59 protein-coding genes (2 of these 59 cut by a window edge) are annotated in these 54,972 nt (G+C 70.3%); 21 read left to right on the top strand and 38 right to left on the bottom strand.

The window, feature by feature from the left end; all coding sequences use genetic code 11:
• The 4 genes from BLR68_RS06610 to BLR68_RS06595 form a co-directional block, all read right to left on the bottom strand.
• A protein-coding gene (locus tag BLR68_RS06610; RefSeq protein WP_018187626.1) for an NAD(P)-dependent alcohol dehydrogenase crosses the window boundary here: on the bottom strand, window positions 1-757 show its 5' portion. It extends 290 nt beyond the left edge of the window; only the first 757 of its 1,047 coding nucleotides appear in the window; the start codon lies at window positions 755-757; its stop codon lies off the left edge, out of view.
• A 103-nt stretch (window positions 758-860) separates the two neighbouring features.
• Entirely contained in the window at window positions 861-3,134 is a 2,274-nt protein-coding gene (locus BLR68_RS06605) for an alpha-L-rhamnosidase (RefSeq protein WP_018187627.1), read from the bottom strand.
• A gap of 82 nt (window positions 3,135-3,216) precedes the next feature.
• Window positions 3,217-3,576: a hypothetical protein gene (locus BLR68_RS06600; RefSeq protein ID WP_018187628.1), complete on the bottom strand. Its 360-nt coding sequence runs from the start codon at window positions 3,574-3,576 to the stop codon at window positions 3,217-3,219.
• A gap of 79 nt (window positions 3,577-3,655) precedes the next feature.
• Complete coding sequence (locus BLR68_RS06595) at window positions 3,656-4,192, bottom strand: MarR family winged helix-turn-helix transcriptional regulator (protein ID WP_018187629.1); 537 nt, start codon at window positions 4,190-4,192, stop codon at window positions 3,656-3,658.
• A gap of 130 nt (window positions 4,193-4,322) precedes the next feature.
• Here BLR68_RS06595 and BLR68_RS06590 point away from each other — a divergent pair, with 130 nt between their 5' ends.
• The 7 genes from BLR68_RS06590 to BLR68_RS06560 all read left to right on the top strand — a co-directional run bounded on the left by BLR68_RS06590 (window position 4,323) and on the right by BLR68_RS06560 (window position 11,782).
• The gene (locus tag BLR68_RS06590; protein WP_018187630.1) at window positions 4,323-4,664 is read left to right on the top strand and encodes a hypothetical protein; all 342 of its coding nucleotides are present in this window, start codon (window positions 4,323-4,325) and stop codon (window positions 4,662-4,664) included.
• 142 nt (window positions 4,665-4,806) lie between these two features.
• Window positions 4,807-5,679 carry a formate/nitrite transporter family protein gene (locus tag BLR68_RS06585; RefSeq protein WP_018187631.1) on the top strand — a complete coding sequence of 291 codons (873 nt, stop codon included), beginning with the start codon at window positions 4,807-4,809 and terminating at the stop codon, window positions 5,677-5,679.
• A gap of 77 nt (window positions 5,680-5,756) precedes the next feature.
• Window positions 5,757-8,333 carry a nitrite reductase large subunit NirB gene (nirB, locus tag BLR68_RS06580; protein WP_176770673.1) on the top strand — a complete coding sequence of 859 codons (2,577 nt, stop codon included), beginning with the start codon at window positions 5,757-5,759 and terminating at the stop codon, window positions 8,331-8,333.
• Entirely contained in the window at window positions 8,330-8,710 is a 381-nt protein-coding gene (gene nirD / locus BLR68_RS06575) for a nitrite reductase small subunit NirD (protein WP_018187633.1), read from the top strand. The genes nirB and nirD overlap by 4 nt, the downstream gene beginning before the upstream one ends.
• Window positions 8,707-9,945, top strand: coding sequence for a uroporphyrinogen-III C-methyltransferase (gene cobA / locus BLR68_RS06570; RefSeq protein ID WP_018187634.1), 1,239 nt, complete (start codon window positions 8,707-8,709; stop codon window positions 9,943-9,945). The genes nirD and cobA overlap by 4 nt, the downstream gene beginning before the upstream one ends.
• Entirely contained in the window at window positions 9,942-11,090 is a 1,149-nt protein-coding gene (locus BLR68_RS06565; RefSeq protein WP_018187635.1) for a uroporphyrinogen-III synthase, read from the top strand. The genes cobA and BLR68_RS06565 overlap by 4 nt, the downstream gene beginning before the upstream one ends.
• Window positions 11,087-11,782 carry a sirohydrochlorin chelatase gene (locus BLR68_RS06560; RefSeq protein ID WP_018187636.1) on the top strand — a complete coding sequence of 232 codons (696 nt, stop codon included), beginning with the start codon at window positions 11,087-11,089 and terminating at the stop codon, window positions 11,780-11,782. The genes BLR68_RS06565 and BLR68_RS06560 overlap by 4 nt, the downstream gene beginning before the upstream one ends.
• 7 nt (window positions 11,783-11,789) lie before the next feature.
• Here BLR68_RS06560 and BLR68_RS06555 read toward each other — a convergent pair whose 3' ends face one another.
• From BLR68_RS06555 to BLR68_RS06545, 3 genes are all read right to left on the bottom strand, one after another.
• A complete protein-coding gene (locus BLR68_RS06555; protein WP_018187637.1) occupies window positions 11,790-12,665 on the bottom strand; it encodes an EamA family transporter in 876 nt (291 codons plus the stop codon).
• A complete protein-coding gene (locus BLR68_RS06550; RefSeq protein ID WP_018187638.1) occupies window positions 12,662-13,891 on the bottom strand; it encodes a serine hydrolase domain-containing protein in 1,230 nt (409 codons plus the stop codon). Before BLR68_RS06550 ends, BLR68_RS06555 begins: the two co-directional genes overlap by 4 nt.
• A 117-nt stretch (window positions 13,892-14,008) precedes the next feature.
• Complete coding sequence (locus BLR68_RS06545; RefSeq protein WP_018187639.1) at window positions 14,009-15,403, bottom strand: ATP-dependent DNA helicase; 1,395 nt, start codon at window positions 15,401-15,403, stop codon at window positions 14,009-14,011.
• 35 nt (window positions 15,404-15,438) lie between these two features.
• Here BLR68_RS06545 and BLR68_RS06540 point away from each other — a divergent pair, with 35 nt between their 5' ends.
• Window positions 15,439-16,566, top strand: coding sequence for a hypothetical protein (locus tag BLR68_RS06540; protein ID WP_018187640.1), 1,128 nt, complete (start codon window positions 15,439-15,441; stop codon window positions 16,564-16,566).
• Window positions 16,567-16,572: 6 nt separating this feature from the next.
• On the opposite strand, the gene BLR68_RS06535 is transcribed toward BLR68_RS06540, so the two are convergent.
• The 5 genes from BLR68_RS06535 to BLR68_RS06515 form a co-directional block, all read right to left on the bottom strand.
• Window positions 16,573-18,564: a bifunctional copper resistance protein CopD/cytochrome c oxidase assembly protein gene (locus tag BLR68_RS06535; protein ID WP_018187641.1), complete on the bottom strand. Its 1,992-nt coding sequence runs from the start codon at window positions 18,562-18,564 to the stop codon at window positions 16,573-16,575.
• Between the two features lie 82 nt (window positions 18,565-18,646).
• A complete protein-coding gene (locus BLR68_RS06530; protein ID WP_018187642.1) occupies window positions 18,647-18,925 on the bottom strand; it encodes an HU family DNA-binding protein in 279 nt (92 codons plus the stop codon).
• 341 nt (window positions 18,926-19,266) lie between these two features.
• Complete coding sequence (locus BLR68_RS06525; RefSeq protein ID WP_051082840.1) at window positions 19,267-20,169, bottom strand: alpha/beta fold hydrolase; 903 nt, start codon at window positions 20,167-20,169, stop codon at window positions 19,267-19,269.
• Between the two features lie 56 nt (window positions 20,170-20,225).
• Complete coding sequence (locus BLR68_RS06520) at window positions 20,226-21,257, bottom strand: alpha/beta hydrolase (protein WP_018187644.1); 1,032 nt, start codon at window positions 21,255-21,257, stop codon at window positions 20,226-20,228.
• A gap of 751 nt (window positions 21,258-22,008) precedes the next feature.
• A complete protein-coding gene (locus tag BLR68_RS06515) occupies window positions 22,009-22,254 on the bottom strand; it encodes a hypothetical protein (protein ID WP_018187645.1) in 246 nt (81 codons plus the stop codon).
• Between the two features lie 723 nt (window positions 22,255-22,977).
• Between BLR68_RS06515 and BLR68_RS06510 the strand changes: the two genes are divergently transcribed.
• The gene (locus BLR68_RS06510) at window positions 22,978-23,604 is read left to right on the top strand and encodes a DUF1349 domain-containing protein (protein WP_018187647.1); all 627 of its coding nucleotides are present in this window, start codon (window positions 22,978-22,980) and stop codon (window positions 23,602-23,604) included.
• Window positions 23,605-23,894: 290 nt separating this feature from the next.
• Here the strand turns inward: BLR68_RS06510 and BLR68_RS06505 are convergent, their stop codons facing one another.
• On the bottom strand, window positions 23,895-24,200 hold the full coding sequence (locus tag BLR68_RS06505; protein WP_018187649.1) for a hypothetical protein: 306 nt from the start codon (window positions 24,198-24,200) through the stop codon (window positions 23,895-23,897).
• A gap of 120 nt (window positions 24,201-24,320) precedes the next feature.
• Between BLR68_RS06505 and BLR68_RS06500 the strand changes: the two genes are divergently transcribed.
• Window positions 24,321-24,974 carry a hypothetical protein gene (locus BLR68_RS06500; RefSeq protein ID WP_018187650.1) on the top strand — a complete coding sequence of 218 codons (654 nt, stop codon included), beginning with the start codon at window positions 24,321-24,323 and terminating at the stop codon, window positions 24,972-24,974.
• 8 nt (window positions 24,975-24,982) lie between these two features.
• Here BLR68_RS06500 and BLR68_RS06495 read toward each other — a convergent pair whose 3' ends face one another.
• From BLR68_RS06495 to BLR68_RS06480, 4 genes are all read right to left on the bottom strand, one after another.
• Complete coding sequence (locus tag BLR68_RS06495; protein ID WP_018187651.1) at window positions 24,983-26,413, bottom strand: glycosyltransferase family 39 protein; 1,431 nt, start codon at window positions 26,411-26,413, stop codon at window positions 24,983-24,985.
• Between the two features lie 74 nt (window positions 26,414-26,487).
• A complete protein-coding gene (locus BLR68_RS06490; protein WP_018187652.1) occupies window positions 26,488-26,892 on the bottom strand; it encodes an arsenate reductase ArsC in 405 nt (134 codons plus the stop codon).
• Complete coding sequence (locus BLR68_RS06485; protein ID WP_026302932.1) at window positions 26,889-27,644, bottom strand: MIP/aquaporin family protein; 756 nt, start codon at window positions 27,642-27,644, stop codon at window positions 26,889-26,891. Before BLR68_RS06485 ends, BLR68_RS06490 begins: the two co-directional genes overlap by 4 nt.
• Before the next feature lie 9 nt (window positions 27,645-27,653).
• Window positions 27,654-28,973 carry an FAD-dependent oxidoreductase gene (locus BLR68_RS06480; RefSeq protein WP_018187654.1) on the bottom strand — a complete coding sequence of 440 codons (1,320 nt, stop codon included), beginning with the start codon at window positions 28,971-28,973 and terminating at the stop codon, window positions 27,654-27,656.
• A 93-nt stretch (window positions 28,974-29,066) separates the two neighbouring features.
• Between BLR68_RS06480 and BLR68_RS06475 the strand changes: the two genes are divergently transcribed.
• On the top strand, window positions 29,067-29,417 hold the full coding sequence (locus BLR68_RS06475) for an ArsR/SmtB family transcription factor (protein ID WP_026302933.1): 351 nt from the start codon (window positions 29,067-29,069) through the stop codon (window positions 29,415-29,417).
• On the top strand, window positions 29,414-29,917 hold the full coding sequence (locus tag BLR68_RS06470) for a GNAT family N-acetyltransferase (RefSeq protein WP_018187656.1): 504 nt from the start codon (window positions 29,414-29,416) through the stop codon (window positions 29,915-29,917). The genes BLR68_RS06475 and BLR68_RS06470 overlap by 4 nt, the downstream gene beginning before the upstream one ends.
• A 58-nt stretch (window positions 29,918-29,975) precedes the next feature.
• On the opposite strand, the gene rpsN is transcribed toward BLR68_RS06470, so the two are convergent.
• From rpsN to BLR68_RS06410, 12 genes are all read right to left on the bottom strand, one after another.
• Complete coding sequence (rpsN, locus tag BLR68_RS06465) at window positions 29,976-30,281, bottom strand: 30S ribosomal protein S14 (RefSeq protein ID WP_018187657.1); 306 nt, start codon at window positions 30,279-30,281, stop codon at window positions 29,976-29,978.
• A 4-nt stretch (window positions 30,282-30,285) separates the two neighbouring features.
• Window positions 30,286-30,456, bottom strand: coding sequence for a 50S ribosomal protein L33 (gene rpmG / locus BLR68_RS06460; protein WP_005051772.1), 171 nt, complete (start codon window positions 30,454-30,456; stop codon window positions 30,286-30,288).
• Complete coding sequence (rpmB, locus tag BLR68_RS06455) at window positions 30,456-30,692, bottom strand: 50S ribosomal protein L28 (protein ID WP_018187658.1); 237 nt, start codon at window positions 30,690-30,692, stop codon at window positions 30,456-30,458. The genes rpmG and rpmB overlap by 1 nt, the downstream gene beginning before the upstream one ends.
• A gap of 171 nt (window positions 30,693-30,863) precedes the next feature.
• Complete coding sequence (locus BLR68_RS06450) at window positions 30,864-31,490, bottom strand: HEAT repeat domain-containing protein (protein ID WP_018187659.1); 627 nt, start codon at window positions 31,488-31,490, stop codon at window positions 30,864-30,866.
• A gap of 85 nt (window positions 31,491-31,575) precedes the next feature.
• Entirely contained in the window at window positions 31,576-32,241 is a 666-nt protein-coding gene (locus tag BLR68_RS06445; protein ID WP_018187660.1) for a DNA-3-methyladenine glycosylase, read from the bottom strand.
• A complete protein-coding gene (locus tag BLR68_RS06440) occupies window positions 32,238-33,626 on the bottom strand; it encodes a hypothetical protein (protein ID WP_026302934.1) in 1,389 nt (462 codons plus the stop codon). Before BLR68_RS06440 ends, BLR68_RS06445 begins: the two co-directional genes overlap by 4 nt.
• Window positions 33,616-34,383 carry a TIGR03943 family putative permease subunit gene (locus BLR68_RS06435; RefSeq protein ID WP_018187662.1) on the bottom strand — a complete coding sequence of 256 codons (768 nt, stop codon included), beginning with the start codon at window positions 34,381-34,383 and terminating at the stop codon, window positions 33,616-33,618. Before BLR68_RS06435 ends, BLR68_RS06440 begins: the two co-directional genes overlap by 11 nt.
• Window positions 34,384-34,387: 4 nt before the next feature.
• Window positions 34,388-35,419 carry a permease gene (locus BLR68_RS06430; RefSeq protein WP_018187663.1) on the bottom strand — a complete coding sequence of 344 codons (1,032 nt, stop codon included), beginning with the start codon at window positions 35,417-35,419 and terminating at the stop codon, window positions 34,388-34,390.
• Complete coding sequence (locus BLR68_RS06425) at window positions 35,409-35,837, bottom strand: Fur family transcriptional regulator (protein WP_018187664.1); 429 nt, start codon at window positions 35,835-35,837, stop codon at window positions 35,409-35,411. Before BLR68_RS06425 ends, BLR68_RS06430 begins: the two co-directional genes overlap by 11 nt.
• Before the next feature lie 10 nt (window positions 35,838-35,847).
• Window positions 35,848-36,747: a metal ABC transporter permease gene (locus BLR68_RS06420; RefSeq protein ID WP_018187665.1), complete on the bottom strand. Its 900-nt coding sequence runs from the start codon at window positions 36,745-36,747 to the stop codon at window positions 35,848-35,850.
• Window positions 36,744-37,556, bottom strand: coding sequence for a metal ABC transporter ATP-binding protein (locus tag BLR68_RS06415; RefSeq protein WP_018187666.1), 813 nt, complete (start codon window positions 37,554-37,556; stop codon window positions 36,744-36,746). The genes BLR68_RS06420 and BLR68_RS06415 overlap by 4 nt, the downstream gene beginning before the upstream one ends.
• Window positions 37,553-38,491, bottom strand: a complete 939-nt coding sequence (locus BLR68_RS06410) for a metal ABC transporter solute-binding protein, Zn/Mn family (RefSeq protein ID WP_018187667.1) — start codon at window positions 38,489-38,491, stop codon at window positions 37,553-37,555. The genes BLR68_RS06415 and BLR68_RS06410 overlap by 4 nt, the downstream gene beginning before the upstream one ends.
• Window positions 38,492-38,672: 181 nt before the next feature.
• Between BLR68_RS06410 and BLR68_RS06405 the strand changes: the two genes are divergently transcribed.
• A complete protein-coding gene (locus BLR68_RS06405; protein ID WP_018187668.1) occupies window positions 38,673-39,101 on the top strand; it encodes a BLUF domain-containing protein in 429 nt (142 codons plus the stop codon).
• A gap of 17 nt (window positions 39,102-39,118) precedes the next feature.
• Here BLR68_RS06405 and BLR68_RS06400 read toward each other — a convergent pair whose 3' ends face one another.
• The 3 genes from BLR68_RS06400 to BLR68_RS06390 all read right to left on the bottom strand — a co-directional run bounded on the left by BLR68_RS06400 (window position 39,119) and on the right by BLR68_RS06390 (window position 42,697).
• Window positions 39,119-40,453 (bottom strand): dihydrolipoamide acetyltransferase family protein, encoded by a 1,335-nt coding sequence (locus BLR68_RS06400; protein WP_018187669.1) that lies wholly within the window; start codon window positions 40,451-40,453, stop codon window positions 39,119-39,121.
• A 124-nt stretch (window positions 40,454-40,577) separates the two neighbouring features.
• Window positions 40,578-41,501 (bottom strand): alpha-ketoacid dehydrogenase subunit beta, encoded by a 924-nt coding sequence (locus tag BLR68_RS06395; protein ID WP_051082842.1) that lies wholly within the window; start codon window positions 41,499-41,501, stop codon window positions 40,578-40,580.
• 56 nt (window positions 41,502-41,557) lie between these two features.
• On the bottom strand, window positions 41,558-42,697 hold the full coding sequence (locus tag BLR68_RS06390; protein WP_018187671.1) for a thiamine pyrophosphate-dependent dehydrogenase E1 component subunit alpha: 1,140 nt from the start codon (window positions 42,695-42,697) through the stop codon (window positions 41,558-41,560).
• A gap of 145 nt (window positions 42,698-42,842) precedes the next feature.
• Here BLR68_RS06390 and BLR68_RS06385 point away from each other — a divergent pair, with 145 nt between their 5' ends.
• The gene (locus BLR68_RS06385) at window positions 42,843-43,520 is read left to right on the top strand and encodes a response regulator transcription factor (RefSeq protein WP_018187672.1); all 678 of its coding nucleotides are present in this window, start codon (window positions 42,843-42,845) and stop codon (window positions 43,518-43,520) included.
• Window positions 43,513-44,841: a sensor histidine kinase gene (locus tag BLR68_RS06380; RefSeq protein ID WP_256335331.1), complete on the top strand. Its 1,329-nt coding sequence runs from the start codon at window positions 43,513-43,515 to the stop codon at window positions 44,839-44,841. Before BLR68_RS06385 ends, BLR68_RS06380 begins: the two co-directional genes overlap by 8 nt.
• A gap of 33 nt (window positions 44,842-44,874) precedes the next feature.
• Here the strand turns inward: BLR68_RS06380 and BLR68_RS06375 are convergent, their stop codons facing one another.
• Window positions 44,875-45,387 carry an ASCH domain-containing protein gene (locus BLR68_RS06375; RefSeq protein ID WP_018187674.1) on the bottom strand — a complete coding sequence of 171 codons (513 nt, stop codon included), beginning with the start codon at window positions 45,385-45,387 and terminating at the stop codon, window positions 44,875-44,877.
• An 85-nt stretch (window positions 45,388-45,472) separates the two neighbouring features.
• Between BLR68_RS06375 and BLR68_RS06370 the strand changes: the two genes are divergently transcribed.
• Window positions 45,473-46,213 (top strand): PepSY domain-containing protein, encoded by a 741-nt coding sequence (locus tag BLR68_RS06370; protein ID WP_018187675.1) that lies wholly within the window; start codon window positions 45,473-45,475, stop codon window positions 46,211-46,213.
• A 155-nt stretch (window positions 46,214-46,368) separates the two neighbouring features.
• On the top strand, window positions 46,369-47,778 hold the full coding sequence (locus tag BLR68_RS06365; RefSeq protein ID WP_018187676.1) for a carboxylesterase/lipase family protein: 1,410 nt from the start codon (window positions 46,369-46,371) through the stop codon (window positions 47,776-47,778).
• A 25-nt stretch (window positions 47,779-47,803) separates the two neighbouring features.
• Here the strand turns inward: BLR68_RS06365 and BLR68_RS06360 are convergent, their stop codons facing one another.
• A complete protein-coding gene (locus tag BLR68_RS06360; protein WP_018187677.1) occupies window positions 47,804-48,382 on the bottom strand; it encodes an NAD(P)H-dependent oxidoreductase in 579 nt (192 codons plus the stop codon).
• Between the two features lie 452 nt (window positions 48,383-48,834).
• Here BLR68_RS06360 and BLR68_RS06355 point away from each other — a divergent pair, with 452 nt between their 5' ends.
• Window positions 48,835-49,266 carry a hypothetical protein gene (locus BLR68_RS06355; protein WP_040570579.1) on the top strand — a complete coding sequence of 144 codons (432 nt, stop codon included), beginning with the start codon at window positions 48,835-48,837 and terminating at the stop codon, window positions 49,264-49,266.
• A 13-nt stretch (window positions 49,267-49,279) separates the two neighbouring features.
• Here the strand turns inward: BLR68_RS06355 and BLR68_RS06350 are convergent, their stop codons facing one another.
• Window positions 49,280-50,032, bottom strand: coding sequence for a hypothetical protein (locus BLR68_RS06350; RefSeq protein ID WP_018187679.1), 753 nt, complete (start codon window positions 50,030-50,032; stop codon window positions 49,280-49,282).
• A 134-nt stretch (window positions 50,033-50,166) separates the two neighbouring features.
• On the opposite strand from BLR68_RS06350, the gene BLR68_RS06345 reads away from it, so the two are divergent.
• Window positions 50,167-51,627, top strand: coding sequence for a sugar porter family MFS transporter (locus BLR68_RS06345; RefSeq protein ID WP_018187680.1), 1,461 nt, complete (start codon window positions 50,167-50,169; stop codon window positions 51,625-51,627).
• 115 nt (window positions 51,628-51,742) lie between these two features.
• On the opposite strand, the gene BLR68_RS06340 is transcribed toward BLR68_RS06345, so the two are convergent.
• A complete protein-coding gene (locus BLR68_RS06340) occupies window positions 51,743-52,807 on the bottom strand; it encodes a histidinol-phosphate transaminase (RefSeq protein ID WP_018187681.1) in 1,065 nt (354 codons plus the stop codon).
• Between the two features lie 48 nt (window positions 52,808-52,855).
• Between BLR68_RS06340 and BLR68_RS06335 the strand changes: the two genes are divergently transcribed.
• A complete protein-coding gene (locus BLR68_RS06335; protein ID WP_018187682.1) occupies window positions 52,856-53,248 on the top strand; it encodes a phage holin family protein in 393 nt (130 codons plus the stop codon).
• On the opposite strand, the gene BLR68_RS06330 is transcribed toward BLR68_RS06335, so the two are convergent.
• Both BLR68_RS06330 and BLR68_RS06325 read right to left on the bottom strand, forming a co-directional pair.
• The gene (locus tag BLR68_RS06330; RefSeq protein WP_018187683.1) at window positions 53,220-54,512 is read right to left on the bottom strand and encodes an alpha/beta hydrolase family protein; all 1,293 of its coding nucleotides are present in this window, start codon (window positions 54,510-54,512) and stop codon (window positions 53,220-53,222) included. The genes BLR68_RS06335 and BLR68_RS06330 overlap by 29 nt on opposite strands.
• Entirely contained in the window at window positions 54,512-54,805 is a 294-nt protein-coding gene (locus tag BLR68_RS06325) for a hypothetical protein (protein WP_018187684.1), read from the bottom strand. The genes BLR68_RS06330 and BLR68_RS06325 overlap by 1 nt, the downstream gene beginning before the upstream one ends.
• Before the next feature lie 140 nt (window positions 54,806-54,945).
• Here BLR68_RS06325 and BLR68_RS06320 point away from each other — a divergent pair, with 140 nt between their 5' ends.
• On the top strand, window positions 54,946-54,972 hold the 5' portion of the coding sequence (locus BLR68_RS06320; RefSeq protein WP_018187685.1) for a low molecular weight protein-tyrosine-phosphatase. The gene runs 447 nt beyond the window's last position; the window shows 27 of its 474 coding nt (coding positions 1-27); its start codon is at window positions 54,946-54,948; its stop codon lies off the right edge, out of view.

Raw genomic sequence — 54,972 nt, 5'->3', positions numbered from 1 at the left:
CCTCGAGCTTCAGCGGCGCGCTCACGGTGTTGATGATGAGGTCGAACGTGTTGGCGAGGGTCGTGAACGTCGACGCCTCGCTCGTGGCGTAGTAGTGCGTCGCGCCGAACCGCTTGCCGTCCTCCTGCTTCGACAGGCTCTGCGACAGGACCGTGACCTCTGCGCCCATGGCGGCGGCGATCTTGACGGCGAGGTGTCCGAGCCCGCCCATGCCCACGACGGCGACCTTGGAGCCGGCGCCGACCTTCCAGTGCGCGAGCGGCGAGTACGTCGTGATGCCGGCGCACAGCAGCGGCGCGACCGACTCGTACGGGAGCGCCTCGGGGATGCGCAGGACGAAGTCCTGGTCGACGACCACCTGCGTCGAGTAGCCGCCCTGGGTGATCGTGCCGTCGCGGTCGACGGACCCGTAGGTCTGGGTATTGCCGTTCAGGCAGTAGTTCTCCATGCCGGCGAGGCAGTTCTCGCACTCGCGGCAGGAGTTGACCATGCAGCCGACGCCGACCCGGTCGCCGACGGCGAAGTCCGTCACCTCGGAGCCGACCTCGACGACCTCGCCGGCGATCTCGTGGCCGACGACCTGCGGGTAGGTCACCGGACCCCAGTCGCCGCGGACGAGGTGGATGTCGGAGTGGCAGATCCCGGCGTAGCGGATCGCGATGAGGACGTCGCGGGGTCCCGTCTCGCGGCGCTCGATCGTCGTGCGGACGAGCGGGTCGGTCGCGGACGGCGCGGCGTAAGCGGCGACAGTAGGCATGGGGTCTCCTTGCTGATCGATAGACGGATGCCTCGGGTCGGGGCATCCCTCACGGGAAACGCTACGCCCGCCCTCTGATGAGTCTCATCGGAAGCACCGCGGGTCAGAGCGTGCTCGTGAAGACGTGTCCTCCGCCGCGGACCTCGACCGTCCGCCCGTCGGGGAGGACGACCTCGGCCGGCACGTCATCGGGGAGCGCGACCTCGACGGTGAGCTCGCCCGACGCGACCCGCCACGCGACGCTGACCTCCCCCTGCCGGGTGCGCAGCGAGGTCTCGGCCCACTCGATGCCCGGCCCGGGGCGAGGCTGGACGCGCACGCGGGCGTAGCCGGGGGCGGCAGGCCGAAGCCCGCCCACCACCTGGTGGATCCAGTCCACGACGGCGCCGAGGGCGTAATGGTTGAAGCTCGTCATCTCGCCGGGGTTGATCGACCCGTCGGGAAGCATCGAGTCCCAGCGCTCCCACACGGTCGTCGCGCCCATCGTGATCGGGTAGAGCCAGGACGGACACTCCTTCTCGAGCAGCAGCCGGTACGCCTCGTCGACATGCCCGGTCTCGGAGAGTGCCCACGTCACGTACGGCGTGCCGGCGAACCCGGTCGTCACCCGGAATCCGGACTCGCGGACGATCTCGGCCAGGCGCGCGGCGGCCCGGCTCCGCAGGCCGCCCTCGAGGACGCCGAACGTGATCGCGAGGGCATAGACGGTCGCGCAATCCGACCGGACGATGCCGTCGTCGTCGACGTAATGGCGGACGAACGCGTCCCGCGTGCGCGCGGCGAGGCCGCGCCAGCGGTGCGCCTCGGCATCGTTCCCGAGGACGGCGGCCGCCTCGGCGGCGAACGAGGCCGACCGGTACAGGCACGCCGTGGCGACGACTGCGGCATCCGCCTTTGCGGCAGCGGGATCCTCGGGAGGCGCGTCGGGGTCGAGCCAGTCGCCGAACTGGTTGCCGCGCTCCCAAAGGCCCCGCTCCGAGATCAGCGGCTCGATCGACGACAGGTGCATCGCCATGGCCGGGTAGTGCGCCGCGAGGCGATCGGCATCTCCGTAGGCCTGCCACAGCGCCTGCGGAACCCACACCGCAGCATCCCCCCAGATCGCGGTCGGACCGGCCCATTCGCTCAGGTGACCCGCGGGGAAGTTCGCGTACTTCAGAACGGCCGGCACGACGAACGGCACGGCGCCGTCGGGGGCGTGCTCGGTCTCGAGCCGCAGGTCCTGCAGCCAGCTGTCGAGGAAGTCCGCGGTGTCGAAGGAGAACGACGCGGATGCCGCGAACGCCGCGATATCGCCGGTCCACCCCAACCGCTCGTCCCGCTGCGGGCAATCGGTCGGGACGCTCAGGAAGTTGCCGCGTTGGCTCCACACGGAGTTCTCGACGAGCCGGGTGACGAGCGGATCGGAGCACGAGAACCGACCCGTGCGAGCCATCTCGGAGTGGACCACGACGGCCTCGAGATCGGCGGCGCGCAGCTCACCGGGCCACCCCTCGACCTCCGCGTAGCGGAAGCCGTGGAACGTGAACGTCGGCTCGAAGGCGTCGACCCCGCCCGAGAGGACGAACTCGTCGGTCGCGTCGGCCGAACGCAGCGGCCGGACACCCAGCTCGCCGTCCTCGAGCACCTCCGCGTGGCGGATGCGGATGAGGTCGCCGCGCGGCCCTTGGACGGTGAATCTCAGCCATCCCACGAGGTTCTGCCCGAAGTCCACGAGCGTCCGCCCCGACGGCGAGCGCCACACGCGCCGCGCAGGAACCGCCTCGTGGCGCCGCACCGGCGGCGACGTCTGCGGGGCGAGCACGCCGTGATCGATCTCGCTCGTGCGCACGGCCAGCGGGGCACCGCCCTCGCGCAATCGAGCGTCGACAATCTGACCGCGGTAGAGCGAGTTGCGGGTGACATCGGATGCCGCGGCACCCCAGGCATCCGATGTCGACACCCGCTGCACGGACCCGTCCCGATAGACGACCTCGAGGGTCGCGGCGACCGCGATCTCGTCGCCGTAGTCCGCATCGGCGTCGCCGAATCCGAGATGCCCACGCCACCACCCGTTGCCGAGGATCAGCGCCAGCCGCACCTCATCGTGCCCGCCGCGGACGGTCCGCGTGACGTCGAACTGCTGGTACGTCAGCCGCCATTCGTAGGAGGTCCACCCGGGGTTGAGCACCGAGTCCGTCACCGGCACGCCGTCGACCTCCGCCTCGTACACACCCCGGGCGGTCGCCCACAGCGTGGCGGTGACGACGTCGTCGCGGGGCGCCGTGAGCGGGACGGTCGCAGTGAACCTCGGGGCGACGCCTTCAGCGGCCTCGGCCGAGAGGAAGACCGCTTCGGACAGCGGCGACACAGGGACGGGTGACGCGGACACCGGCATGGAGAGCCCCTTCGCTCAGACGTGAACCAGGGCTCAGCCTAGAGTCACGCCGAGGCGCGGGGTCGTCGTGTCGCGAAACGTTTCAGCGGGATCCGAAACCGTCGAGGTCGGGGTCCCAGTAGGTGTCGGGTTCGATCTCGTAGGCCTGTTCGCCCGAGCTTTCGACCTCGCGGGGGAAATGCGGGTGATGGCGCAGCTGAGCGGCGGCGAACGAGAAGTCCGGCTCCGTGCCTTCCCATTCGGTCGCCACCGACAGCACGTCGTTCCCCACGCCGATGACGAGGGATGCCTCGCCGATCTCGTGATTCTTCTCGAAGACGATGGGGATCGTGACGGCATCCGCCCGTCCGAGTTCTGCGACGGCGGCGGTCAGGGTGATGAGAGCCTCCGCCACGTCATCGGTCGTGACCACGGTCTCGCCGGCGTAGGTGATGCATCTCATACCCCCACTATGCGTGGTGATACGCGTTTGCCCGGGGGTGTTGCGCTGGCGCCCCGAGCCGGATACAGCACCCCGGCCGTCAGGCGTCGGCAGGCTCGTCGACGATCACCGGAGCGACGTCGTCGACGGCATCCGACATCCGTCGGAGGAAGTCCACCACGTGCTCCTGCGCGTCGGGGCTCATGCCCACGGCGACGTCGTACATGAGTCCGTGCATGCGTCCGAGCGTCTCGCGCACCTCGCCGTCGGCGTGGGGAGTCGCTTTGACGAAGATGCTGCGGCGGTCCGTCGGATTGGCGACGCGCTCGATGCGGCCGGACTTCTCGAGCCGGTCGAGCATCGTCGTGATCGACGCCGACGTCACGCCCAGGTACTTCACGAGCTCAGCGGGCCGTGCCGAGTGATCGGGCTGGCGGAGCAGGAAGCGCAGCGCGAGCATCTCGTTCTCGCCCATCGACATCGAATCCCGCGTGCGGCGGCGCATGGCCGATTCGGCGGCGCGGTAGGTGCGGAGCGCCTCGAGGACGCGGCGTGCCCGTTCCCGCTGACCGGGCGACTCGTCGTACCAGTATCCGGCCGTCGCGGGCCCGTCGTCACTGGTCTTCGCGTCGGACACATTCACTCCCCGGTCATGACGCCGATTGCGCCGATGTCGTCGAGAATAGGTGATGAGAGAGGGAGCGAACTCGCCCGTGGCCACGTGTCCGCGGATCCGCTACCCTCACCCGACCCGGGGAGGAATCCGGATGCCGTTCCGCAGTAAAGAGACCCTCGAGACGTGGGTGTCCGAGTTCCATGACGCGCGCGGCGCAGGCGACCGGATCAAGGTCATCGTCCAGGACGGATCCGACGGCGCCGACACGGGTCTCGTCATCGTCCCTCTCGAGCACGCGACCATCTCGATCTCCATGGAGCCCGTCGAGATCGGCGAGGCATCCTGGCGCGTGACGTTCGAACCGCAGCCCGACACGACGATCCTCAACAGTCATCAGCTCCACGGCATGGCCGCCGAGCTCGCCGTCGCCGCGGAGCTGTGCGCGTACCTCGAAGCGCGCTCCGTCGGTCACGCGGAGCCAGACGACGCCTGAGGCCCCTTCCTTCTCACATCGCGACCTCTTCGTTTGAGAGGAAGAGGTAACCAAAGCGGTCGATCCCCGCGCGATCGGGGGAAACACCCGCCCTTTAGCGTCGAGCCTCACACCCGGCTCCACGACTGAAAGGGATTCTGCGATGACGTACGTCAAGCCCACCGAGCTCGTCCAGACCGTGATCGACGCCGGCGCGTCGAAGGTCATGCTTTCCACCCGCGACACCCTCATCCGATCGATCATGGGCGGCGCGATCCTCACGCTGGCGGCCGCCTTCGCCGTCACGATCAGCGTCACCACCGGCAGTCCGCTCCTCGGTGCCGTGCTGTTCCCGATCGGGTTCGTGATGCTCTACCTGCTGGGCTACGACCTGCTGACGGGCGTGTTCGTGCTCGCCCCGCTGGCGTGGCTCGACAAGCGCCCGGGTGTCACGCTCGGCGGCATCCTCCGCAACTGGGGACTCGTGTTCCTCGGCAACTTCATCGGCGCCTTCGCGATCGCCGTGCTGATGGCGATCGTCTTCACGAACGGGTTCTCCACCCCGCCCAACGAGGTCGGCCAGGCGATCGGCCACATCGGCGAAGGCCGCACCGTCGGCTATGCCGAGCACGGGGCGAACGGCATGCTGACCCTGTTCGTCCGCGCGGTCCTCTGCAACGCCATGGTCGCCACCGGCGTCGTCCTCGCGATGGTCTCGAAGGATGTCATCGGCAAGATCGTCGCGATGTGGATGCCGATCATGCTCTTCTTCTTCATGGGCTTCGAGCACTCGATCGTGAACATGTTCCTGTTCCCCTCGGGTCTGCTGCTGGGCGGTGATTTCACGATCGGCGACTACCTCATCTGGAACGAGATCCCGACGGTGGTCGGCAACCTCGTCGGCGGACTGCTGTTCGTCGGACTGCCGCTGTTCTTCACGTACGGACGCCCCGCGGCCCCCCGCCGCGTGCGCGCCTCGCGCCGTGAGGATGCCGCCCGCGCCGCCGCGGCGGACGCGCCCGTCGCCGTCCGGTGACGACCGTGGCCCGCCCCGTAAAGAGCCCGCAACACGGCGGGACCTCGGCTGCAACGTCGCCCGCCTACGGTCGCGACATGAGCTCCACCGGCCCCACCCCGCCCCACGTGGTCGTGGTGGGTGCCGGGATGGTCGCCCATCGTTTCGTCGAGAGCCTGCTCAGCCGCACCGACGAGGCGTGGCGGGTCACCGTGATCGGCGAGGAGCCGCGGCATCCGTACGACCGCGTCGGTCTCACCTCGTTCTTCGCCGGCGCGTCCGCCGAGGACCTCGAACTCGACGCGTCGCCCCTGGCCGACGAGCGCGTGCGCTTCGTCCGGGGCGCGACCGTCACCCGCATCGACCGGGGCATCGCCGAGGTCGTCACCGACCGCGGCGAGCGCATCGGCTACGACCGGCTGGTCTTGGCGACCGGGTCGTACGCCGCCCGGCTCGCGGTGGACGGCTACGACCACGAGGGATGCTTCGTCTACCGCACCCTCGACGACGTCGAGGCGCTGGAGCGCTTCGTCGAGCGCCGGTCGGCCGAGCTCGGACGCCGGCTCACCGGAACCGTCATCGGCGGCGGGCTCCTCGGACTCGAAGCAGCCGGCGCACTGCAGGGCCTCGATGTCGACTGCACCGTCGTCCAGTCCTCGGACCGCCTCATGTCGGCGCAGCTCGACCTGCCCGCCGGCGACGCCTTGCGTCGGCTCATCGAGCAGCGCGGGATCGGCGTGCGGACCTCGGCGCTGACGACGCGGCTCGATGCCGACCGCAGCGGTCAGGTGATCGGCCTCGAGTTCCGCGACGGCTCGTGGGAGCGCACCGACGTCGTCGTGTTCACCGTCGGTGTCCGTCCCCGCGACGAGCTCGCCCGCGCCGCCGGGCTCGCGGTCGATCCGCGCGGCGGAGTCGTCATCGACGGCGGCTGCGACACGTCCGACCCGCGCATCCTCGCGATCGGTGAGGTGGCGAGCTTCGGCGGCCAGTGCGTCGGGCTCGTCGCCCCCGGCTATGCCATGGCCGAGGTGGCGGCTGCGCGGCTGCTCGGACTCGAGGCGTCCTTCGCGGGCTTCGACGTCTCGACCAAGCTCAAGCTCTCGGGTGTCGACGTCGCCAGCTTCGGCGACGCGTTCGCCGAGACGCCCGGCGCACTCGACGTGGTCTACGCCGACCCGATCGCCGGGGTCTACAAGAAGCTGGTCCTCTCGGACGACGCGAAGACGCTGCTCGGCGGCATCCTGGTCGGCGACGCGTCGGCCTACGGTTCGCTCCGCCCCCTCGTCGGCGGCGCGCTCGGCGGCGATCCGGTCGCGTACCTCATGCCGCAGGACGGCGTCGCCGCCCCGACGGGCGAGCTGCCCGATGAGGCGCTGGTGTGCTCCTGCAACAGCGTCACGGCCGGCGGAATCCGCTCGGCCGTCCACGACGAGGGCTGCACGGACGTGAAGGCGATCAAGGCCTGCACGAAGGCGGGGGCGGCCTGCGGATCGTGCGTGGGCATGATCACGAAGCTCCTCGGCAGCGAGCTCGCGAAGACCGGCGCCCCCCTCAGCAGTGCGCTCTGCGAGCACTTCGCGATGTCGCGCCGTCAGCTCTTCGACGCCGTGCGCGTCTCGGGGCTGTCGACCTTCAGCGCGGTCATCGAGCGGTTCGGCACCGGGCGCGGCTGCGACATTTGCAAGCCCGTGCTCGCCAGCATCCTGTCGACCCTCACCGGTCGGCACGTGCTCGACGGCGAGAACGCGACGCTGCAGGACACGAACGACCACGTCATGGCGAACATGCAGAAGGACGGCAGCTACTCGGTCGTCCCCCGCATCGCCGGCGGCGAGATCACCCCCGAGGGCCTCGTCGTGATCGGGCAGGTGGCGCAGGACTTCGGGCTGTACACGAAGATCACCGGCGGGCAACGGATCGACATGTTCGGTGCGCGCCTCGAGCAGCTGCCCGAGATCTGGAAGCGCCTCGTCGACGCGGGTTTCGAGTCGGGCCACGCCTACGGCAAGTCCCTGCGCACCGTGAAGTCCTGCGTCGGCTCGACCTGGTGCCGGTACGGCGTGCAGGATGCCGTGGGCATGGCCGTCCAGCTGGAGTTGCGGTACCGGGGGCTGCGGTCACCGCACAAGATCAAGCTCGGTGTCTCGGGGTGCGCGCGCGAATGCGCCGAGGCCCGCGGCAAGGACGTCGGCGTCATCGCGACCGAGGCGGGCTGGAACATGTACGTCGGCGGCAACGGCGGTTTCACGCCCCGCCACGCGGTGCTGCTGGTGGAAGGCCTCGACGACGCCGGGCTGCTGCAGGCAATCGACCGCTTCCTCATGTACTACGTCTTCACCGCCGACCGGCTGCAGCGCACGGCCCCCTGGTTCGAGGACCTCGAGGGCGGCATCGACGAGCTGCGCCGGGTGATCTTCGACGACTCGCTCGGGATCTGCGCCGACCTGGATGCCGCGATGGCCCGGCACGTCGAGAACTACGAGGACGAGTGGAAGGCGACCCTCGACGACCCCGAGAAGCTCCGCCGGTTCGCCTCGTTCGTCAACGCACCCACGACTCCCGACCCGTCGCTGGCGTACACCGCCGAGCGCGGCCAGGCGCGCCCCGCGACGCCCGAGGACCGCGACGCCGGTGTGCTCATCGCCGGGACGACACTGGAGGTGCGGCGGTGACGACGGTGACGCACGACACGGATGCCGCGGCCCCACCCGCGGGCTGGACGGCGATCTGCGCGGTGACCGACCTCGAGACCGAGCGCGGTCGGGCCGCCCTCCTCGGCGCCACGCAGATCGCGCTGTTCCTCACCCACGCCGGCCGCGTGCACGCCGTGCAGAACCTCGACCCCTACAGCGGCGCGCATGTCATCTCGCGCGGCATCGTCGGCACCCGCGGGGACGTCCCCACGGTCGCGTCGCCCATGTACAAGCAGGTGTTCGACCTTCGTACGGGCGTCTGCCTCGAGACGAACGGCAAAGAGCAGCACACCCTGCGCGTATGGCCCGCCGCCGTCGCGGACGGCATCGTCTACCTGCGGGGGGAGCAGTCATGACCACCATGCTCGGGCTCACCTTCTCGGGCCGCAGCGTCGTCTTCGTCGGCGGCGGCGCCGTCGCCGGGCGTCGCGTCGGACGATTCCTCGACGAGGGCGCGCTCGTGACCGTCGTCGCTCCCGCGCTGGGCGACGCGATGCGCGCGCACGTCGATGCCGGCAGGGTCGCGTGGATCGCGCGCACCGCCCGTGAGAGCGACGTCGCCGAGGCGTGGTTCGTGCACGCGGCGACGGCCCAGGCATCCGTCGATGCGACGGTCGCGGCGTGGTGCGAGGCGGCTCGCGTGTTCTGCGTGAACGCGTCGGACGGCGCTCACGGGACGGCGAGGCTCACCGCCGAGACCCGCTCGGGGGATGTCATCGTCGCGGTCGCCTCCGACGCCGGCGTCGACCCGCGCCGATCCGCCCGGCTGCGTGACGCGATCGGGGCGGCCCTGCGCGACGGGATGCTGCCGCTCCGTCGCCGCCGGAAGGCCGCCGGGCGCGTGGACCTCGTCGGCGGAGGTCCCGGCCCCGCCGACCTCATGACCGTCCGCGGTCGACGCCTGCTCGCCGAGGCAGACGTCGTGATCGCGGACCGGCTCGGGCCCACCGACATCCTGGGCGAGCTCGACCCCGACGTCGAGGTGATCGACGTCGGCAAGGCGCCCGGAAACCACCCGGTTCCGCAGGAGGAGATCAACGCCCTCCTCGTCGCCCACGCCAAGGCCGGCAAGCGCGTCGTGCGCCTGAAGGGCGGCGACCCGTTCGTCTTCGGGCGCGGCGGCGAGGAGGTCACGGCGTGCCTGGCCGCGGGCGTGCCCGTCGAGGTCGTGCCGGGGCTGACGAGCGTCGTCTCGGTCCCCCAAGCCGCCGGCATCCCGGTCACCCACCGCGGGACCGCCGCGGGACTCCACGTGACGATCGGCCAAGGTCCCGTCACCCCCGCCACCCGCGCCGCGCTCGCGGACGACACGATCACGACGGTCGTGCTCATGGGGGTCGCCGCCCTGCCGAAGCTCGTGGCCGCCGCCCTCGCCGCCGGCGCCCATGCGGATCGGCCCGTCGCGATCGTCGAACGCGGCCACACGCCCACCCAGCGGACCACCCGCACGACCCTCGCCGCCGCGGTGACGGATGCCGCGGCCGCGGGAGTGAGCAATCCCGCCGTCATCGTGGTGGGCGACGTCGCCGCCGCAGGGCTCCTGCTGCCCGCGCCGCCCGTCGCCGCGGGGAAGGGGGAACCGCCTCGGTGACGACCGTCCGCCCCGCCCTCTCGGCCGCGCTCGGCGGCTGCACGATCGTCATCGCCGTCGATCGTCGGTCCGCCGAGCTCGCGTCCGCACTGGAGCGGCACGGGGCGACGGTGCGGCACGCCCCCGCGCTGACGATCGAGTCGCACATCGACGATGACGCGCTCATCGGCGCGACGCGCGCGCTGATCGATGATCCGCCGGACATCGTCGTCGCCACCACCGGTGTCGGATTCCGCGGCTGGATGGAGGCCGCCGACGAGGCCGGGCTCCAGGGCGCACTCCACGCCGCCCTGGCGGGTGCGCAGATCGTCGCGCGCGGACCGAAGGCACGCGGGGCGATCCAGCAGGCCGGTCTCACCGCGGACTGGGTGGCTGAGTCCGAGACCTCCGAGGAACTCGGGGCGTTCCTGCTGGCAGAGGGCGTCGCCGGTCGCCGCGTCGCCGTGCAGCACCACGGGTCGGGAGCAGACGGGCTCGATGAGCTCTTCTCGGCCGCAGGCGCCGACGTCGTCAGCCTGACGGTCTACCGCTGGGGGCCACCGCCCGACGCGGCCGCCGTCGCGCGCTCGGTCATCCAGACCGCGCAGGGCGACGTGGACGCCGTCCTCTTCACCTCCGCGCCCGGCGCCGCGGAGTGGCTCGCGACCGCCCGTCGCGAAGGCGCGCTCGAGGCGATCGTCCGCCGGTCGACGGCGGGCACGCTCCTGCTCGCCGCGGTCGGGCCGATCACCGCGGGTCCGCTCGTCGACGCCGGCGCAGCTCCGCTCATCGCCGAGCGGGGCCGCCTCGGCTCCCTCGTGCGCGCCGTCGTCACCCACTTCGGGGGTGGCGGCGCGCCTGCCCTGGAGACCACCGCCGGGCGACTCGAGCTGCGCAGCGGCGCCGCTGTCCTGGGCGGCGCGCTCCTCACCCTGTCACCCACGTCCGCCGCCATCCTCGCCCTGCTCTTCGCCGCGCGAGGCGGTGTCGTTTCGCGCGGCGAGCTCGCCGCAGCCCTCCCCCGGTCGGGAACCGGCGACAGCACCCACGCCGTCGACGTGGCGATCGCGCGCACGCGGGAAGCCCTCGGCATCCCGACCCTCATCCGCACCGTCGTCAAACGCGGGTACCGCCTCGATGTCGTCACCCCGGGAGAGACACCATGACACCCGTCCTCATCGCCTGCTCGCACGGCACCAGCTCGCTCGACGGTCGCGCCGCCATCTCCGACCTCGTCGAGAACGTGCGCCTGCTCCTTCCGGGCGTAGCAGTGGAGGAGGCGTTCGTCGACGTGCAGCAGCCCGAGATCGACGACGTCGTCCGCGCCACCGCCCCGCGCGACGCGATCGTCGTCCCCCTCCTCCTGTCGACCGGCTTTCACACCAAGGTCGACATCGCCCGCGCGGTGACGGATGCCGGGCACCGCGCGACCGCGACCGCCGCGCTCGGTCCGCATCCCCTTCTGGCCGACCTGCTCGCGACGCGGCTCCGCGAGGTCGGCCTCGCACCGGGCGATGCGGTGGTGCTCGCCGCCGCGGGGTCGAGCGATCCGGCGGCATCCGTCGACGTCGCCGCGATGGCCGATCTGCTGCGGGAACGCGTCGCCGCGCCGGTGTCCGTGGGCTTCGCCGCGGGCGGAGGGACGCGCATCGACGCAGCCGTCTCTGCGGCCCGGGACGCCGGAGCCCGCCGCGTCGTGGCCGCGAGCTATGTCCTCGCCCCCGGCTTCTTCGCCGACGTCATCGCCCGGGCCGGCGCCGACGCCGTCACGACCCCGTTGGCACCCGACGCGGCCGTCGCCGCCGTCGTGGTCGAGCGCTACCTCGCCGCCGTCCGCGCTCCCGTCGACGTGGCCTGAACGGGTTTCAGCCGATCGGCTCGGCGACGTCCTCGACACCACGACCCGCGGAGCGGACCGCGCCGACCGAGGCGACGATGACGAGCGCGATGCCCACGAGTTCGAGCGCGGTGAGGTGCTGCCCGAGCAGGAGGAAGCCCGCGAGTGCGGCCGTCGCGGGGGCGAGCGCCATGAGGATCGCGAACGCGGCCGCGGGAAGGCGCCGGAGCGCGATGAGCTCGAGGGCGTAGGGGATCGTCGACGACAGCAACGCGACGGCGGCCCCGAGCGCGACGAGGTCGAGGCGCAGGAGCGCCGACCCTGCGTCCACGATGCCGAACGGCAGCGAGACCACCGCCCCGACGGCCATCGCGAAGGCGAGTCCGTCGAGCTTCGGGAACGCCGCGCCGACCTTGGCCGACGCGAGGATGTAGAGCGCCCAGGTGACCGCCGCCCCGAGAGCGAACACGACACCGAGCAGGTCGAGGCGGTCGAACCCGCCGCCGCCGAGCGCGAGCACGCCGACGAGCGCGAGCCCCGCCCAGATCCACGCCGAGGCCCGCCGGCTCGCGATGATCGACAGAGTGAGCGGCCCCAGCACCTCGATCGTCACCGTCACCCCGAGGGGGAGCCGTTCGAGGGCGAGGTAGAAGAACCCGTTCATCACGGCCAAGGCGAGACCGAGTTGGATGACGCCCACCCACGCCGCGCGCGTCCGTCCCCGCCACGATGGGCGGGCGATGAGACCGAGGATGAGGGCAGAGAAGACCAGCCGCAGCATCACCATGCCGAGCGGGCCGACCTGAGGGAACAGCACGACGGCGAGAGAGGCACCCACCTCTTGGCAGCACAGACCCACGACGACCAGCCCGATGGCGGTCGTCGACGTGCTGCGCGCGTTCACCCGCCGCAGATGGCGTAACCGGCGAGCTCCTCGCCGAGGCTCTCGACCGTCCACGGCAGGCCGACCTCGGGCGCCGTGCGGCCGTCGGCGGCCGGCGCCTTCGACGCGAGTGCCGCGAGCTGCCACGCGAGCAGGCGCGCGACGTTCGACGACGCCCGTGAGTCGTTCAGCACGACGACCACCGACATGCCGGTCTGGCGGTCGGCGAAGGCGGCCACCATGTAACCGGGGAGCGAGCCGTACTGCCCGACGAGGCTGCCGCCCTGATAGGCGCCGCCCTTCGCCGTGAACCAGGTGGGCAGGCTGTCGCTGATGGGCGGGGCGCCCTCGAACCGCTGGTCGGTGTCGTAGGGGCGCGCGCCGACGGCGAGAGCCCGGACGTAGGTCGACAGGTCCGACACGGTCGAGACCGCGCCCGCGGCGGACGAGCCCACGCTCGAGGTCAGATCCGTCATGTCGAGCGGAGCCTCGCAGTTCGGCTTGCCGTCCTCACCCGAGTCGAGGTACGACCCCTTGAGGCGGTCGCCGCCGCCGATGCCCATCGGCACCGACGTCGAGCCCATGCCGAGCGGCTGGAAGACGTACTCGTCGTACAGCTCGTCGAGGGACTGCCCCGACGCGCGCTCGAGGACGAGGCCGAGGAGCACGTAGCCGGTGTCGGACTCGCCGAAACGCGCTCCGGGCGCGAACGACGCCGGCTGCCCGAGGCCGTAGGCGACGAGCTCGCGCGGGTTCCAGACGCGCTCGGGCACCTTGAGCACACGCGAGAAGATCTCGTTCAGGTAGCCGTGGATGCCGCTGGTGCTGTCGCAGAGCTGGGCCAGCGTGACCGTGCTCTCACCGGGGTACGAGTCGAGCCACTTCCCGATGGTGTCGTCGAGCTTGACCGTGCCCTTCTCGACGAGGGCGTAGAGCAGGTCGCACGTCATCGGACGGGTCGCGTTGACCGCTTTGAACGTCATCGACGGGTCGACCTTGGGCCCTCCGACGCCGGAGGTGCCGACGCCCGCGGTCCACTCGCCCGACCAGGGCACCGAGACCGAGACGATCGCGCCGCTGGCGCCGATCGAGGTCATGGCCGCCTGCGTGAGCTCCTGCATCTGCGTCGTCAGATCGGACGGCAGAGCACCGTCGACCTGGTCCACGCCGATGTCGACCCGGTCGGGTTCGGGAGCGCAGGCGCCGAGACCGATCGCGAGGCCGAGCGCCGTCACTGCAGCGAGCACTCGCCTCGACACACGTCCTGCCACGCGCAGATCACCCCCGGTTTTCGTCTCAATGATTACAGCACACCCGCTCGCCCCCTCCGCTCGCGCACGTCGCACGGCGACGGATGCCGCCTGTCAGCCCGCGTTCTGCGCCGCCCGCACCCCGGCCATGAAGCGCCGCACGTCCCGGTCGACCAGGATGTCGGCGGGGCGCAGCGGGCGCGAGAGGTAGAGCCCGTCGAGCGTCGTGAGCCGCGACAGCGCGACGTAGGTCTGCCCCGGGGCGAACGCACCGTTGCCGAGGTCGATGATCGCCCGGTCGTAGGTCTTGCCCTGCGACTTGTGGATCGTGACCGCCCACGCCAGCCGCAACGGGAACTGCGTGTACTCCGCCACGATCTCGCGGGTCAGCTTGCGCGTGCCGGGATCGTACGCGTAGCGGAACTTCTCCCACACCGTCGGCTCGACGTCGTGCTCCTCGCCGTCGAGCTCGACGCGGACGGTGCCGCCCGCGATGCGCGTGACGGTGCCGATCGATCCGTTCACCCAGCGCGGGCCGTCGCCGCCGAAGCCGCCGATGTCGTTGCGCAGGAACATCACCTGAGCGCCCACCTTGAGCTGCAGCTCCTGGTCGGCGGGGTACGACGCGTCGCCGCGGCCGAAGTCGCCGCTGATCTCGGCCCGAGCCGTCTGCGCGGGGCCCGGCAGGGCGTCGAGGTGACGCTGGTTGATGCGCGACACGATGTCGTTGCGGGTGGCCAGGGTGATGATCGGCACCTCATCGGCTGCCGGCTCCGGCGGCTTCCGCGCACCGGCCGCGTTCAGCGCGCCTGCGATGTCGGCGGTCACGATCCCGTGGCGCACCGCGTTCAGCATCGTCTTGAACGCGTCGTCGGACTGGCGGTGGATGTTGCGGAGCTCGGCGATGTGCAGCGGAGCGCCGACCCGCCCGAGGTCGAGCAGACCGTCGGAGCGGATGGCACCGGCATCCGCTCGAGGACCCGCCCACACCTGTGCGTCGAAGAACCAGAACGAGCGGTAGTGGTCCTGGATGTAGCGCAGCTCGTCGCCGCGGGGCGGCACCGGCGAGAGCTGGTACGGGTCGCCGAACATGACGACCTGCACGCCGCCGAACGGCTCGGCGCGCTTGCGTCGCGCCTGGCGGAGCGAGCGGTCGATCGCGTCCATGACGTCGGCATTGACCATCGACACCTCGTCGATGATGAGCGTGTCGATCGCGTTCAGGATCTTGCGGGTCGCCTCGGTCTGTTCGATCTCGCTGTCGGCGATGAGCCCGATCGGCAGCTTGAACAGCGAATGGATCGTCTGGCCCTCGACGTTGAGGGCGGCGACGCCGGTCGGCGCGCAGACGGCGATCTGCTTGCTCGTGTTCCACGACAAATGCTGGAGGAGCGTGGACTTGCCGGTCCCGGCGCGTCCCGTCACGAACACGTGCTCGCGGGTGTCCTCGATCAGACGGAAGAGCGCGTCCTGTTCAGGAGACAGGGGCGGCGTGCTCACCGGAACCATGCTAGCTACCAGCGGGGCTTTCCTAGACTGGGCACGTGGAACACGACGGTACCGACCAGACAGCGGATGCCGCTGCGCCGGACGCCACCGTCGTCGCGACCCGCACGGCCACCGTCGCGGGGCCCCGACGCCGACGCAAGCTCGCGATCGACCTGACGGTGCTGGGGGTCGTCGGCATCCTGCTCGTCGGCGCGATCGGTGCGAGTTCCGCCGTGCTCTACCGACAGCTCTACAGCCCGACCGCGTTCGTCCTGGACTACCTGCACCTGCTCGCCGACGGACGCGCGACCGACGCGCTCCTCGTCCCCGGCGTCTCGACGACGTCGTCGACCCTCGCCGCGGCGAAGCTGCCCGCCGACGCGAGCGGTGCCCTGCTGCGCAGCAACACCCTGACGCCGCTGTCCGACGTCGAGCCGGTCTCCGAGACGACGGATGCCGACGGCACGACGACGGTCACCGTGTCGTACCGGGTGGGCGGCCACGCCGGCACGACGACGTTCGAGGTGGAGCGCGACGAGGACGAGAGCGGTCTCCTCCCCCGGTGGCGTTTCGCGCAGAGCCCGCTCGCGGTCATCGAGCTCGCGGTGCGCGGCTCGATGCAGTTCGAGGTGAACGGCTTCTCGATCGACAAGCGCCAGGTCTCGCCCGACGGCAGCGACGCCGACCCCCTCGAACCGATCCCGCTGCTCGCCTTCTCGCCCGGGCTGTACTCCATCACCGTCGACACGGCCGCCACGACGAGCCCCGGCGTCGCCGTCCTCTCGGACACGCCCCTCGCCGAGATCCCCGTGTCGTTCCAGGCGGAGCCGACCGAGAAGTTCATCGGTGTCGTGCAGCAGGAGGTGGACGACTTCCTCGCGCAGTGCGCGACGCAGAAGGTCCTCCAGCCCACGGGGTGCCCGTTCGGCTACTACGTGCGCAACCGCATCGTCGAGCCCCCGACGTGGAAGATCGAGGAGAACCCCGTCGTGACCCTCGAGCCCGACGGTGCCGGCTGGGCGATCACCCGCACGCAGGCGGTCGCGAAGATCGACGTGCAGATCCGCTCGATCTTCGACGGCTCGGTCTACGACGTGAACGAGCTCGTGCCGTTCTTCCTCACCGGCAAGATCACGATCCTCCCCGACGGCACGGCGTCCATCGCGGTCTCGGCCGCCGACTGAGCGCGGTCAGCGCGCCGCTTCGCGCCGGGCATCCCGTTCATCGCGGGCGGCGATCTCCGCGAGTCGCGCGTTGTAGGCCTCGAGCTCCGCATCGCCGCTGCGATCGGCCTGACGGTCGCTGCTGCGCTGACGGCGCTCGTCCGAGCGGCTCCACTGCACGGCGACGACGATCGCGAGGATGAGCGTCGGGATCTCGCCGATGGACCACGCGATGCCGCCGCCCATGTACTGGTCGGCGAGCGGATCGAGCCCCCACGGGCGGGCCATCGACCCGAACCATTCCGCGACGAACAGGCCAGACGACATCATGATCGAGATGCCGAAGAACGCGTGCATCGCCATGACGCCGATGAGGGTCAGCAGGCGACCGGCGTGAGGCAGCCGGTACGGGATGGGATCGATGCCGACGAGCGACATCACGAAGAGGTAGCCGACCGTCAGGAAGTGCAGCACCATCCACTCGTGCCCGAGGTGGTCGTAAAGCGTCCACCGGAAGATGTCGGTGTAGTAGAACGCCCAGAGCGACACGATGAACAGCGCTGCGGCCACGAGCGGGTGCGTGATCACCTTGGCGTACGGGCTGTGGATGGCCCAGAGGATCCATTCGCGACCGCCGCGCGTGCCGTCGTCCCGCTTGCGGATCGCGCGCGAGGCGAGCGTGATGGGGGCTCCGAAGACGAGGCACATCGGGATCGCCATCGACAGCAGCATGTGGCCCACCATGTGCATGCTGAACAGGTAGTCCTGGTAGGCGTTCACGGGACCGCAGGTGACGTAGAAGAGGAGCACCAGGCCGGTGATCCAGAGCACCGTGCGGCCGACCGGCCAACGGTCGCCGCGGCGGGCGAGGCGGCGGACGCCCGCGAGGTAGAAGAACAGTCCGAAGCCGACGGCGAACGCCCAGATCAGGTCGACGTCCCACGCCGTGAAGAAGCGGTCGATGGTGAGCTCGGGCGGAAGGGCCGAGCCCGTCAGCACCTCGGCCGGCGTGCGATCGAGCGGCAGCGTGGTGTCGACGGGCGGCGGCGTGAGTGACAGGGCGACGGCGGCGCCGGAGGCGATCCCCATGAACACGACCTCGAGGAGGACGAGCGTCCAGAAGCGGGCCGCGACGGCGGTGTCACGGATGCCGGCGATCAACCGACGCCGGTAGACGGCACCCAGGACGCCCATGGCCAGCAGCGCGACGACCTTCACGATGAGGATCGCGCCGTAGGCCGAGAAGAGGTTCTGGAACGAGAGGATGCCGATGGCCGCCCGCGCGATGCCCGACAGGGTCACGACGACGAAGGCGGCGAGGGCGATGCTCGAGTAGCGCTGCAGGACGTCGGCGAGCCGGTCGCGCGTCAGCAACGGGCGCAGGAGGATCAGCAGGAGCAGCCCGCCCAGCCACGCCGCCGCGGCGATGATGTGAAGCGCGAGCGAGGTGACCGCGATGTTGTGGTTCGCCTCGCTGCCGGTGTGCCCGGCCGTCGCCATCGGCACCATGGCGGCGATCGCGAGCACGGCGACGAGGAGGGTGGGCAGCCACCCGCGGACGGCGAAGGCCAGCACGGTGAGGACCGCTCCGGCGACGGTCGTCATGAGCCACGCACGACCGGGATCGGTGTCGACGAGGAAGCGACCGAGCTGCTCGCCGAACGCGGCGTCGGCGCTCGGCCGCGCGGGGATCACCTTGAGGAACGTCAGGTACCCGGTGACACCGCTCGCGACGGTGAGGATCGCGGCGCCGGCAGAGGCGGCGTCCAGGGCGAAGTCGAACTCCTTCGACCCGGCGACCAGCGAGAAGAGAGCCAGGACGAGTGAGCCGACGAGCACAGCAGCCGACAGGTTGACCGTGAGCTCGGTGACCGGCAGCACCCAGCGGACGACGGGGCCGGGATCGCCGATGACGAGGGGCGTCGCGCCGCCGCCGTAGGCCAGACCCAGCAGGAGCGTGATCAGACCGGCGCCTGCGAGGATCGCGGGCCCGGCGAAGCGGAGAGCACGCGGATTCACCCTGCAAGCCTACGCGCGGGCAGGTGGGGGAACGCCGAAGGGGGATGCCTCGCGGCATCCCCCTTCGTACGACTGCAGCGTCTTACTTGACGGCAGCCTTCAGCTTCGAGCCGGCGCTGACCTTGACGCGCTTGCCGGCGGGGATGTTGATCTCGGCACCCGTCTGCGGGTTGCGGCCGGTGCGAGCGGAGGTCTCGACCTGCTCGAACGCGATCCAGCCCGGGATCGAGACCTTCTCGCCCTTGGCGACAGCCTCGGACACGGACGCGAACAGGCCGTCGACGACGCGCGAGACGGTGGCCTGGCTCTCGCCGGTGGCGCTGGCGATGCTGGCGACGAGTTCGGTCTTGGTGATGGCCATGGTGCTCCTCCAGACGGCGGATCGCCGTCTTCAGTTACTCGGACCGACGGGGTGACCGCCGGTTGGTCGTTGCGACCGGTCCCGAATATACCCACGAACCCCGTGATTCCGCGGATTTTCGGTCATCTGGGCCGTAATCGGACGGCGTGTCGCGTGTCGGATGTGACTTTTGAGGCGAATGAGGCCGTTTCGGCCGGATTCCGCGGAATTCCGCGGAGGGGGTTGCTTTTCGGGCCGTGTGTGCGTGTGCGTCCGCCTGTTGCCGGATACGGACGATGTTGTCGGATTCGGACCGGGGAGCGCTCTCCCGTCCGAATCCGGCGCACATGTCCGAATCCGGGTCACTCGCGGGCGAATTCGTCGGCCGCGTCGCAGGCGAGCTGCGCGGATGCCGGACCGCCGTGCCCCTCCTCCTCGAGGATGTGCAGCCGGCTGCCCGGCCACGCCTTGTGCAGCAGCCACGGCGTGAGTGCGGGCCCACTCACGTCGCGCCGGCCGTGGATGAGGACGCCCGGGATGCCGGTGAGCCGGTCCATCCGCTCGAGGATCGGAACGTCGAGGAAGCAGTCCTGCGACCAGTAGTGCGTGACGAGGGTCGCAAAGTTCTCGCGCGTGCGCGGGTCGTCGTGTAGCGGGCCGGGTGTCGCCCAGGGCGAGAGGGCGATGTGCGCCGACTCCCATGCATCCCACGCGTCGGCCGCACGGGTGCGGACGGCCGGGTCGGGGTCGCGCAGCATCTGTGCGTAGGCGTCGACGACGCGTTCACCCGCAGGCACGAGGTCTCCGAGCCGGTCGCGGGCCTCGGGGAAGATGCGTCCCACCCCGTCGGTGATCCACTCGATCTCGGCGCGCGCACCAGCGGTGACAGCGAGGAGGATGATCTCGCTCACCCGCTCGGGGTGGGCCTGCGCGTACGCGAGGGCGAGGGTAGACCCCCACGAGACGCCGTAGAGGAGCCAGCGGTCGATGCCGAGGTGCTCGCGGAGCGCCTCGATGTCGGCGATGAGCGCGGGCGTGGTGTTGGCGTCGAGGTTCTCGAGGTCGTCGATCGCCCAGGGCGTGCTGGCGCCGCATCCGCGCTGGTCGAGACCGACGATGCGATAGCGCTCGGGGTCGAACACGCGCCGGTAGCCGCCCTTGCCGAGGCCGCCGCCGGGTCCGCCGTGCAGGTAGAGGGCGGCGCGGCCGGTGTCGGAGCCCGAGACCTCCCAGTGGAGGCGGGCGCCGTCCGGTCGGTCCAGCATTCCGGAGGCGTGGGGCTCGATCGGGGGATGCACGTCGCGCACGCTACCAGTGCGCCTCAGATGCGGCGGAGCGCGGCGACGACGTCCTCCTCCCAGCGGCGTGCGGCCGGGAGCGCGCCCACATAGAGAGGGGTGTCGTGCGTCACGCCGAGGTAGCGGGTCGCGCTCGCGTCGACGCCGGCGTCCCGCAGCTTCGCCGCGTAGGTGGCGCCGTCGCGGCGGAGCGGGTCGTACTCCGCCGTGAGCACGACGGCGGGCGGAAGGCCGGCGTGCGAGGCGGCCCGCATCGGCGACGCGTACTGCTCGCGCGCCCGCGACCGGTCGCCGAGGTAGGTGCTCGCGACGGAGCGCAGCTCGCGCAGCGCGATGAACGCGGGCACGCCCAAGGCGTACGTCGCGCGCAGGTCGATCCACCGGCCGGTGAGGTCGGTGACCGGAACCTCGAGGATCTGCAGCGTCGCCTGGGGTGTGCCGCGGTCGCGGTTGAGGAGGGTGAGGGATGCCGCGAGGCATCCGCCGGCCGAGGCACCGTTCAGGCCGATCCGGTCCGGGTCGATCCCGAGCTCCTGCGCGTGCGTGTGCAGCCACACCCACGCGGCGTGAACCTGCTCGATCTGCGTCGGATAGCGCTGTTCGGGGGCGAGCGAGTACCCGACGGTGACGAGCACGACCCCGGACCGATCGGCGCGGCGGCGACACGAGGCATCCGCCGTCGGGTAGTCGATGCCGCCGATGCGGAACGCTCCGCCGCCGATCACGAGGCACGCGGGTGCCGAGGTCGGGGCGGTGGCGGGGCGGTAGAGGCGGATGCGGACCTCGGGGTGGCCGTCGACCGGCACGGTGACGTCGGTGGTCTCCATGTCGGGACCGGGGATGCCGGCGTTGCGCAGCTCCATGCGGTCCCAGCTGAGCGCCGCGCGACGGTGCCGCTCGCGCGGCGTGAGCGGCACCGTCTTCTTGGCTGAGGCGGATGCCGTCGTTGCCGGTGCCGCCGGTCGGAACCGCGCGGTCAGGTCGGTCCACGCCTTCTTCGCGAGGTATCGCCGATGCGTGCGCAGGCGCTCGCGGAAGAACGGATCCAGCGGCACGGTGCTCCCTCCGACCGTTCGAGCGTAGCCCCGGGCGCCGATGCGTTGGACGGTGTCTAGGTGGGCCCACAGGCCCCCGCCGAAAACGTTCGCGGGGAGTTTCGGCGCGGGAAGGTTTCGGTGGGGGTTTTCGGCGGGTCGATTCGCGGCGTGTTGGCCTCTTGCGAGGTCCTGCCCGGCCGTGCGCCGTAAACGATCGTTTTCGGCGGGCCGGACGAGGCTGCTCGGCGTCGTTGCAACTCTCGACGATGGGACCCGCAGGCGCGTTTTCGCGTGGCTAGCGGTCTGATCGGGTTACCGGGACTTGGCGCCCGGCATCTTTACCATTCTCTGCCTCGAAGGCAATCAAACGCTTTCGCGCTCTGATCCACAGGACGACTCCGACGATTGACATGGCAGCGAAGAACACGGTGGAGCCAACCGACCAGAAGCTCACTCGATCGGGCTTCAGGAAGTAGGAGACGAAGCCACCTACGGCGTATAAAGCGCCCCCGAAGGTGACGAACCTTGCCCAAAGCAGGTTTCGCCGAATACTCATTCGGGCTTGAATCAGTGACATTCCTACTCACCTCCGTTCGACGGCAAACCCAGGGCTACAACGCCAGCGTTGCTCGAACATTAGCGGTCCCTGTTCCCCACGCGACACGGTGAATGAGTCTCGCAGCCGAGCACCCACGCCAATACGCGGTTTCGCGACACCTTTTCGGCGGGCTTGGTCGTCGCCCGAGCGCGACTCGGCCGTAAACGATCGTTATCGGTCGAGCCGCGACTCGCCCTCGTGCTCGCCTTGGTCGGCTGTATCTACATCCTGCTCAGGCGCGGCGAGGGCCTCATCCACGTGCATATCCACGACTGCTCGTCTCACCCATATCGAAGCAGCGATCACCGCAACTGACGCGGCGACGGCCGGGATCCACCACCCCAGCGCGAACAGAATGGACGCCACTCCGACCAACGGGAACAGAACCGCGACTTGAATCAGAAGTGGCTTGTTCATGTTCGAAGGCTACGCAACCGGAACCCGCCGAAAACGATCCTTTCCGGCCGGCTCTGGGCTTCATGGTGCGGCGCGCACCGAGCTTCCTCGTACTCATATCGGCGGCGTTACTGATGTCCGGTTGCATCTCGACAGTCGGTCTTGAGCGCTCGCCATCTCCAAGCCCATCGATCACCGAGGCGGGCGTCGATGACTCTCCGTTCGTGGCGCTCAAGATTGTCGACCCCGACTATGAGGTGCCCGGGAAGGTGACCGGCGAGGTAGCGCGCGCGCTCGCAGGGCGGCGAAAACAGAGCATATCGCCTCAACATGTCGCAGGGCGAGGCCGATCGAGGGGTCCGTTACACGCTCCGGTATGACTGCACCCCGGCGGAGGCCAGCGTCACCTTCAAAGCCACCGGTTCTTCAAGCGGAATGGTGGCGAGGGCGGAAGGTTGTGAGAGCCCCGGCGAGGTGACCGGGCTCACATTCGATACCGCAGCGGAAGCCGTCTCCGTCGAAATCCAGTCAAACGACGACACCGTGGCCGGCGCCTGGGCGACTCTCGTCGCGAAGGCACCGTAGGCCGTCCCCGGCGTTTCCGGCATTGCCTCTCAGCAGTCTTCATGCTGGGCCCTGCCGCGTTGCTCGGGTGCGCACGACGGAAGGCGCTGCTTTCCAGGCAGCGGTGACCATGCCCCCTGTAAACCGTGCACGTGCACGGTTTTTCGATACTGTGATGGCATGACGGTATACATCCCCACCATCGAGACCCCATTTCGGCCGTTCCCTGACGACCGCTGGTCGGTAGATCCTGTCTCGGGCAGCATCCGTGTATCCAGCATTCCGGGCACGGACATCTTCACCGACCCAGGCGGCAACGACGGCGGCCAGGTCACCTCTTCGACGCTGCACAACGCCGCAACACTTCTCACCGACGCTCCCGCCGGCGACTTCCAGCTCAGCGCGCGGGTTCGCGTGCGCTTCGCGGGCACATTCGATGCCGGCGTACTTTTCCTGCGCCACGATCGTGAGACGTGGGCGAAGCTCTGCTTCGAGTTCTCTCCACGCGGGCAGGGCATGATCGTCAGCGTCGTCAACAATCGCGTGTCCGACGACGCCAACGCCTTCACCGTCGATGGTGATCACGTGCACCTGCGCGTGTCTCGGAAGGGGACCGTCTTCGCCTTCCATGCGTCCTTGGACGGCGAACGGTGGGAGCTGATCCGCGCATTCTCGCTCCCCAGCGCGCACAAGCCGCTCGAGGTTGGATTCGAGGCCCAGTCGCCCCAGAGCGAAGGCTGCGACGTTGTCTTCGATGAACCGCGCCTCGAGAGACGCACGATCTCCGACTTCCGTGACGAGTCGTGAACTACTGATCGTCTCGCGGCTGATCACCCACGAGCACGGGGCCACGTTGTTATCCGCGCCGTGAGAGTGATACTCACCGAGCTCGAATCGATCGGTATCGCAGAGAATCTCCCGATGATCGGTGTCCCGGCGCTGGTGACGGGCCACTCACCCTTCGACTACCTCCCCGTCGCGAAGGGTTCTCACGACGGGGACCCGTCTGATCCGAGAGTGCGCGCGTTCAGATAACGAAAGAAGAGGGATCGCAGGCACCGAAACCGCCTATCGAAATCTCTTTCTGGCTGAGCTTCTCAGTCCTCGAGTTCCTCCAACTCGGCGAGCGCCTGCCTCGCTCTGCGGAGGCGCTCGTCCTTCGGCTCGTCCCACCAGTACGGGCCCCGCTCGCCGAGCCCGTGCTTGGCGAGGTCGACTCGTCGGCGTGACGCTGACGTGGCGTCCGGATCGCCCTGCGCGCGGCGCACACCTGATCGACCGCGCCCGAGGTGGGAGGTCAGCGCCGCCACGAGGTCTGCGGGCAAGGACGGATCGGTGCGCCGCCACCGCCGCCCGTTGATGGTGAGCCAGCGCTCGTCATCGGAACCGGCGTCATCCGCCATCGATGATCCTCTCAATCGAATCGAGCCAACCAGCCCGCCAGCGTGAGTGTGTCACGCCGTCGCATTGCGTGATGTCACCCTTTGGTTGACACTCACGATCTTCGCTCGTACGCTCGCCCCATGGCCGGATCATCCACGAGCGACATGTCGCTTGCCGAGCTCGCCTCACTCGTGGAGGCCGCCGGAGCAGGCGCCCCTCCCGATTCGGGTGGTGAGGTTCGGGGCATCCGTCACGCCGACGAGTTGGTGCGACGTTCGCGCGAGCGCTTGCAGGAGGTGGTTTCCACGGCGCGTTCTCACGACGTCTCGTGGCAGGAGATCGGTGATGCGCTCGGGGTCAGCCGACAGGCGGCCTTCAAGCGATTCGGCGCCAAGGGCGAGGGGGAAACGATGGCAGCACCGGGGATAGACCTGACGGATCGGACCAGCGAGGTGTTCGCGCACCTGGACGCCGGCGACTACGAGGCGGTGCGGGCGCACATGACGTATACCTGCGGCCGCGCGCTGACCAAACGCAAGCTGATGGGCGTGTGGGATGAGGTCCGGGGCGAATCCGGTCGCCTCGACGCGTGTGTCGAGGCGACGGTGCGGACGGCCGACGGCAGCACACCGCTGGCCAAGCTCGCCAACCGGCATCTGAGCACGGGAGCGATCGTGCAGGTGACCCTCCAGCATGAGGCCGGCGAGTGGATTGGACGCGTCGCCTACAACGGTTCCGGCAAGATCACCGGCATCCTCATCGCCCCGCCGGGGTCACGCGACCTGCCGTTCTGACCTTCCGCTCAGCGCGCGTCATCCCGGCGCCACTCGCCCACCGTCAGACCACCGACGTCTCGAACGGATGCCGGAGCGTATCCGTTCTCGGCCAGTTGCTGCGCGAACGTCGACCCATCTCTCGTGACGACCCAGATGTCGGCATCGCCGGGAACCTCAGTGAACTTCGGATCCACGAGCGCGTCTGAGTAGGTGCCGGTTCCGACGTAGCTCGATGCGAACGCGATGTCCCGAAGGCGTGCGAAGGCGTCCGGATAGGCGGCGATGGCGACGCGCGGCCGCGTTCCCGCCGGGCCCGCCGCCTCGAGCAGGATGGCGTCGCCCGGTCGGGCGTGCGACGCGATGAAGGATGCCGCGGCGCGAAGGTCGATGCCCCCGGGTTTCGCCGTCGGCAACCGCGAGGCGACGAAATGCGGCACCGCTAGCATGCAGATGAGGACGCTCGCAGCGACGCGACTCCGGCGACGCGCACCCCCCAGAAGCGAGCCGACCAAGAGCGCGAGTGCAGGCGCAGAGACGGTCAGGTAGCGCGGAGTGAACACCGGCATCCCCGCGAGCGACAGCGTCACGAGCACGATGCCGGGCAGCAACAGCCAGACGAGGAGCGACACCACGGGGCGCGACAGCGGGACCCGCCACCCCGCTCGCACCGCCACTGCGACCATCAGCGCCAACCCGATCACCATCCAGAACGCCGAGCCGAACATCGGCTCGATCAGCACGGTGTAAAGGTTGACGTCCTGCTCGGACAACCACGCCACCTGACCTCGTTGCGGAATCATCGTGAGCACGAGGGGCACAGCGAGCAATCCGGGAACGATCAGCGCGGCCGAAGCCCGGAGGACCCGCGTGCGCCACGCAAGGGTGGGGTCGTCCGCGAGCAGCGCGAGCGCGGGAAGCACGAACAGGCCATACGCGAACATCCACACCGACACCGTGGCCGCCGCCCCGACAGCGATCCACGGTGCCCAGCCACGGCGCTCACGCGCCCACGCGACGAGCACGGCGGCGACGACCAGCAGGGCGGTGCCCATCGCGTACGACCGCGCCTCGATGCCCTGCGTCGTGATCCTCGGGAGGACGACGAAGACCACCACCGCCAGGATGCCGGGGGCCACCCCGAACCACCGACGGCCGAGATGGAACACACCGGTCGCCCCGACGGCGACGGCGAGCGCAGAGGGGAACCGAACCGAGAACTCGGATTCTCCGAAGACCTGGATCCACCCGTGCATGACGAACGCGTACAGCCCGTGAACGGCATCCCGCTGCATCACGAAGTCGAAGAATTCCGGCAAGGGCAGCCGTGCGAGCTGCAGTGTGGCGGCCTCGTCATACCAGAACGAGGGCACCCACGACCCTGCCATCGTGATGACGAGCGCCGCGGCGAAGACGACGAGCGACGCCTTGCCCCTCAGGACGCTGTCGCCGACTCTCATTCCCCCGCCGATCGACACCTCAGGCCATGTGCCCTCAGACTACCGATCCGAGCGTCATCGCCGACCGCGGCCTCCTAAATCAGGCTGGCGACGAGACCTTCAACCCGCCCGCGGATATCGTCGCGGACCTCACGGACGACGTCGAGGGGCTGCCCGGCGGGGTCGGTGAGTTCCCAGTCCTCGTAGCGCTTCCCGGGGAAGATCGGGCAGGCGTCGCCGCATCCCATCGTGATCACGACGTCGGCCTGACGCACGGCGTCGGTGGTCAGGATCTGGGGGACGGCACCGGCGAGGTCGATGCCTTCCTCCGCCATGACGGCGACGGCGTTCGGGTTCACGGCGTTGCCGGGCTCACTCCCGGCAGAGAACACGTCGATGCGGTCTCCGGCGATCGCGCGGAGGTATCCGGCCGCCATCTGCGATCGGCCGGCGTTGTGGACGCAGACGAAGAGGACGGCGGGCTTGGTGGTCTCGGTCATGAGTGCTCCTGCGGGGTGGTTTCGGGTTCGGTGGGGATGACGGCACGGCCGGCTGCGCGTGTGGCTGTCGGCTGGAGGACGAGGAGGAGGCCGAGCCCGATGGAGGCGCCGACGAGTTGCGCCAGGATGAACGGCACGGCGGATGCCGGGGCGATTCCGGCGAAGGTGTCGGTGAAGATGCGGGCGACCGTGACCGCGGGGTTCGCGAACGATGTCGAGCTGGTGAACCAGTACGCAGCGCCGATGTACGCCCCGACAGCTGCGGCGGTCACGCTCGGCGTGCTCGTACGGGCGAGGGCGAAGATCAGCAGCACGAGCCCGGCGGTAGCAACGACTTCTCCGATGAGCTGCCCGGGAGTTGCTCGCTGATGCGTCGAGAACGCGGGCGCGACGTCGAACATGACGCCCGCCAGGAGCGTCCCGGCGACGCCGCCCGAGAGCTGAGCGGCCAGGTAGCCCCCGAGGTCGGTCGTGGGAAGGCCACCGGCGCGGCGCCGACCGAGCACCCAGTCCGCGAGCGAGACGACGGGGTTGAGATGCGCTCCTGACACGGGGCCGAGCATGAGGATCAGCACAGCGAGGCCGAGAGCCGTGGCGAGGCTGTTCTCGAGCAGTTGCAGGCCGACGTCGTTCGGGGACAGTCGCTGGGCGGCGATCCCGGAGCCGACGACGACGGTGACGAGCATCCCCGTTCCGATGAACTCGGCCAGCATCCGGCGCGCCAGCGGTGGCCGAGACGATGCAGTGTGCATATCCACGGATCAGACGGATGCCGGGGCGCGGCCGACGTGCACGAGCGCGACAGGCGGGGCGCAGCACGCCCCACCGAGCGAGGCTCCGGACGCATCGAACAGTCCCGCGCCGCCGCACACGCCCGTGTCCGGCAGGACCAGCTCTACGCGGCGGGCGGCTTCGTGATCGCCTGCCAGCTCGGCCACGACGCTGCGCACCTGCTCGTACCCGGTGAGGGCGAGGAACGTCGGCGCACGACCGTAGGACTTCGCCCCGACGAGGTAGAAGTTCTGCTCCGGCTGAGCGAGGTCCGCGGCGCCCGTCGCGGCGACGGAACCGCACGAGTGGACGTTCGGATCGACCTCCGCGGCGATCCGCACCGGAGCCTGGAGTGTCGGGTCGAGCTCCAATCGCAGCTCGGAGAGGAACGACAGGTCGGGACGGAACCCGGTCAACACCACGACGCGGTCGGCGGTGAGGGTGCGACCGTCCTCCGCGACCACGGTGGGTCGCTCTCCGTCACGAGTGACCCGCTCGACGCGAAATCCGGTGACGAGGGAGACGAGACCGGCCTCGACATACTCTTTCGCCCGGATCCCCAAGGCGCCGCGCGCAGGCAGCTCGTCGGCATCCCCTCCGCCGAACGTGTTGCCGGCGGTCGCGCGGCGCAGCGCCCAGGTCACGGTCGTCGAGGGATCGCGACGAGCCATACGGGCAAGGGCCAGGACGGCGGTCACCGCGGAGTGCCCGGAGCCGATCACGATCGTGTGCTTGCCGGAGAAACCCGCCCGATCGCGGAAGTCGGGGATGCGGTACGAGAGCAGGTCCGCCGCGGAGGCCTCCCCCAGCGCGGGCAGGCCGTCGGCTCCGGCAGGGTTCGGACTGGCCCACGTGCCGGATGCGTCGATCACGGCCCGCGCCTGCAGCCGGTACTCCTCCCCCTCGGAGGGCGAGATGTGGACCGTGAACGGCTGGTCCCCGCGGTCGGCATCGACGAGCCGGTCCCGACCCATCCGGGAGACACCCGTAACGCGGGAGCCGAAGCGGATCCGATCACCCAACGCCGTGGCGAGGGGGGCGAGGTACTTCCCGATCCACTGGTCGCCGGTGGGGTATCCGGCAGCGGGCGCCTGCCACCCCGACGTGCGCAGAAGGCGGGCGCCGGACGCGTCGATGAGCTCGGGCCATTCGGAGAACAAGCGGACGTGGCCCCACTCCGCGACAGCCGCAGCAGGAGCAGCACCGGCCTCGAGGACCACGACGGGCATGTTCCGCTCGACGAGGTGTGCCGCAGCGGCGAGCCCCTGCGGACCTGCACCGATGACGACGACGGGCAGGACATCGTCCACCTGGGGCCTCCTCACACGCATCGACAAAGCTCGATGGATAGAGGATGCACAGATCCATCGACAGATGTCAATACGACGTGAGAAGATGACCGCATGCCTGCACACCTCCCGCTTCTCGCCCCGTCCGAAGGTGCAGTGTGCTGCGGGACGGTCACGGGCAGTGTGATCTCGGTAGAGGATGCGGAGCGAACCGCGCGGGTCTTCAAAGCGCTGGGCGACCCCACCCGTGTGCGTCTGCTCTCCCTGATCGCCGCCTCCGCCGACGGCGAGGCGTGCATCTGCGATCTCACCGAGCCCGTCGGACTGTCTCAGCCGACCGTCTCCCATCACATGAAGCAGCTCGTCGACGCGGGACTCGCGACGCGCGAGCAGCGGGGCCGATGGGCGTACTACCGCGTCGTCACCGACGCGCTCGACGCGGCATCCCAGACCCTCCGCCCATGACCGACGCCACCATCCGGGCCCTGACCGCGCACGACTGGCCCCAGGTGGAGTCGATCTACCGCGAAGGCATCGCAGCGGGGAACGCGACCTTCGAGAGCGCACCCCCGTCGTGGGAGGAGTTCGACCGAGCAAAGCTCCAGGTCGGCAGACTCGTCGTTGCCGACCCCACCGGCATGGTGCTCGGCTGGATCGCCGGTTCCCCCGTCTCGACGCGCGAGGTCTACCGAGGGGTCGTGGAGCATTCCGTCTACGTCGCCGATAGCGCCCAGGGCCGGGGCATCGGCAGAGGTCTCCTCGAGGCTTTCGTGACGGATGCCGCCGCCGCCGGCATCTGGATGGTCCAAGCGAGCATCTTCCCCGAGAACATCGCCAGCTTGACGCTGCACGAGCGGGCCGGTTTCCGCCAGGTCGGTCGCCGCGAACGCATCGCGTACATGACTCACGGCCCGTGGGCCGGCACCTGGCGCGACACGATCCTCATCGAACGTCGGGCCGACTGAGCCCCCGGAAACGACGAAGCCCCCGTCCGGAGACGGGGGCTTCGTGCGGAAGTGGTGCTTACCAGCTCGACTTGGTCACGCCGGGCAGCTCGCCACGGTGCGCCATCTCGCGGAAGCGGACACGCGAGATGCCGAACTTCGACAGGTGGCCACGGGGGCGTCCGTCGATGGCGTCGCGGTTGCGCAGGCGGACCGGCGACGCGTTGCGGGGAAGCTTCTGCAGGCCGACGCGGGCGGCCTCGCGGGCCTCGTCGGTCGCGTTCGGGTCCACGAGGGTCTTCTTCAGCTCGGCACGCTTCTCGGCGTAGCGGGCGACGATGACCTCGCGCTGGTTGTTGCGCGCGATCTTGCTCTTCTTCGCCATGCGATCAGCGCTCCTCTCGGAATTCGACGTGCTTGCGGATCACCGGGTCGTACTTCTTGAGCACGATGCGGTCGGGGTTGTTGCGGCGGTTCTTGCGCGTCACGTAGGTGTACCCCGTGCCGGCGGTCGAACGCAGCTTGATGATCGGACGAACGTCCTGAGCCTTCTTCGCCATTAGAGCTTCACACCCTTCGCGAGGAGGTCCTTCACGACCGACTCGATGCCGCGGGCGTCGATGACCTTGATGCCCTTAGCCGAGACGTTCAGCGTGATCTTGCGACCAAGCGAAGGAACGAAATAGGTCTTCTTCTGCACGTTCGGGTCGAAGCGGCGCTTCGTCCGGCGGTGCGAGTGCGAGATGTTGTGACCGAAGCCGGGAACAGCTCCAGTCACCTGGCACACTGCTGCCATAGTGATTCTCCTTAGTACCGTGACACCGGACGGTGCCACCCAAGATCCCTTGTCTGCACCCCGCTCCCGGACACGGCTGTAGGCCGTCTTCTGAGGGTGGGATGCGAACTGCGTGCTGGAGTGCGCGCAGACGAAGAGTCAGTCTAGCACGGCCGGGCGTGTCGCCTTGACTCAGGCGGATGCCGCGGCCACTGCCTCGTCGTACGTCTGCTCCGGGTCGTCCATGAGTCGAGCCGTCACGGCCGCATGGGCGCGCGTGTACGGGCCGCCGGTCGCGAGGGCCCAGTCGACCTGCGGGCGGGCGGGCTCACCGAGCGTCGCGAACGCCTCGCTGAGGCTCCGCCGAGTGTCGTCCTCGCCGCGGGCGAACTGCGTCGCCAGGGTCGTCGCGAGAGCGGATGCCTCGGCTGCCGGCACGTGCCGGGCCGCCGTGCGCCAGGCCACGCGTGCGACCGCGTCGTCGGCATCCTTCAGGAGGTCGGAGGTGATCGCCGGCCACACGCGCGGCCCGTCGATCTTCGACATGGTGTGCAGCGCCTGCGCGCGGATCTGCGCACCGCGCGAGCCCAGTTCGACGAGGAGCCGGTCGATGACCTCATCGGCGTCGTGCCGGGTCAACGCCCAGGTCAGCATCTCGCGCACGAGGAACTGCGGCTCGATGCGGCACTGCGCCACGAGCACCGGGATGTACTCCGAGCGCGGGTGGGTGCCGGCCGTCATCGCGGCCTGCACACGCGCCGACGGGTCGAGCGACGCGAGCGCCGCCTCGAGGCGGTCTGCGGCGGTGGTGTCGGTCACGGGTCACCTCACGGGGTCGGGTGGGAGGCGGCATCCCACCCTCACGGAAACGCGCCGAGGCCGGCGGGTGTTCCCGGGCGCCGAATCAGCCCGCCGCCTCGCGCGCGCCGCGGCCCCAGCGGAACGCCGACACGGTCGGGTCGCCCGGAATCCAGAAGCGCCACGGGAACGCATCCGTCCCGGCGATCCCCGCGACACCGACCCGGGGTCCCGTCGCGATCTCGGCCAGCGGCTCGGCGAGCATGAACAGCCGCGCGCTCGCGCCGGCCCGCTCCTCCCCCGTGACCGCGTCGATCCCGTCGTGGATCGGATGCCGGAGCCCCACCGCATCGCCGAGGCGGCCCGGCCCGCGGGCCAGGTCGCGCGCGACGCGCGCCGCGGGACGGCGGGCGTGCGCGGCATCCGCTCCGTCGACGACCTCTCCGGCGCGCAGCAGGATCCCGCCGGCGACGCCTTCGGGACCGCTCACGACGTTGACGCACGAGTGGATGCCGTGGCTCAAGTAGACGTACAGATGGCCCGGCTCGCCCCACATCGTCGCGTTGCGGGCGGTCGGCCCCATGCGGGCGTGCGAGCCGGGGTCGACCTGCGGGCCGGTACCCCGCCCGTGGTACGCCTCGACCTCGGTGATGCGGAGCGCCACCGAACCGATCGACGTCTGCACCCGCAGCTCGCCACCGAGCAACGCGGGGGCAACCTCGGCCGGGAGCCCTTCGAGCGCCTCGCGCGTCGCGGGAACCAGCGAAGTCATTGCGACGGAGCCTTGCGGCACCACGCGACGTCGAACCCCTCGAGCGTCGTGATCTGCTTCCCGTCGAAGCTGAAGATCCGGGTCTCGAGCTTCTTCGGGAGAGGCAGCGTGTACCCGTCGTACGGGTTGTCGACCACGTCGGGGGCGATGACGAGGGCCACGTATCGCCCGCTCGGCGAGACGCAGGTCTGCAGCAGACCGTCGGCGATGTCGACCTTCGCGACGACGCTCGTCTTGCCGGCGGCATCCACTCGCAGGATGTTCGTCCCCAGTGGGTTGAGCCCGTCGAACGGGGTGAGCGCGCGAAGCGTCGAGCCGTCGGACATCGCGAGGACCGACCCGGTCTGGCCGAGGTCGGCGGGTGTCGGGGGCAGGGGCTTCTCCTTCGCCGAGGCGAGGTCGACGACGACGGGGCCCTCGAGCCGTTCGATGTAGGCCGTCGTGCCCGAGATGTCGTCGATGCCGGTCGCGTTTCCGAGCTCCACGGGCGCGGCGCCCGTCGACGAGACGAGACTGAGGGCGCCGTCGAAGGTGAGCATGAGGATGGTGTCGGTGCCCGGCACGAAGCGCCAGTCCTCGACGCGGGGGTCCGCACCGGTGACCTTTATCTCGGTCGGCTTCGCCGCGGGATCGGCCGTCGATCCGGTGAAGAGCAGGCTCTCACGGCCGCCGGATGCCGAGATGTCGGCATCCGTGAAGGTGTAGCCGATCGTGTTGCCCCGCTCTGCGCTCTGCAGGTTCGTGACGACGCCCTTGCCCGGCAGGGTCAGCTCCTGCCGGTGCGTGCCGTCGGTGCGGGTGACGACGAGGTGCGAGACGCCGTCCTTCACGGTCGAGACGACGAGGCGGGCGGCGGTGGCCCGGAAGTCCTCGATGTGCTCGTCCTCGAAGACGGGTGCGTTGTCGCCGTCGAGGCCGACGCGGTAGATCTTGTCGCCACCCTCGCCGCGCTGCAGGACGTAGGAGTGCAGCTTCGGCGTCGAGAACGACTCCTCGACCGTCGAGGTCGGCCCGCCGCCCAGGCCCGCGAGCCGGTCGATGCGGATCGTGTACGTCGTCTCGTCCCAGAGCGGGTCGGTGAAACGGATGCCGACGCTCCGCCCCGACGTGTCGACGGTGAACGGCGCCGCGGGGGTCACGGTGACCTGCGAGGCATCCACCTTCTGCAGCGACTGCGTCGTCTCGAAGATGAGGCGCGAGCCGGCCGAGCTGACCGCGGCCGCGGCGTCGGACTGCACCGAGGTGACGCGGGGACCCTGCAGGGTGGTCACCAGGCCGCCGGCGAGCGCCACCACGCCGAGCACCGCGACGACCGCGAGGACGCGCACCGAGAACCCGCGCGCCCGCCGCCGCTGGCGATGGGAGCGGCGGCTGTCAGAACTCATACGGATCCTTGGGCTCGGCGATCGGCTTCACCGATGCCGCCGCCACCTGCAGCTGCCCGTTCACGTCGCGGATGGTGCCCGTGACGGTCACCCACTGGCCGTCGTCCGGGATGTCGTCGGCCGTGACCGGCAGGCTCGCCGGCTGCGCGTCGATGACGCAGTGCGTGATGATGAGCCGCGTCAGGTCGAAGCCGCCCTCGACGGGGGCGGCGAACCCGGTGAGCGAGATCTCGGTGCCGTCGAACACCTCGGGGTCGGTCGCCGTCGCGAACACGCTCGCCCAGTCGCCGATGCCGAACGAGGCGGTGTCCCCGGTGATCGCCAGCGCCACCGTGTCGGACCCCTGGAACAGCGGCGGGGCTCCCGTGTTGCGCGAGGCCGCGAGCTCCGCCGACAGCGTCGCCGGCGGGACGACGAGCATCGTCGTGGCGACCCCGAGGGCGAGCACGCCGCCCGCGACCGTCGCCGCTGTTCCGACGAGCTGCCGGCTCGTCCGCGGCGCGTGATCGTGGTGGTCGTGGTCGTGGTCGGCATCCGCCGCGGGAGCATCACCGTGGTCGTGCCCGTGGTCCTCGGCCGCGCCGAGCGGCAGCAGGAAGCTCAGGACCGAGCCGACCAGCGCGAGCACCGCCATCGACACGGCGAACCACGACGACTCGGGGTTGATGTACAGACCGAGCCGGCCGGTCACCGCGAGGGCGATCGTCAGAGCGGCGATGGATGCCACGGCACCGACGCCCAGCATCCGGAACCACACAGTGTCACGCAAGGAGGTTCACCATCCCTCCGATCGCCGCCGCTGCGAGGACTACCGTCGCCACGAGGACGCCGAGCACCCGCGTCCGGAAGGTGGTGCGCAGGAGCGCGAGCATCTTCACGTCGACGAGGGGGCCGACGAGCAGGAACGCGACGATCGCACCCGGAGTGAACGTCGAGGCGAACGACAGCGCGAAGAACGCGTCGACGTTCGAGCAGATCGACACGATCATCGCGAGCATGATCATCGCGGCGATCGACAGGGCCGGGTTCGACCCGATCGACAGCAGCACGTTGCGCGGGACGATGACCTGGACGGCGCCGGCGACGGCGGATCCGATGATGAGGGCCGGCATGACCGCGCGCAGCTCGACGACGAACTGGGCGAGGCTGCGGCGGGCACGGTCGCCGCTCACGCCCTGCTCGGCCAGACACGCGTCACGGAAGCGGTCGGTGATGAGGGCGTCCTGATCGGGATGCCGGCTGTACAGCCATCCGATGACGTTGGCGATCAGGTAGCCGCCGAGCAGACGGGCGACGAGGATGCCGTCGTCGAAGCCGAAGGCCTGGTGCGTCGTGATGATGACGATCGGGTTGACGATGGGCGCCGCCACCAGGAACGTCAGCGTCTCGGCGACCGAGAACCCGCGCATCATGAGGCCGCGGGCGAACGGGACGTTGCCGCACTCGCACACCGGGATCAGCATGCCGAGGAGCGACAGGACAGCGCGGCGACCCCACGCGTTCCGCGGCATCCACCGTTCGATGACCCCCGGCGGCACCCACACCTGCACGACGATCGACAGGATCACGCCGAGCATGACGAACGGCAGCGACTCGATGAGCACGCTGAGGGCGAGGGTCAGACCGTCCTGGGCTCGCGTGGGGAGTTCGGGCGACGGGCTCCACAGCGCGACGCCGATGAGCGCGAGGACGGCGAGGAGCCCGAGCCCCAGCCAGAGCGCGCCACGCGCAGCCGACCCCGGTGAGGGAGTCGACGATGCTCGGGATGCCGCGGGGCGGACCTCAGTCCGCACGGGCCTCAGGCCGGTCGTCGCCCTGCGCGATCCTCGCGGAGCACTCGGCGCACGTGCCGAAGATGTCGACGACGTGCTCGGCATCGGTGAACCCGTTCGCCGCCGCCGTCCGCTTCGCCCAGGTCTCGACCTCGTCGGCCTGGATCTCGACGGCCTTGCCGCACACCCGGCAGATGAGGTGATGGTGGTGGCCGGTGCTGGCGCAGGCGCGGTAGATCGCCTCACCCTCGGGCGACTGGAGCTGATCCGCCTCACCGCTCGCGGCGAGGGTCGCGAGCGCCCGGTAGACGGTCGCGAGACCGATGCCGGTGTTCTCGTCGCGAAGGGCGGCGTGCAGATCCTGGGCGCTCACGAACCCGGGAGCGTCGGACAGCGCGGAGCGCACGCGCTCTCGCTGCCAGGTGTTGCGCTGGGCCATGGGGCGGATTCTACGCGCGGACGCTAGCGACGGGCTGGGTGCGGTGCGCGGCATCCGTGCGCTCCACCCGGCCCCGCCGGTCGCCGACGACACGGCAGACGAGGTAGATGACGAACGAGATCGTCGTGATGTACGGGCTCACGGGCAGGGTTCCGGCGACGGCGAGCAGGATGCCGCCGACCGCCGAGACGACGCCGAACAGGGCCGCGAGCAGCGGGACCGCGACGGGGCCGTGCGCGATGCGCGCCGCGGCGGCGGCCGGCGTCACGAGCAGCGCGAGGACGAGCAGCGCGCCGATGATGTGGACGGCCACCGCGACCGCGAGTCCCAGCAGCAGCATGAACGCGAGCGAGATCAGCCCCGTCGGCACGCCGCGCGCCGCCGCGGACTGCGGGTCGAGCGAATCGAATCGCAGCGGTCGCCAGATCAGCAGAAGCGCCACCAGCACGACGGCGGAGATCGCGATCAGCCAGGTCAGCTGGTCGGACTGCACCGACACGATCTGCCCCGTCAGGAGGCTGAACCGGTTGGCGCTCCGCCCGTTGTAGAGCGCGAGGAAGAGGATGCCGAGGCCGAGACCGAACGGCATGAGCACGCCGATGATCGAGTTACGGTCGCGGGCGCGCGAGCCGAGCCAGCCGATCAACGCCGCGGCGACCATCGACCCGACGATCGACCCCGTGACGACGTCCGCACCGATCAGGAGCGCTGCCGCCGCACCGGCGAACGAGAGCTCGCTGATGCCGTGCACGGCGAACGCCATGTCGCGCTGCAGGACGAAGACGCCGATGAGCCCGCCGACGAGGCCGAGGATGGCACCCGCCCACACCGAGTTCTGCACGAGCGCGAGGATCTGCCCGTACACGGGTACGCCGCCGAACATGGCGTTCGCGATGTCGTCCCAGTTCATGCGTGGTCCTCGTGATGGTGGTGGGATGCCTCGGCGTCGGGAGCGCCGACGACGACCAGACGGTCGCCCGCTTCGAGCACGAACACGGGAGCGCCGTAGAGGTCGGTGAGGACCTCGGAGGTGAGGACGTCCTTCGGTGCGCCGAGGGTGAACCGCCCGTTCGCGATGTAGAGGATGCGGTCGACCTTGCCGAGCAGCGGGTTGATGTCGTGGGTGACGAGCAGGACTGCGGCACCGCTGCGGCGGTGCCGGTCGATGAGACCGACGACGGCCTGCTGATTCGCGAGGTCGAGACTGGTCAGCGGCTCGTCGCAGAGGAGCAGACGGGGGTCGTCGGCGAGGGCCTGACCGACGCGCAGGCGCTGCTGCTCACCACCCGACAGGATGCCGACGGGTCGATCGGCGAAGTCGGTGGCGCCGATCGCGGCGATCAGCTCGTCGACCCGCTCGCGGTCTCTGCGCCGCGGTATCGGGGGCCCGAAGCGGTGCCCGTTGACGCCCAGGGCGACGAGGTCGCGGCCGCGGAGTGCGGTGTCGCGCGGGAGCGGCCGGGTCTGCGGCAGGTAGCCGATGCCGCGGTTCCCCGCGCGGGCGACCCGCTTGCCGTCGACCTCGACCGTGCCCTCGCTGAGGTCCTCGAGTCCGAGGATGGCGCGCAGAAGGGTGGTCTTGCCCGAGCCGCTGGGGCCGAGGACGGCGATCAACTCACCCGGCTCGACCGTGAGGTCGAGTCCGCTCCAGAGCTCGCGTCCGCCGCGCCGGAGCGCGGCACCCCGGATCTCGAGAGGGGATGATGCGTGCCGGGTCACCGGGTCAGCGTACCCGCCAGCTCGTCGATGTTCTTCTGCATCCACGTCACGTAAGTCAGCCCTTCGGGCATCACCTCGGTGACTTTCAGCACCGGGATGTCGTTCGTCTTCGCGAGCTTCTCGATCTCGCTGGTCTCGGCACCACCGGTCTGCGCGTTGACGACGACCGTACGGACCTCGCCCGACTCCAGGATCTTCGTGGCCTCGAGCAGCGTCGCCGGCGGGACGTCCTGACCCTCTTCGACGGCTTCGCTGAACGCCTCCGGGGTCGCGTTCTCGAGGCCCGCGGCAGCGGTCAGGTAGAGCGGCACGGGTTCCGTGACGAAGACCTTCTCGCCGTCGTACTTCGCCTTGAGACCGTCGAGCGAGGTCTCGAGACCGCTGATGCCCTCGATGAGGGTGTCGGCGTTCTTCGTGAAGGTGTCGGCCTTGGCGGCATCCAGCGTGCCCAGTTCCTTCGCGATGGCGGTGATGTACTCCTCCATCGTGTGCGGGTCGTACCAGACGTGCTCGTTGAAGCCCTCGATGTGCCCGTGGCCGTGGTCGTCGGCGTGATGCGGGTCGGCGTCCTCGTACGCGTGCGAGTACTCGACGGCGGTCAGGACCGGAGCCTTCGTGCCGCTCGCCTCGACGAGCGAGTCGAGGAAGCTGTCGTAGCCGGCGCCGTTCTCGAGGATGAGGTCGGCGTCCGAGATGGTCAGCTGATCGCGGGCGGATGCCTCGTAGGAGTGGGGGTCCTGTGACATCGAGTGGATGATCGACGTGACCTCGACGTCCTTGCCGCCGATGGCCTCGGCGAGGGAGCCGTAGACGTTGGTCGACGCGACGACCTTGAGGGGGGAGGCGTCGCCGCCGGACGAACCGGCCGGGGTCGCCGTGGCGCATCCGGCGAGGACGAGGACGGATCCGGCCGCGAGGGCGGCGAGCGCGGGCATACGAGAGGTCATGGATCGAGTGTACGTCCTGTTGATAACGGTTCTCAAACTCAGCGTGTAACGCTCAGCGGACGCATCGGTCCGTGCCCGGCCGACGGAATCGCCCGCCACCCGGTGTTACTGTCGTCGGACCGGGCGGCACCCGCACCCTCCGGCGCACCATCACCCGGGGGATTCGCACATGACCGAGCAGCTGACCTTCATCGCGTACGCGAGCCGCGCCACGGCATCCTTCGATCACGCGAGCCTGGTCGACCTGCTCACCGAGAGCCGCGCGAACAACTCCCGCGACGGCATCACGGGCATGCTCGTCTACAGCGAGCCCGACTTCATCCAGATCCTCGAAGGACCGGATGCCGCGGTCCGCGCCCTCCTGGAGCGCATCGGCCGCGACCCGCGCCACACCGACGTCCGCGTCCTGCTCGACGAGCAGGTCCCGGAACGCAAGTACGCGACCTGGTCGATGGGCTACGAACCGACCGTCCCCGGCGACGGCTCAGGGGACGCCGTCACCGCCCTGCAGCAGCCCGTCGACGAGCAGTCGACGCGTCGGTCGACCGATGCCCTCGGCGACTGGTTCACGGACAAAGCGGTCGCCGGCCGGGCCTGAGGTCGGCGTCGCCGGCCTCAGTCGAGTAGGAGTGCCGGCTCCTCGAGCACCGAGGCGACGTCGGCGATGAAGCGGCTGATGCCGTCGCCGTCGATGACGCGGTGATCGAACGATCCCGACACCGTCGTCACGAAACGGGGACGCACCTCGCCGTCGACGACCCACGGCTTCTGCCGGATCGTGCCCATGGCGATGATGCCGGACTCGCCCGGATTGATGATCGGGGTCCCGGCATCCATCCCGAAGACGCCGATGTTCGTGATCGTGAACGTCCCGCCCTGCTGGTCGGCGGGCGTCGTCTTGCCGTCGCGCGCCGTGGTGGTCAGCTTCTCGAGGGCCCGCGCGAGGCCGCGCATGTTGAGGTCCTGCGCGTCCTTGATGTTCGGGACGAGCAGACCGCGGGGGGTCGCCGCCGCGATGCCGAGGTTCACGTAGTGACGCACGCGGATCTCGGCGCCGTTCTCGGTCTCGACCCATGCGGCGTTGATCATCGGCGTGCGGCGGAGGGCCCAGATGACTGCGCGCGAGAAGATCAGCAGCGGCGAGATCTTCACGTCGGCGAAGTCGGGCGAGGCCTTGAGCCGCTTGACGAGCTCCATCGTTCGGGTCGCGTCGACGTCGGTCCAGACCGACACGTGCGGCGCGGTGTACGCACTCGAGGTCATCGCATTGGCGGTCGCCTTGCGCACGCCCTTCACCGTGATGGCCTCTTCGCGGGCATCAGCCTGGGGTGCTGCAGGAGCGGGGGCGGATGCCGCCGGTGCCGCGACGGGGATCGAGAGCTCGCGCTCCTCGGGCAGCTCCGGGGTCGCGATGTTGCGGAACACCGAGGCCTGCTCAGCGTGGCGGACGACGTCCTCGCGGGTGACCTCGCCGGCGGTGCCACTCGGCGACACGTCGGCCAGGTCGACGCCGAGGTCGCGCGCGAGCTTGCGGATCGGGGGCTTCGCGACGACGCCCACGGCGCGGGTAACGGGCTTCTCGGCCGGCTTGCGGCGACGCGACTTGACCTCGCCGCCGGTGCCGTAGCCGACGAGCACCGATCCACCGGGCTCCTCGGCGGGCTTCTCACCGTGCTCGGAGCGGCCGATGTCGGCATCCGGCTGCCCCTCGCCACCGGCGATCGTGATGATCGCCGCGCCGACCTCGACGGTCGTGCCCTCGGTGGCGAGGATGTCGCCGACCGTGCCGCTGAACGGCGACGGCAGCTCGACGAGCGACTTCGCCGTCTCGATCTCGACGAGGACGTCGTTGACGTCGACGCTGTCGCCGGGCGCCACACGCCACTGCACGATCTCGGCCTCGGTGAGGCCTTCGCCGACGTCCGGCAGGTGGAAGGTCTGCGTGCTCATGTCATCTCCATCCCCGCGAGACTGCAGCCGCGCGCCGAGACAGCGGGCTCACGCCGCAGTCTCGGCGCACACGTGCAGTCTCGCGGACGTGCGGGGGTCGCGGGTAGGGGGGCATCGTCGGGGGTCAGTAGGCGAGGGCGCGGTCGACGGCCTCGAGGATGCGGTCGGCGTCGGGGAGGTACTGGCCCTCGAGCTTCGCGGGCGGGAACGGCACGTCGAAGCCCGAGACCCGCAGGACCGGCGCCTCGAGGGCGTAGAACGCCCTCTCCATGACGGTCGCCGCGACCTCGGAGCCCACCGACACGTTGCCGGGGGCCTCCTGGGCGTAGATCATGCGCCCGGTGCGGCGGACGGACTCGAGGATCGGCTCGTAATCGATCGGCGCGAGCGAGCGGACGTCGATGACCTCGCACGATGTGCCCTCACCCTCGGCGAGCGCGGCCGCCTGCAGGAGAGTCGTGACCATGGCGCCGTGACCGACGAGGGTCACATCGGTGCCCTTGCGGACGACGCGCGAGGCATGGAGCGGCAGGGCGCGTTCGGCGACGTCGACCTCGCCCTTCATCCAGTACTTCGCCTTGGGCTCGAGGAAGATGACCGGGTCGGGCGAGGCGATCGCGTCCTGGATCATCCAGTACGCGTCGTTCGGCGTCGACGGCGAGACGACCCGCAGACCCGGGGTGTGCGCGAAGTACGCCTCGGGGCTCTCCTGGTGGTGCTCGACGGCGCCGATGTGCCCGCCGTAGGGGATGCGGATGACGACGGGGAAGTTCGCGTTCCCTTCGTGGCGGTTCGTGAGCTTCGCGAGCTGCGTCGTGATCTGGTCGAACGCGGGGAAGACGAAGCCGTCGAACTGGATCTCGATGACGGGACGGAACCCGGCCATCGTCAGCCCGATCGCGGTGCCGACGATGCCCGATTCCGCCAAGGGGGTGTCGAGCACCCGCTGCGGGCCGAACTCGGCGTGCAGGCCTTCGGTCACGCGGAACACGCCGCCGAGCGGACCGATGTCCTCGCCCATCAGCAGGACGTGGTCGTCGGCGTTCATCGCCGCGCGAAGGCCCGCGTTGAGCGCCTTCGCGAAGGGCAGGGTCTGGATGTCGCTCACGCGTTCCCCTCCTCGAGGGATGCCTCGTACTCGCCGAGCCAGCGCTGCTGCTCCTGCACGAGCGGGTGGGCGTCGCCGTAGACGTGGTCGAACATGATGCCCGTCGGGATGTCGCCGAGGGCGTTGGTGCGCACGCGCACGTCGTCGGCGTAGGCGGCGGCGGCGGCATCCACCTCGTCGAAGAAGGATGCCGGTGTGCCGCGGTTCTGCAGGAAGGCCCGCATGCGCGCGATCGGGTCGCGCTCGGCCCAGGACTGCTCTTCGTCGCTCGTGCGGTACTTGGTCGGGTCGTCGCTCGTCGTGTGCGCGCCCATCCGGTAGGTGAGCGCCTCGATCGCGCGGGGACCGCCACCGGCGCGCGCCTCGTCGAGGGCGAGCTTGCTGACGGCGTAGCTGGCGAGGACGTCGTTGCCGTCGACCCTCACCGACGGGATGCCGTAGCCCTCGCCGCGGCGAGCGAGAGGCACGCGCGACTGGGTCGAGACGGGCACCGAGATCGCCCAGTGATTGTTCTGCAGGAAGAAGACCTGCGGCGTCTGGTAGCTGGCCGCGAACACCATGGCCTCGTGGACGTCGCCCTGGCTCGAGGCGCCGTCGCCGTAGTAGACGATGACCGCCTCGTCCTTCTCGGGGTCGCCGGTGCCGGTGCGACCGTCGAAGACGAGGCCCATGCCGAGACCCGTCGCGTGCAGGGTCTGCGCGCCGAGGACGAGCGTGTAGATGTGCGTGTTCTGGTGCTCGGCAGGATTCCAGCCGCCGTGCGTGAGACCGCGCATCAGGCGGATGATGTCGATCGGGTCGACGCCGCGGGTCGTCACGACGACGTGCTCGCGGTACGAGGGGAACACGTGGTCGTGCGCGCGGGCGGCACGCACCGAACCGACCTGGGCGGCCTCCTGTCCGAGGGACGGGGGCCACAGGGCGAGCTGTCCCTGCCGCTGCAGGTTGGTCGCCTGCCGGTCGAAGGCGCGCACCACGACCATGTCGCGGTAGAACGTCTCGAGCTCGGCGTCGGTCAGCGCGTCGATGAGCGGGAGGTAGCGCTCGGCCGCCTCACTGGGGGCGTACGAACCGTCGGCGGCGAGGACGCGGACGACGTCGGATGCTTCGGCCGGAGCCTCGAACGAGGGGGTCACCCTCCCACGCTAACCCCCCGCGCATGACCGGTTCTGCATGAGGTCGACAACGGATGCCGCGATTCGCCGTGCGTTCAGGACAAGGCGGCCCCGCCCCGGCATCCGCTTCAGCCCCGCTTCAGCGTGCGCACGCCACACTGGGCGCATGCGTGTTCTGGTGGTCGACGACGAGGTGCGCCTGGCCGACGGCGTACGGCGCGGGCTCGAGGCCGAGGGCTTCGCCGTCGACGTCGCGCACAACGGCGTCGACGGACTGTGGCGCGCCCGCGAGACGCGGTACGACGCGATCGTGCTCGACCTCATGATGCCGGGGATGAGCGGATGGAAGGTCTGCGAGGCGCTGCGAGCCGAGGAGAACTGGACCCCCGTCCTCATGCTGACCGCCAAGGACGGCGAGTGGGACCAGGTCGACGCCCTCGATGCCGGCGCCGATGACTACGTCACGAAGCCGTTCTCCTACCCCGTGCTGGTCGCGCGACTCCGCGCCCTCATCCGCCGCGGCGGCGTCGAGCGCCCCGTCGCCCTCGAGGCCGGCGACCTGCACGTCGATCCGGCCGCGCGACGCGTCCACCGCGGCGACAGCGCGATCGAACTGACCTCTCGCGAGTTCGCCGTGCTGCTGCACCTCATCCGCCACAAGGGACAGGTCGTCTCCAAGCGCGACCTCATCGCCGGCGTCTGGGACGACGACTTCGACGGCGACCCGAACATCGTCGAGGTGTACGTCGGGCACCTGCGCCGCAAGCTCGACCGGCCGTTCGACCGGACCGCGATCGAGACGGTGCGCGGCGCCGGCTACCGACTGGCGGCCGACGGTGGCTGACCAGGTGTCCGCGAGCGGACGGATGCCGGTGCTCCGCACGCTGCGAGCGCGCATCACCGCCGCCGCGACCGTCATCGTCGCGGTAGTCATGATTCTCGCGTCGATCGGGTTTAGCGCGGTGCTGGGTTCGGAGGTGCGGGACGCGACCACCCGAGCGGCCGAGACGCGCGCCTCCGAGCTGACCACCCGCATCGACGACACGGGCACCGCCGGCATCCCCGACCTCGATGACGACATCGTGCAGGTGATCGACGAGGCAGGTCGCGTGATCGCGGCATCCGAGGACGCGGAGGACGGCACCCTGCCCGCGGATCGCGACGGCGAGGTCGTGACGTACGACGGCGACCCGGTCCTCATCGTCGTGGAGGAGACCGACGACGACATGCGGGTCGTGCTTGCGACTCCGGTCGACGGCGACGAGGCCACGCTCGCCACGGCGGGCTGGCTGCTCGCGGCATCCACTCTGCTCGTCGTGCTCGTGGTCGCCGCCGTCACCTGGTGGGTCGTCGGGCGGGCGCTCCGTCCCGTGGGCCGGATCCGTCGCGAGGTCGAGGACATCACCGCCGACCGACTCGACCGTCGCGTGCCCGAGCCCTCGTCGGGCGACGAGATCGCCGCGCTGGCCGTCACGATGAACCGCATGCTCGACCGGCTCGACGCATCCGCGACTGCGCAGCGCCGGTTCGTGTCGGATGCCTCGCACGAGCTGCGCTCCCCGCTCGCGACCATGCGACAGCACGCCGAACTCGCCCGCGCCCATCCCGATGCGACGACGCTCGACGACCTCGCCGAAGTGGTGGCCGCCGAGGGTGTGCGGATGCAGGACCTCGTCGACGGCCTCCTCGTGCTGACCCGCCTCGACGAACAGGCCCCGCAGCGGCGAGGAGTCGTCGACCTCGACGACCTCGCCCTCGCCGAGGTGTCGCGCCTGCGTGCCGCCGGGGTCACGGTCGACAGCTCCGCGATCACGGCGGTGCAGGTCGCGGGCGACGAACGCCTGCTCGGCCGCATCGCCCGCAACCTGGCCGACAACGCGGCCCGGCACGCGGCATCCCGCGTCGCCGTCGGAGTCGCGCGCGACGGAGCGGACGCGGTGCTGACCGTGGACGACGACGGCAGCGGGATCCCCGCGTCAGAGCGCGAGCGCGTGTTCGAACGTTTCGTGCGTCTCGACGAGGGACGGGCGCGGGATGCCGGGGGCAGTGGCCTCGGCCTCGCGATCGTCGCGGGCGTGGTGCGGGCCTCCGGCGGCAGCGTCACGGTGGGCGAGTCGCCCTGGGGCGGCGCGCGCTTCACCGTTCGGTTGCCGGCGGCAGGCTGATTCCCGCCGTCGGCTGAGCCGGCCCGCGGAGACTCAGTCGGCGTGCTCGGGCGGCCAGACCACGGCGAAGCGCTCGAAGACGATCTCGTCGTCCTCCGACCACTCCGCGCCGCGCGCGGCGGCGACCCGCGCGAAGTAGCGGCGGTGCTCGCGCTCCCAGCTCTCGAACGACCGGTCGTCCTCACCCTCGTCGAAGGCGAACGCCGCGTCCGCGCTCGCGAAGGACCCGACGCGCAGCTCCGTGCTGCGGATGATGATCCGCGGGGCGCCCGTGCCGTCGCACGCGATCCAGTGCGAGCCGATCCGCGGCAGCTGGTCGCCGTGCTCGAAGAACTCCGCGACCAGCTCGGAGGTCGCCCGCTTGGGACCGTTCAGGACGGCGTCGAGCAGCTGGTCGGCCAGGCGCGGGCTGTCGCCGAAGTGCTCGACGGTGTACTCGGCTCCGGCCGCAGCGGCGGCAGGGTGCGCCGCACGGTAGTCGGCCCACATCCGGTCCGCGGCGTCGCGGTCGAGGGGGAAGGCGGCGGAGGAGAGGCTCTCGGACATCCGTCGATCCTCTCACCCCGGCATCCTGAAGACGGCTTCAGGTCGCTTCAGGTCCGCTTCAGTGCCCACTCGGCACTCTGGGGTCATGAGCGAGAACAACACCACCCCCGACCAGACCACCGCCCCCACCGAGCAGTACGCGACCGTCGCCGAGGCCCCCACCGCCCCGAAGCGGCGCGGACGCACGGCCCTCATCGCGGGCGGCGCCACGCTCGGCGCGCTCCTCCTCGTCGGAGGCGGCGTCGCCGTCGGCTCCGCGGTGGCCGACGACCGCGACGAGGACGGTCTCGACAGCGTTGCCTCGAGCCGGCTGTCCGACGCCCCGTCCAGCGGGGTCCCCGCCGCGACGACGACGGACACCGACGACGACCGCGCGGACGACGACGCGGCGGGTGCGGCATCCGGATCCATCGGCGCGGCGGGCGCCGACGAGCTCGGCGCGGCCGTCAGCGCCGCGAAGGGCGTGGCCGACGGCGCTCCGACCTCGATCGACGCCGACCGCGACGGCAGCTGGGACGTCACCCTGACGGCACCCGACGGCGCCGAGACCGAGGTGCGCGTGAGCGCCGACGGGAAGGCCGTCGTCCGCGAGACCGAGGCCGCTGACGCGGACGACCGCGCCCCGAAGAACGTGCTCGACGCGAAGACCCTCGCGACCATGGTCGACGCCGCACTGGCCGAGCAGCCCGGCCGCGTCCTCGAGATCGACGCCGACGACGACAACCGCTCGCCGTTCGACGTGTCGATCCTCACCGGTGAGCGCCAGATCGTCGAGGTCACCCTCGATGCCAGCGGGAAGGTCATCGCCACCGAGATCGACGACTGAGCGGATGCCGCGGCGCGGCATCCTCGCTCCGGGCGCGGATCCTTCGGGGTCCGCGCCCGTCGGCGTCCGTCACCCGAGCATGGCGTTCGCATAGCCCCGAATGCCACGATGACTGCCGCGGCCATCATCCGCCGCACCGTCTCGGAAGGATGCCGATGCCTCACCCCTCACCCCGCGTCACCCTCACGACGGGCACCGTCGCCGGGACGGAGAGCGCCGGCGTCCGCCGGTTCCTCGGCATCCGCTACGCGGAACCGCCTTTCGGCGACCGGCGGTTCGCCGCCCCCGTCCCGGCACGTGCGTGGGAGAGCGTGCGCGAGGCGACCGGATTCGGGCCCACCGCACCTCAGAGTCCGTACCAGGGCGATTCGGCGACGCTGCTGAGCAGCGTCGAGATCCCGGGCGAGGACATCCTGACCGTCAACGTCTGGACCCCCGCGGATGCGGACGCCGCCCCCGTCGTGGTGTGGGTGCACGGTGGCGCGCTCGAGCGCGGCACGGCGGCGCTCGAGGGGTACGACGGTACGACGTTCGCTCGCGACGGGATCGTCTTCGTCTCGCTCAACTACCGCCTGGGGAGCGAGGGGTTCTCGGTGCTCGACGGGGTGCCCCGCAACCTCGGGCTGCTCGATGTCGGGGCGGCCGTGGACTGGGTGTTCCGCGAGATCGCCGCGTTCGGCGGCGACCCCGAGCGCGTCACCCTCATGGGCGAGTCCGCCGGCGGTGCACTGGTCGCTGCCGCCATGGCGATCCCCCGCATCGGCGAGCGCGCGCACGGCGCGATCATCCAGTCCGGGCCGCTCGACGCGTCGACCCCCGAACGCGCCGGCCGCGTCACCCGGGCGATCGCGAAGCACCTCGGCATCCCCGCGACCCGAGATGCGTTCGCCGCCGTCAGCCCGCAGCGGCTCGTCGACGCCCGACTCGAGCTGACGCGGAAGTCGTCGCCGATCCCCGTCGGCGGCTTCGCCCTCGCCCTCGACCCCGCGTCGGTGCCCGGCGCTCCCGAGAAGGCGCTGACGGATGCCGCGGCCCCGATCCTCCTCGGCACCAACACCGACGAGTACCGCCTCTGGCTGTCGCCGGCGGCGATCGCCGCGCTCGGCCCGCTCAAGGTCGCCGCCCTCGCCCTGTTCGGGCGGATCCCGGCAGGTGCGATGCGCGCGGCCCGGGCCGACGGCTCACGCGGCGCCGAAGCGCTCGGTCAGGCGCTGAGCGACAAGATCCTGCGCGCGCCCGCGACGCGGCTCGCGCAGGGCCGCCCCGAGCGCACCTTCGTGTACGAGTTCGCCTGGCAGAGCCCCGTCCGCGGTCTGCGCGCCGCGCACGCCGTCGAGATCGCGTTCGCGTTCGGCCGGCTGACCGGCCCCGACGCGGTGGCGCTCTCGGGAGAGGATGCCCCGCAGTCCCTCGCCGACGAGATGCACGGCGCGTGGGTGTCGTTCATCCGCACCGGCGACCCGGGCTGGCCGGCCTTCGGGGCGACGCGCGCGACCCGCGTATTCGACACCGTCTCGCAGACCGCTCCGCAGCGCCGCACAGAGGTCGTCGACGCCTTCCGATGAGGATCGCGGTGAGGCCGGCGAGCTCTCAGCCGCGGATGGCAGCCGTGATGCGCTCGACAGCCGTGTCGATGTCGGATGCCGCGACACCGGCATCCGCTTCGTACAGGAACTCGGTGAGTCCGCGCCGGACGCCGCAGTAGTCGAAGATGCCGGTCGCGATCTGCGTCGAGAACGAGACGTCGTACCCGCGCCGTTCGTAGAGCGCCGCATCCGACCCCGCGAGGGGAACCAGGTGCGCGGTCAGACGTCCGAGTCCGGGACGGACGCCGCCGCCCTCACCGACGCCGAATGCCCAGCCGTTGACGAACACGCGATCGATCCAGCCCTTCAGGAGGGCGGGCATCGACCACCAGAACACGGGGAAGACGAGGACGATGTGGTCCGCGCGCTCGATCCTCGCGATCTCGGCTGCCACGTCGTCCGGGTACTCGCCCGCGACGGCGTACGAGTGCCGGTCGGCGGGGGAGAATCGCGGGTCGAAGCCCTCCGCGGCGAGATCGGCGACCTCTACGTCGCCCGTGGCGAGCGTCGCCGCGAGACGCTTCGCGACGTGGTGGGTGAGGGAGGCCGGATCGGGGTGTGCGACGACGATGAGGGTGGACATCCCTCCATCCTGGCTGCCTCGCGGGAGTGGGGAGAAGTTTTTAGCACATCCGGCTTGTCCCCCGAAAGGGGGACAAATCGCTCCTCGCGAGGTTCTATATTCGTCCTGCTGTAGACCAACAGTTGGGGAGCTGGTTAGCCCGCACCCGGACTGGTTTCTGGGGGATTCCAGGCGTTCCCGCGTGCGGGCCACGCTACAGCGACACGACCCGGCTGGGGTCAGGGGGACGCCCCTCTCCAGCCGGGTTCGTCCATAGAGGGTTCCGCCCCGGCGTGCGTGCGCGTATCGTCGCCGACAACCCAGCCCCGGGTGTCCGCGCGGGATCGCGTTTCTGCACGTCGCAGTGACGCATCCGGGGGCCCGGTTCGTCGAGTCGATCTCCCCCCTCGACTCCGACCCGGGACCCTCCCGCCGGACGAACGGGTGTCGGCGGTCGCGGCGAGGATGGGCGCGTGCCCGCATCCCTCCCCCGCCCGTGCCGCGTGTGCGGAGGCGTCACCGGCGATCGTCTCGACGACGCCTGGCTTTGCGATCGTTGCGGCTGGCGATTGGGCGACGCCCCCGACGCGGACCTTCCCCGACCGCGCGTGGACGTCGTCTACTACCTGCGGTTCCGCGACCGGGTGAAGATCGGGACGTCCGCGACGCCGCGACGCCGCCTCGCCGCGATCATGCACGAAGAGCTGCTGGCCTTCGAACCGGGCGACCGCCACGTCGAGCATCAGCGGCACGTGGAGTTCGCCGACGTCCGCGAGGGAGGCGAGTGGTTCTCGCTGACCGGCGACCTGGCGTCGCACATCGCCGACGTGCGCAGCCGGATCGGGGAGCCCTGGGCGGCCTACGACCGCTGGCTCGGCGACGCCTACCGCCGCCTGTCGTCCTGACCCGTCGCCGGGGTCAGCCCCGGTCGAGGAAGACGCCGACGCGATCCCCCTCGAGGACGAACTGGAGAGCGCGGCCGTCGGGCAGGTCCACCTTGGGGGCGCCCTCGCCGGAGAGGGGCACAGCCGCCGACGCGGGGAAGGCACCGACAGAACAGCCGCCCCAGAGGTTGCCGTCGTACGACCAGCCACCCGCTTCGTCGAATTCCTGCGGATCGGGGACCAGCCGGGTCTCCAGAACCTGAATGCACGGCGCGTCGCCGACGCCAGCGGCGATGAAGCTGTTCGACGTCTGGAGGATGGTGAGCCCCGCGTACTCGAATGCAGATCCGCCATCCTCCCACCCGAAGTAGCCGGGCGGGATCCGCAGTGTCGTACTCGGCGTGAGGGTCGCGATCTGCTCGGCACCCGACGACGTCGAGACCGGTGTGATCGCGACCACGGAGTATGTGAGGCCCGCACCGAGTAGCGCGGCGACGACCAGGCCCACAGCCCACGTCGCGGTCCGAACGCGCGGACGGCGCCAGAAGGGCAGCTCGGGTGCAGGCGGAGCGACATCCGCGGCGCTCGGTGATGCGGCGGCATCCTCGTCAGCGACGGCCACGTCAGCGGGAGGCGCTACCGGAAGCTCGACCGCGGGCGAGCGCCGCCCTGCCTCCTCGAGTTCCTCCAAGCGCCGCATGGCCGCGGGATCGAGATGGATGTCGGCGGCCGGCCCGTAGACGCGGGCGCGCAACGCGCGAAGCTCGTCAGTGACCGGGATCCCCATGCGAGCATCGTGACACACCCCCATCCGGCACCCGGACGACGAGAACGCGCGGGCCGACAGGCATCCATTACCGGATTCTCGCGCTCGCGCAAGTCCACCCTCGGCTCGTGGGAGCGGGGGTAACCTCGTCCCTCATGAGCACTACCGGCACGATTCCCGCAGACGCCTTCTCGATCAAAAGCCCCTACGGGCGACGAGCGATCGGGCTGTCGATAGCCGCGGCGGTCGGTGGCTTCCTCTTCGGTTTCGACTCGTCCGTCATCAACGGTGCCGTCGACGCGATCGAGGGCAACTTCGAGCTCGACAAGGTGTTGACCGGATTCGTCGTCGCCGTCGCCCTGCTCGGGTGTGCCGTCGGCGCCATCATCGCCGGAAACCTGTCGGACCGCTGGGGTCGACTCAAGACGATGATGCTGGGCGCCGTCATGTTCCTCGTCTCGTCGATCGGCTCGGGTCTGACCTTCAGCGTGCCCGACCTCATCGTGTGGCGCGTCATCGGCGGCATCGGCATCGGCATCGCCTCGGTCGTCGCCCCCGCCTACATCGCCGAGATCGCGCCGCGGCAGATCCGCGGCAGCCTCGCGTCGCTGCAGCAGCTCGCGATCACCCTCGGCATCTTCGCCGCCCTCCTGTCGGATGCCGTCCTCGCCAACAGTGCCGGCGGCGCCGCGGAGCAGCTGTGGCTCGGGCTCGAGGCCTGGCGCTGGATGTTCCTCGTCGGCGTCATCCCGGCGGCCGTGTACGGCATCCTCGCCTTCACGATGCCGGAATCGCCGCGCTTCCTTCTCGCCAAGGGCCGCAACGACGAAGCCCGAGAGGTCTTCTCGCGCTTGGTCCCCCAGGCCGACCTCGACAAGTCCGTCAACGAGATCCGCTCGGCGATCGAGCAGGACCGCAAGAGCAAGAGCGCGTCGCTGCGTGGCCCGGTCCTGGGGCTCCAGGGCATCGTCTGGGTCGGCATCATCCTGTCGACGTTCCAGCAGTTCGTCGGCATCAACGTGATCTTCTACTACTCGACGACGCTCTGGAAGGCGGTCGGCTTCGACGAGAGCAACTCGCTGACGATCAGCGTCATCACCTCGATCACGAACGTCGTCGTCACGCTCATCGCCATCTGGCTGGTCGACCGCGTCGGCCGCAAGCCGATCCTGCTGACCGGTTCGGTGCTCATGACCCTGTCGCTCGCGACGATGGCACTGGCGTTCGCCTTCGCGGTGACCGTGGACGGCGAGGTCTCGCTGCCCGGCGCGTGGGGTCCGATCGCCCTCGTCGCCGCGAACCTGTTCGTCGTCGGCTTCGGCGCGTCGTGGGGCCCGCTCGTCTGGGTGCTGCTCGGCGAGATCTTCCCCAGCCGAATCCGTGGCAAGGCGCTCGGTGTCGCGGCCGCCGCACAGTGGATCGCGAACTTCCTCATCACGGTGTCGTTCCCGGCGATGTCGGGCTGGTCGCTGCCGCTCACCTATGGCATGTACGCGCTGTTCGCGGCCCTGTCGTTCGTGTACGTCGCCTGGCGCGTGCCCGAGACGAAGGGCATGGAGCTCGAGCAGACCGAGACTCTGTTCGTGCGCAAGCAGAAGGAGAAGTCCTCGCGCTGAGCCGTGACGGGTTCCGGGGACGCGAGACGTCGCCCGAACCGCCCGACACAGAAAACGACGCGTCCCCGGAATGCCCGATTCAGGGCTCCGGGGACGTCGTCGTCTCAGGGCCCGGTCAGGGACGGACGGATGCCGCGACCTCGACCACGCGATCGATCGACTCGTCCTCGCCCACCGACACACGGACGCCGTCGCCGGCGAACGGCCGGACGACGAGATCGGCGGCTTCGAACGCCGCTGCGACCTCGAGCGAGCGCTCCCCCGCGGGCAACCAGACGAAGTTGCCCTGCGCGGTCGGGACGTCCCAGCCGATCTCGCGCAGCCGCGTGACCAAGCGGTCGCGCCGCTCGGCGACGACGGCGACCCGCTCACGCAGCTCGTCCTCGGCATCGAGGCTCGCGAGAGCCGCCGCTTCGGCCTGCGCCGTGACGGATAGGGGGATGCCGGCGCTGCGGGCGACATCGAGGATGCGGGGGTGCCCGACGGCGTAGCCGATGCGCAGACCCGCGAGCCCGTAGGCCTTCGAGAAGGTGCGGAGGATCACGACGTTGTCATGCCCGGCGGCGATGACCTGCTCGCCCTTGACCGCTGCGGCATCCGTCACGAACTCGACGTACGCCTCGTCGAGGACGATCAGCACATCCGAGGGGACGGCCGCGACGAACGCGTCGAAGTCGGCCTGGGTCACGACGGCACCGGTGGGGTTATTGGGCGTGCAGACGAAAACGGCGCGGGTGCGGTCGGTGACGGCCGCCGCGAGCGCGGGAAGGTCGACGGCGGCGTCGTCATTCAGCGGCACCATGACGGGGGTCGCACCCGTGACCGTCACGATGCCGGGGTACGCCTCGAAGGAGCGCCACGGCAGGACGATCTCGTCGCCGACGGATGCCGCGGCCTGAGCGAGCTGGTACAGGATCGACACGGAGCCCGCGGCGATGTGGATGCGGTCGTCACTCACGCCGAACCGCTCGGCGAGCCGGGCTCGGAGCCGGCCGGCGAGCGCATCGGGGTAGCGGTTGAACGCGACCGCACCCCGCACCGCGTCGACGACGCCGGGCAGGGGATCGAACGGGTTCTCGTTGCTGGAGAGCTTGTAGGCGGTGGCGCCGGCCTGCTTGCCCTGCTTGTACGAAGGGAGGGCGGCGATCTCAGGGCGAACCCGGATGGGGATGTCGGTCACGCGACGAGTCTACGAGCGGCGTGGCGGCGCGCGTGGGAGACTGCGAGCATGCGCTTCATCATCCGCGTCGTGATCAACGCATTCGCGATCTGGGTCGTCACCCTCATCGAGCCGCTGCGCGTCGAGGTCACCCCGTTCGCCCCCGGCGAGACGCTGCAGCTCGTGCTGTCGCTCCTCGCCGTGGCGGCCGTGTTCGCGATCGTGAACACCGTGATCGGGACGGTGCTGAAGATCCTCGCCTTCCCGCTCTACATCCTGACCCTGGGTCTCATCTCCCTCGTGATCAACGGCTTCCTGTTCTGGCTGACCGGATGGTTCACCGAGTGGTGGGGCTGGGGCCTCACGGTCGAGTCCTTCTGGCTCGGCGTCGTCGCCGCCCTCATCATCTCGATCATCAACTTCGTCTTCGGGATCATCCTGCGTCCGCAGACGAAGGCGTGACACCCTCCTCGGTGTCGTAGACGAACACCTCGACCGATTCGGCCTGCCCTAACTCGGCGAGACGCTGCCGGACGGCATCCACCCGCGGGTCGGAGGATGCGTCGAGCATCTCGGCGGTCTCGGTGTAGGCATCCATCTGGTGGGAGTCGAGACCCGGCCAAGGACTGACGTCCCGCTCGACGACCATGCTGCCCTGAGCGCCGATCGATCCGTCATGCCCTCCGGCGGCCAGGAGGGGCACAAGATCGTCGCTGTGGCGGAGGTCGACCTGCAGGGTGTCGGCGCCGACGTCCGCCTGCACCGGATTGCCGAATCCGACCAGCATCGGCACCTCGTACTCCTCTTCGAGCGCGACGCGGCTGGCGATCATCGCGCCCTGCGAATGCCCGCTGACCATCACCGAGTCGCCCGGCTTCGCGCCCGCCTTCTCGAGCGCGATCCGGACGGACTCATAGGACGACGACGCGGCACCGAGGTACAGCGGCACGTTCGTCCCCATGCCGAAGGTGCCGACGTCGCCTTTGGTGCGCGTCCCCGAGACGTAGAGAGCGAACCGCCGACCTCCGCCGGGCATCGTGTACCGCTCGACGCGGATGTCTCCCGGCCGCTCCGTCGACGGCTGCCGCCGGGCGAGGGCCGACATCGACTCGGGCGCCGTGCCCTTCGCGACCGTGATCAGCGAGACGGTCGGTGTCCTCGGCGTTCCCACGAGTCTGCTGCCGTCGGGGATCGCCCCCTTCCCCGCAGCGCGGATCGCGAGCGTCCCCGCGCCGTAGAGACCCATGGTGCCGGCGCCGAGCGTGCCGAGGAGGAGGCTCGGCCAGAACAGCTCGCGCGCGACCGTCGCGAAGGGGTTCGGAGCATCGGCGACCGCCTGCTCCGCGAGCGCTGCGGCCGCGGGAGAGGATGCCTCGAGCTGCTCGATCCGGCGGGCGAGAAGCACCGCGTCACGACGATCCGCGGCGTCCCCTGCCGCCGCGGCAGCGTGACGCGCCTGCAGCTCGACGAGCTCGTAGGCCGTTGCGGTGTCGCGCAGCGCGGTCACCAGCATCCGCCCCTGCTCGGTCACCGTCTGAGCGATCGTCACGGGGTGGCCGACCATCACACCGGTCAGGGTGATGTCGAGCAGTTGGTCCGCCTGTCGCAGCGTCGTGCCGAGCGTCTCCGCATCGGCCACGGCCAGGTCGGCTCGCGCGGCCGCATGTCGGAGCGTCTCGGTGTCCACCGCGACAACCCGCCCGCTGCGGATCTCGAGATCGCCCATCAGCCCGCCGCCTCCGCCACACGCCGGTCGAGACAGGTCTGGTCGATCACGGCCTGGATGGCGGCGGTCAGTTGCACCAGCTCGCTCTCCCAGGCCGACACCGCTGCGCGGAATGCATCGGCGGCATCCGCACTCCAATCCACGAGGTGCGCGAGACCGCGGACGTCGGCGAGCAGGCGAAGTGCCTCCCCGTCAGCCTGCCGCAGGAGGGCCAGGGCCTGATCGAAGGTGGCGAGACGCTCCTCGAGAGGGGTGCCCCAGAGGTACGGGTAGGGCGCGACGACATCGGACATGCGTCGAGGGTGGCCCGCGGCATCCGTCTGCGAGCGACCCTGACGAAGCCCGGTGGATGCCTCAGGAACCCCCCGGTCTGTGCAGAAGGCGCTTCGATCAGCACAATGGAGTGGTGCCCGCGCCCGATGATGCTTTTCGCGTGGTTTTCGTGTGCACCGGGAACATC

This window comes from Microbacterium sp. 77mftsu3.1 (genome assembly GCF_900100525.1).
GTDB classification, from domain to species: Bacteria; Actinomycetota; Actinomycetes; order Actinomycetales; family Microbacteriaceae; genus Microbacterium; species Microbacterium aquilitoris.
The sequence above is the reverse complement of the archived record's forward strand: the minus strand, read 5'-3'. Positions and strand labels throughout refer to the sequence as shown.

Bases quoted from the DNA above. Each gene is read 5' to 3' on its own strand.
- BLR68_RS06605 (WP_018187627.1), bottom strand. From the start codon at position 3,134: ATGCCGGTGTCCGCGTCACCCGTCCCTGTGTCGCCGCTGTCCGAAGCG.
- BLR68_RS06600 (WP_018187628.1), bottom strand. From the start codon at position 3,576: ATGAGATGCATCACCTACGCCGGCGAGACCGTGGTCACGACCGATGAC.
- BLR68_RS06590 (WP_018187630.1), top strand. From the start codon at position 4,323: ATGCCGTTCCGCAGTAAAGAGACCCTCGAGACGTGGGTGTCCGAGTTC.
- BLR68_RS06585 (WP_018187631.1), top strand. From the start codon at position 4,807: ATGACGTACGTCAAGCCCACCGAGCTCGTCCAGACCGTGATCGACGCC.
- nirB (WP_176770673.1), top strand. From the start codon at position 5,757: ATGAGCTCCACCGGCCCCACCCCGCCCCACGTGGTCGTGGTGGGTGCC.
- cobA (WP_018187634.1), top strand. From the start codon at position 8,707: ATGACCACCATGCTCGGGCTCACCTTCTCGGGCCGCAGCGTCGTCTTC.
- BLR68_RS06560 (WP_018187636.1), top strand. From the start codon at position 11,087: ATGACACCCGTCCTCATCGCCTGCTCGCACGGCACCAGCTCGCTCGAC.
- BLR68_RS06545 (WP_018187639.1), bottom strand. From the start codon at position 15,403: ATGGTTCCGGTGAGCACGCCGCCCCTGTCTCCTGAACAGGACGCGCTC.
- BLR68_RS06530 (WP_018187642.1), bottom strand. From the start codon at position 18,925: ATGGCCATCACCAAGACCGAACTCGTCGCCAGCATCGCCAGCGCCACC.
- BLR68_RS06525 (WP_051082840.1), bottom strand. From the start codon at position 20,169: ATGCTGGACCGACCGGACGGCGCCCGCCTCCACTGGGAGGTCTCGGGC.
- BLR68_RS06515 (WP_018187645.1), bottom strand. From the start codon at position 22,254: ATGAACAAGCCACTTCTGATTCAAGTCGCGGTTCTGTTCCCGTTGGTC.
- BLR68_RS06510 (WP_018187647.1), top strand. From the start codon at position 22,978: ATGACGGTATACATCCCCACCATCGAGACCCCATTTCGGCCGTTCCCT.
- BLR68_RS06505 (WP_018187649.1), bottom strand. From the start codon at position 24,200: ATGGCGGATGACGCCGGTTCCGATGACGAGCGCTGGCTCACCATCAAC.
- BLR68_RS06500 (WP_018187650.1), top strand. From the start codon at position 24,321: ATGGCCGGATCATCCACGAGCGACATGTCGCTTGCCGAGCTCGCCTCA.
- BLR68_RS06495 (WP_018187651.1), bottom strand. From the start codon at position 26,413: ATGAGAGTCGGCGACAGCGTCCTGAGGGGCAAGGCGTCGCTCGTCGTC.
- BLR68_RS06490 (WP_018187652.1), bottom strand. From the start codon at position 26,892: ATGACCGAGACCACCAAGCCCGCCGTCCTCTTCGTCTGCGTCCACAAC.
- BLR68_RS06485 (WP_026302932.1), bottom strand. From the start codon at position 27,644: ATGCACACTGCATCGTCTCGGCCACCGCTGGCGCGCCGGATGCTGGCC.
- BLR68_RS06475 (WP_026302933.1), top strand. From the start codon at position 29,067: ATGCCTGCACACCTCCCGCTTCTCGCCCCGTCCGAAGGTGCAGTGTGC.
- BLR68_RS06470 (WP_018187656.1), top strand. From the start codon at position 29,414: ATGACCGACGCCACCATCCGGGCCCTGACCGCGCACGACTGGCCCCAG.
- rpsN (WP_018187657.1), bottom strand. From the start codon at position 30,281: ATGGCGAAGAAGAGCAAGATCGCGCGCAACAACCAGCGCGAGGTCATC.
- rpmG (WP_005051772.1), bottom strand. From the start codon at position 30,456: ATGGCGAAGAAGGCTCAGGACGTTCGTCCGATCATCAAGCTGCGTTCG.
- rpmB (WP_018187658.1), bottom strand. From the start codon at position 30,692: ATGGCAGCAGTGTGCCAGGTGACTGGAGCTGTTCCCGGCTTCGGTCAC.
- BLR68_RS06445 (WP_018187660.1), bottom strand. From the start codon at position 32,241: ATGACTTCGCTGGTTCCCGCGACGCGCGAGGCGCTCGAAGGGCTCCCG.
- BLR68_RS06440 (WP_026302934.1), bottom strand. From the start codon at position 33,626: ATGAGTTCTGACAGCCGCCGCTCCCATCGCCAGCGGCGGCGGGCGCGC.
- BLR68_RS06425 (WP_018187664.1), bottom strand. From the start codon at position 35,837: ATGGCCCAGCGCAACACCTGGCAGCGAGAGCGCGTGCGCTCCGCGCTG.
- BLR68_RS06420 (WP_018187665.1), bottom strand. From the start codon at position 36,747: ATGAACTGGGACGACATCGCGAACGCCATGTTCGGCGGCGTACCCGTG.
- BLR68_RS06410 (WP_018187667.1), bottom strand. From the start codon at position 38,491: ATGCCCGCGCTCGCCGCCCTCGCGGCCGGATCCGTCCTCGTCCTCGCC.
- BLR68_RS06405 (WP_018187668.1), top strand. From the start codon at position 38,673: ATGACCGAGCAGCTGACCTTCATCGCGTACGCGAGCCGCGCCACGGCA.
- BLR68_RS06400 (WP_018187669.1), bottom strand. From the start codon at position 40,453: ATGAGCACGCAGACCTTCCACCTGCCGGACGTCGGCGAAGGCCTCACC.
- BLR68_RS06395 (WP_051082842.1), bottom strand. From the start codon at position 41,501: ATGAACGCCGACGACCACGTCCTGCTGATGGGCGAGGACATCGGTCCG.
- BLR68_RS06385 (WP_018187672.1), top strand. From the start codon at position 42,843: ATGCGTGTTCTGGTGGTCGACGACGAGGTGCGCCTGGCCGACGGCGTA.
- BLR68_RS06375 (WP_018187674.1), bottom strand. From the start codon at position 45,387: ATGTCCGAGAGCCTCTCCTCCGCCGCCTTCCCCCTCGACCGCGACGCC.
- BLR68_RS06370 (WP_018187675.1), top strand. From the start codon at position 45,473: ATGAGCGAGAACAACACCACCCCCGACCAGACCACCGCCCCCACCGAG.
- BLR68_RS06365 (WP_018187676.1), top strand. From the start codon at position 46,369: ATGCCTCACCCCTCACCCCGCGTCACCCTCACGACGGGCACCGTCGCC.
- BLR68_RS06360 (WP_018187677.1), bottom strand. From the start codon at position 48,382: ATGTCCACCCTCATCGTCGTCGCACACCCCGATCCGGCCTCCCTCACC.
- BLR68_RS06350 (WP_018187679.1), bottom strand. From the start codon at position 50,032: ATGGGGATCCCGGTCACTGACGAGCTTCGCGCGTTGCGCGCCCGCGTC.
- BLR68_RS06345 (WP_018187680.1), top strand. From the start codon at position 50,167: ATGAGCACTACCGGCACGATTCCCGCAGACGCCTTCTCGATCAAAAGC.
- BLR68_RS06335 (WP_018187682.1), top strand. From the start codon at position 52,856: ATGCGCTTCATCATCCGCGTCGTGATCAACGCATTCGCGATCTGGGTC.
- BLR68_RS06330 (WP_018187683.1), bottom strand. From the start codon at position 54,512: ATGGGCGATCTCGAGATCCGCAGCGGGCGGGTTGTCGCGGTGGACACC.
- BLR68_RS06325 (WP_018187684.1), bottom strand. From the start codon at position 54,805: ATGTCCGATGTCGTCGCGCCCTACCCGTACCTCTGGGGCACCCCTCTC.